We start from the raw sequence: 57428 nt of genomic DNA on the forward strand, positions 1-57428 counted from the left end.
CCCCTCTAGGACTCCCCCCGGCCGTATCCGGGCCTGGTCTTGAGTGGGCTGGGGCGGTGGAGTGGACGGGGCTCTCTCTCCTAGATAAGGAAGATCTACATGAGCGTGAATGTCCGAATCCCGACCATCCTGCGCACGTACACCGGCGGCCAGGCCGAGGTCTCGGCCGAGGGGGCGACCCTCGGTGACGTGCTCGCGGATCTGGAGAAGAACCACACCGGTATCGGCGCCCGCGTACTGGACGACACGGGCAAGCTGCGGCGGTTCGTGAATGTGTATGTGAACGATGACGATGTCCGGTTCGAGCAGGGGCTGGAGACGCCTACGCCGGACGGCGCCGGCATTTCGATCATCCCCGCCGTCGCGGGTGGCTGACTTTCCGGAGTGGCCTGAACGCGGTACGGAATCGCCCCTTCCAGCAGCATCCGGAAGGGGCGATTCCGCGTTCCGGAAGGCGGTAGAGTGACAGAAGTTCCCTCCTGCGCGTTTGCCGAACGCATATGAGATCCCGACGAGTTGGCGCCGAAATAGGCGCGTCAATTGTCGTGTTGCTCCTCCTATGCCGGGCCCGACTTGCCCCGCTCTCCCCGCAGTTGAGCTGATTTTTCCGATCGGGCGTGCCCAGAATTCTCGTCCGATTGACCTGTTGCAGAGGGCGTCCGTGCAGATACATTCAGCGGCGGTCGACGCGTTCCGGCGCACACCTCCGATTACTGGGGGTGAGGTCTGACCCGGGTTCGCGAAGTGCGGATCCGCGTAAGGGCCAGTAATAGGGGAGTTAGGAATGGCTCAGGGCACCGTCAAGTGGTTCAACGCGGAGAAGGGGTACGGCTTCATCGCGGTCGACGGTGGTGCGGACGTGTTCGTCCACTACAGCGCGATCCAGATGGACGGTTACCGCACCCTGGATGAAGGGCAGCGGGTCGAGTTCGAGATCTCGCAGGGTCAGAAGGGGCCGCAGGCGGACATGGTCCGCGTGACCGGCTGAGCGCCGGACTGCAGTAGAGAGCTTGGCAGGAGGGGCCGCATCCCACGGGATGCGGCCCCTCCCGCGTGCGCGTGCGCGCTGTCAGGGGCGTGGGGAACCGCGCGAGCGGGCCCTGCTCCCGCGGTCCGCGACGTACGGCAAGGGGCACGTCGTACCCGGTTCCGGGGTCTTGCGAGGCGGGGGTCGCGCCCGCCGCCGCTTGCACTCGACGGGGGTGAGTGCTAATTATGTGCGTTAGCACTCTCCGAGTGAGAGTGACAGAGATGGACCGGGTCGGTGAGGTCCGTGGACCGGGTGGGAAGGAACCGCCGGGCCCGCAGACCGTCCGTCGCGGGCGCCAGCGCGGTCCGGAGAAATCCAACCCTCCCCTTGCTGTGTGGCATGGGGGAATCCAGGGAGGACCCTTCACATGGCCAAGATCATCGCCTTTGACGAGGAGGCGCGGCGCGGCCTTGAGCGCGGCATGAATCAGCTCGCCGACGCCGTCAAGGTCACGCTCGGCCCCAAGGGCCGGAACGTCGTTCTGGAGAAGAAGTGGGGTGCCCCCACGATCACGAACGACGGTGTCTCGATCGCCAAGGAGATCGAGCTTGAGGACTCCTACGAGAAGATCGGCGCCGAGCTGGTCAAGGAGGTCGCCAAGAAGACGGACGACGTAGCCGGCGACGGCACGACGACCGCGACCGTCCTGGCCCAGGCGCTCGTCAAGGAAGGTCTGCGCAACGTCGCAGCGGGCGCCAACCCGATGGCACTCAAGCGCGGCATCGAGAAGGCCACTGAGGCCGTCTCCGGCGCCCTGCTGGAGCAGGCCAAGGACGTGGAGACCAAGGAGCAGATCGCCTCCACCGCCTCCATCTCCGCCGGCGACATCCAGATCGGCGAGCTGATCGCCGAGGCCATGGACAAGGTCGGCAAGGAAGGCGTCATCACCGTCGAGGAGTCGCAGACCTTCGGGCTTGAGCTGGAGCTCACCGAGGGCATGCGCTTCGACAAGGGCTACATCTCCGCCTACTTCGCCACCGACATGGAGCGGATGGAGGCGGAGCTTGAGGACCCGTACATCCTCATCGTCAACTCCAAGATCGGCAACGTGAAGGACCTCCTTCCGCTGCTGGAGAAGGTCATGCAGTCGGGCAAGCCGCTGCTGATCATCGCGGAGGACGTCGAGGGCGAGGCCCTGTCCACGCTGGTCGTCAACAAGATCCGCGGCACCTTCAAGTCCGTCGCCGTCAAGGCCCCGGGCTTCGGTGACCGCCGTAAGGCGATGCTGAACGACATCGCCATCCTCACCGGCGGTCAGGTCATCGCCGAAGAGGTCGGCCTCAAGCTGGAGAGCGCCGGTCTCGACCTGCTGGGCCGTGCCCGCAAGGTCCAGATCACCAAGGACGAGACCACCATCGTCGACGGTGCGGGCGACAGCGAGCAGGTCGCGGGCCGGGTCAACCAGATCCGTGCCGAGATCGAGAACAGCGACTCCGACTACGACCGCGAGAAGCTCCAGGAGCGTCTGGCGAAGCTCGCCGGTGGCGTGGCCGTCATCAAGGCGGGTGCCGCGACCGAGGTCGAGCTGAAGGAGCGCAAGCACCGCATCGAGGACGCGGTGCGCAACGCGAAGGCTGCCGTCGAGGAGGGCATCGTCGCCGGCGGTGGCGTCGCCCTGCTGCAGGCTTCCTCCGTCTTCGAGAAGCTGGAGCTGGAGGGCGACGAGGCCACCGGTGCCGCGGCCGTCAAGCTGGCTCTGGAGGCCCCGCTCAAGCAGATCGCGGTCAACGCCGGTCTTGAGGGTGGCGTCGTCGTGGAGAAGGTGCGCAACCTGACCCCGGGTCACGGTCTGAACGCCGCCACCGGCGAATACGTCGACATGATCGCCGAGGGCGTTCTCGACCCCGCCAAGGTGACGCGCTCCGCGCTGCAGAACGCCGCCTCCATCGCGGCGCTCTTCCTCACCACCGAGGCCGTCATCGCCGACAAGCCCGAGAAGGGTGGCGGCGGCGCCGACGCGGCTGCCGCCGGCGGCATGGGCGGCATGGACTTCTGAGCCGTCACCGAGCGCCGGAAACCATCCGGCGGCCGTGGCTCAGCCTCGTCCGAACCCGAGGGCGGGCACCCCATGTGGGTGCCCGCCCTCGGGCGTTGCTGGTTGCCGCCCTCGGGCAGCGCTCAGCCGATGCGGCCGATATGGATGATCACGACGGTGACGGTCGCGCCGTTGATCTCGTACAGCACGCGGTAGCGGCCTACGTGCATGCGGCGCAGGTCGCGGGAGCCGTACGGGGTCGTGCCCTCTGGGCGGGGGTCATCGGCCAGCAGGTCGACAGAGTCCATCAGTTGGCGAAGTCCGTCGGAGTCGTCCTTGAGGAACCGGGCCGCAGCGTCGATGGCGGGCTCGTCCCAGACGACCGTGTACGTCAAGCGCGGTCCAGCCCGAGCTGGGAGCGGACGTGCTCGTGCGGAACCGCCGTCGTGTCCTGCGCGTTCTGCCGGGCGCGGTACAGGGCGAGCGCGAGTGCGTCCTCAAGGTCGGCAAGCTCTTTGGGGCTGATGAGGACGGCGGCGGGCTCGCCGTGATCGGTGATGGTGATGCGCTCGTGCGCGTGCGAGGCGCGGCGCACCAAGGACCCGAACCGGGCGCGGGCTTCAGTGATCGGCAAGGTGTCACTCATGTAAGAAACTGTACACTTCTGTCGCCGCCCCGGCGCCGCGTTCGGTGTCCCGTGTGAGAGCTGATTCTGGGGGCCCGCCGGAACCTCGTCTTCTTCCGGTGGGGGCGGCGGTGTGCGGGTCCCCGGAGGCGGGGGTCGGCGCCACCGTCCGGGGTGTAGCTGGCACCACCTCGGGGAGGCAGGCCAGGCGGCTGGGGAACCGCAGGGCGCACGGACAGAGTTGGGGCATGACAACGGCGACGGCAGCGATGGACACAAAGGTGACGGGACCCGTGACGCAGAACCCGCATCCGGAGACGTACGACGCATACGGAGCGCACGGCTCGGGGGTGTCCGTGCGGAGGGGAACGCGGTTCGGCCGCCAGGTGGCGTATCTGCTCTCCGGGCTGCCGATCGGGATCGCCGCTTTCACCCTGGTGCTCACCGGGTTCTGCGCCGGCGCCCCCACCTTGATCCTGCTGCTGGGCCTGCCGGTACTGGCCGGCACGCTGGCCGTGGCACGGTACTTCGCGCGGATCGAGGCGGCGCAGATCGCGCTGGCGACCGGGCGCCCGCTGCCGCCGGAGGCGGAGCGCCCGCAGCGCGGTGGCTGGGGGCTGCTGGCGGACGCGCAGGGGTGGCGGGACCTGGTGCACGCGATCGTGGCGTTCCCCGTGCGGGTGGTGACGTTCGCGCTCACCCTGGTGTGGACGGTCGGCGCCTTGGGCGGACTCACGTACGGGCTGTGGGCCTGGACGCTCCCGCATGGCGAGAACGACGGCTGGATGGAGCTGGCGTTCGGCTGGACCGGCACCGGTGCCGACATCATGGGCAACGCTGTGGTGGGGCTCTTCTTCCTCCTCACGGTGGTGCCGCTGGTACGCGGACTCACTCTGACCCAGGCGGGACTCGGCCGGGTCATGCTGCGCGGGGGCACGCTGTAGGCGGGGGAGAACGCGTGTGCGTCGGGGGAGCGACGCGAGCGCGTCGGGGGAGCGAGGAAGTGCGCCGGGTGGCTGTCGCCGCCCGGCGCGTACGTATGCCCTTTCGTCGCCTGCCCCGCGCCGAGGGGGTTTTCGGCTCCGGGTGGGTGCATCTAGGTGCACCCTCAGCTGGTGGGTCAGGCGGCTGGGTGGGCGCGTGGTGAAGGGGGATCGTAGAGGCATGACAACGACACAGGCGCGCATGCAGCCGGGTGCCTACGGGGCGCCCGTTCGCACTACGGGACGGCTCGGACGCGAGATGGGGTATCTCCTGTCGGGACTGCCGCTGGGGATCGCCGGGTTCGTGTGCGCGGTGACGGGGTTCGCGCTCGGGGTCGGAACGCTGGTGATCGTGCTGGGGCTGCCCGTTCTGGCGGGCGCGCTGAGCGTGGCGCGGTACTTCGCGCGGGTCGAGGCCGAGCAGATCGCTTACACGACGGGGCGTCCGCTGCCGCCGCTCAAGGAGCATGCGGCTGCGGGGCGTTGGAGCGCGCTGCGGGACCCGCAGGCGTGGCGCGATCTGCTGCACGCCGTGGTGGGCTTCCCGGTACGGATCGCGGCCTTCGCGGTGGCGCTGGTCTGGATGGCCGGCGGGCTCGGCGGGCTGACGTACGGGCTGTGGTCGTGGTCGGTCCCGCGCGACGGGCACGACGGGCTGATCGACGTGGCCTTCGGTGTCTCAGGCACGGGGCCCGACATCGCGCTCAACACCGCCTTCGGCGTCGTTCTGCTGGCGACCACGGTGCCGGTGGTGCGCGGGCTCACCGCGATGCGCGTCGGCCTGGCGCGTGTGCTGCTGCGGGACGGTGCGCTGTAGGAGTCCTGTAGGAGTTCTGGCGGGGAGCCCGGTGGGGAGAGCGTCCGGCATGTGAGATACGGCATGCCGGGCGTTCGTGCGTGCGGGGTCCTGGCGCGAGTAATCTACGCAGGATTTTGCCGTGAACCTGTTCTTCCGGTTGTTGTCGACGACACCAGCCGCGCCGACTCCGAGAGCACCGCGTGGACTCCCTCAACTCCTTCATCCTCGACGTCAACGACGTCTTCTGGGCCTACTGCCTCATACCCCTGGTCGTAGGTGCCGCGCTGTACTTCACCTTCCGTTCCCGCGCCGTGCAGATACGGCTGCTGCCCGAGATGTTCCGGGTGCTGGGCGACAAGGCGCAGACGGGCCCCGACGGGCGGAAGCAGGTCTCCGCCTTCGGGGCCTTCACCATCTCCGCAGCCGCCCGGGTCGGCACGGGCAACATCGCCGGTGTCGCGGCGGCCATCACTGCCGGTGGTGCGGGCGCGGTCTTCTGGATGTGGGTGATGGCGCTGCTGGGTGCCTCGTCCGCGTTCGTGGAGTCGGCGCTCGCGCAGCTCTACAAGGTGCGTAACAAGGACAGGGAAGGCAACGACGCAGGCACCTACCGTGGCGGGCCCGCCTACTACATGCAGCGCGGGCTCGGTAAGCGCTGGGTGGGCGTGATCTTCGCCGTCGTCATCACCCTGACCTTCGGCTTCACCTTCAACGCCGTCCAGTCCAACACCATCACCTCGGTCGCGCAGGGCTCCTTCGGCGACTCGTTCCCCGCTCTGGGCGCCGGCGTGGGCCTGGTGGTGCTGCTCGGCGCGGTGATCTTCGGCGGCGTGCGCAGGATCGCGACCGTGACCTCCGTGATCGTGCCCGTGATGGCAGTGCTCTACCTGCTGCTCGGCGCGACCGTCGTCGTCCTCAACATCGGTGACGTGCCCCGCGTGTTCGCCGACATCGTGGGCGGCGCGTTCGGCTTCCGCGAGGTCGCGGGCGGCGCGATCGGTGCGGCGATCCAGCAGGGCATCAGGCGCGGCATGTTCTCCAACGAGGCGGGGCTCGGCTCGGCCCCCAACGCGGCGGCGACGGCCGAGGTCACCCACCCTGTCAAGCAGGGCCTCGTACAGACGCTCGGGGTCTTCTTCGACACGCTGCTGATCTGCTCGATGACCGCGTTCATCATCCTCACCTCCAACCCCTCGCTCTCCGGCAGGGCGGGTGCCGACCTCACGCAGCAGGCGATGACCGACACCCTGGGCGGCTGGGCGGGCCATGTGCTGACCCTCGTCGTCTTCCTGCTCGCCTTCTCCACCCTGATCGGGAACTACTACTACGGCGAGTCCAACATCCGCTTCATGACGGGCAACCGCTGGGTGCTCCCCGGCTACCGCGTGCTCGTGCTCGTGGCCGTCTTCGGGGGCGCGCTCGGCTCGGTCGACGTCGTCTGGAACCTCGCCGACGTCTTCATGGGCGGCATGGCCCTGGTCAACCTCCTCGCGATCCTGCCGCTCTCGGCCATCGCCTGGCGGCTCCTGGAGGACTACCTCGCCCAGCGCCGCCAGGGCCTCGACCCGGTCTTCACCCGCGACCGCGTCCCCGGCCTGCCGGGCGAGATCGAGTGCTGGGAAGCGGCGGCGGTCCCCGGCCCCGCCACGGCTTCCGGCAAGGCCGCGAAGCCGGGTACCGGCGCGAAGCCGGGCACGGCAGGGAAGTTGGGCACGGCAGGGAAGTCGGGCAAGGCCGCGAAGCCGGGTACGAACGCGCAGCAGGAGGACGCGTCTCGCGAGAGTTGACTCTCACACCGTGTGAGGCCGTGCAGTAGGAGACGTCATGTTCACCATCGGAGCGTTCGCCACACACGGCAGCGTGTCGGTACGGATGCTGCGGCACTACGACGCCGTGGGGCTGCTGCGCCCCGCCCGGGTAGATGCCGTCAGCGGCTACCGCTACTACGCCGCCGAGCAGCTGGCACGGCTGAATCGGATCATCGCGCTCAAGGAACTCGGCTTCACGCTGGAGCAGGTACGGGCGATCCTCGACGAGCAGGTCGACGTCGGGGAGTTGCGCGGCATGCTGCGGCTGCGGGAGGCGGAGCTGGAGGCGGCGATGGCGCAGGACGCCGCCCGGCTGGCGCAGGTGGGCGAGCGGCTCCGGATGATCGAGAGCGAGGGACGTATGAGTTCCGAAGATGTAGTGGTCAAGCGGCTTCCGGCGGTACGGGTGGCGGAGCTGTCGGGCACGGCCGACCGCGCCGAACCGGAGTCGATCGGCCCGGTCATCGGGCCGCTGTACGGCGAACTGTTCCCGCGCCTGGAGCGCGCCGAGGTCACGCCCGCCGGGCTGGGACTGGCGTACTACGAGGACGGCTCGCAGGGCGAGGACAGCGTGCTGGTCCACGCCGCCGTACAGGTGGGAGCCGAGGCGCCGCCTCATGCGGGGGCGTACGACTTCCAGCTCGTCGACCTGCCCGAGGTCCCGGTCGCCGCGACGCTCGTGCACCGGGGCCCGATGGAAGGGGTCATGGCCTCACTCCAGGTGCTCGCCCGCTGGATCGAGGCCAACGGCTACCGCTCGCTGGGCTACCCGCGCGAACTCCAGATCTCGTGCGAGGGCGGCCCCGAGCACTGGGTGACGGAGCTGCAGGAGCCGGTCGCACGAGTGTGAGGGGTCCTCGTGCCTGAGTGATACGGGCAGGAGCCGCGAGGCTGCCGGGGCCGGCGCCCGATGGGTGCGCCGGCCCCGGCGGTCTTCCCGACCGTATTGGAACGAGCAGTTCATAACGTGCTACGCTGCTCCGCATGGCCCGACCGCGACTGTTCGACGAGGAACGGGCCCTGGACGCGGCGATGCACGCCTTCTGGGTGAACGGCTACGAGGCCACCTCGACCCAGGACCTGTGCGAAGCCACCGGCCTGGGCCGCAGCAGCATCTACAACACCTTCCACAGCAAGCACGACCTCTTCCGGCGTGCGCTCGCCCGCTACACCGAGTCCATGACCGGGCAACAGCTCGCCATCCTGGAGGAGGCCGGGCGCGGGCCGCTGGAGCGTATCGAGGCGCTCTTCGCGCGGGTCGTCCAGCAGGAGTTCGAGAGCCGCGGTGACGGGCGCAGCATCGGGTGTCTGACCGTCAACACCGTGGTGGAGATGGCGGGCCGTGACCCCGAGGCCGACCGGCTGCTGGAGCGGGACCTGGAACGGCGGCTCGACGCGTTCAGGGCCGTGATGGAGGAGGGGCAGCGCGCCGGTGTGATCACCACCGGCCGGGACGCCCACGCGCTCGCGCACTTCCTGAACGCCGTCATCGGCGGGATGCGGGTCTCGGGGCAGAGCGGCGCCGACCGCGCCACGCTGGAGGCCGTCGCCGCGACGACCGTCGACGCGCTGCGGGGGCGCTGACGCGGCGCCGGCGCCGGGGAGGGCGCTGACCTCGTAAGTCCCCGTACCGCGCGCTTCGTTGGCGCCCCGAACGCTCCTCGTGTGAAAGCTGCCGCGCGGGTTCCGTGCCCGGGCGGCCCTCTTCTTGGGCGAGTTCTGTACTGATCTTTCCATAACTGACCTGTCCATCACCACGCCACCCATGACCACGCCACCCCATCCATGACCACGCCGCGCCACCCATAGCCGCGCCATCCATGTCCACCCATGAGCTTCCACGTCCCAGGAGCGACACCGTGCCAGCAGCCATCTACATCCTCGCGCTGGGGATTTTTTCCATGGTCACCAGCGAATTCCTCGTAGCCGGTCTCATGCCGCAGATCTCCGAGGGGCTGGATGTCACCATCCCCCAGGTCGGCTATCTGATCACCGCGTTCGCCGCCGCCATGGCCTTCGGCGGACCGTTCCTCACGACGGCGCTGCTGCGGATGCCGCCCAAGCGGGCGCTGATGCTGCTCTTCGCCGTCTTCCTCGTCGGCAACGTCATGGCGGCCACGGCGCCGGTCTACGCGGTGCTGCTCGCCGCGCGCCTGATCGGCGGCACTGCCGCCGCCGCCTTCCTCGGTACCGCCATCTCGCTCAGCATGCGCATGGTGGCCCCCGAACAGCGCGGGCGTGCCGTGTCCGTCGCACTCAACGGGCTGATGCTGGGCACGCTGCTCGGCCTGCCGCTCTCGACGTTCATCGGCGAACGGCTCGGCTGGCGCGCGGCGTTCTGGACGGTGAGCGCGGTCACCGTCGTGGCCGCGCTGGTGACCCTCGTACGGGTGCCGCGCATGGAGCCCGCTCCGCCCGCGAAGGCGGGCGGCGGGATACGGGCCGAGCTGGGTGTCTTCCGCAGCCCGCGGCTGTGGCTCGTGCTGTCGACCAGCACCCTGATCATCGGCGCCACGTTCTCGGCGTTCAGCTACTTCAACCCGATCCTGACCGAGATCACCGGCTTCGCCACAGGCAGCGTGCCGCTCCTGCTGGTCGCCTACGGTGCGGCCACGCTCGTCGGCAACGTCGTCGTCGGCCGCCTCGCCGACCGCTACACGCTCCCCGTACTGATGACCGGCCTCGCATTCAACGGGCTCTTCCTCGCCGGCTTCGCCCTGTGGGCCGAACTTCCGGTGCCCACGCTGCTGTTCATGCTCGGCATCGGCCTCGTCGGCGTCACCATGAACCCCGCCATGGCGGCACGCGTACAGAAAGCGGCCAACACGGGTCCGCTGGTCAACACCGTGCACTCCTCGTTCATCACCCTCGGCATCATCATCGGCTCAGCACTGGGCGGCGCCGCGATCCCCCACTTCGGCCTGCTGGCCCCGGTGTGGATCGGGGTGGCGATGGCCGTACTCGGTATCGGCACGCTCGTACCGGACGTGCTGCGCGGCCGGAAGGCGGCGGGGTCGGGGCCGGTGTCTCCGTCGCCTGTGGCGGACCTGCCGGACGCCGACCGGGAGTTGGCCACGGTGCCCGCACGTTCCTGACGGGCCTCGCTTCGCCACTCCCCCGACGCTCTGGCGCCAACCCTGCTGCTCACAGCAGAACGGGCCCGCCGCTGAGTCAGTGGCGGGCCCGTTCGTGCGGGTCAGTCGGCTCCGGGCCCCGCGGTGGCCAGGACGGGGGTGAGGGTGGGGCGCTTGGCGTCGCGGCCTGTGCCGGAGGAGATGCCGCGGAGGCGGCGTACGAGCCAGGGGGCCAGGAAGGTGGCCGCCCAGTTCAGCTCCGTACGGGCGGTCTGCCAGGGGCCGCGGGGCGGGAGTGCCGGCAGGGGCAGGGCCCAGGAGTCGTCGCTGCCGGGGAGGCGCAGCGCGCGGGCGAAAGCGGCGGCGGAGCGGCCGTGGCCGAGCGGTGAGAGGTGCAGCCGGTCCGGGCTCCACAGGCGCGGATCGACGGTGACCGCGTGCGCCGCGGTGTCCACGACGGTGACGCCGTGCCGCGCAGCGGCCTCGCGGACAAGGGCGTTGAGGTCGGAGGCGCGGGAGGCGATCAGCCGGCCGATGGGCGCGATCTTCCCGATGTCGGGAAAGGTGAGCGTGACCACGTGCGTACCGGCGGCGGTGAGCGCGGCGAACGTCGCCTCCAGGTGCCCGGCGACCTCGGTCACGTCGTAGCGGGGCCGGAGGAAGTCGTTGACCCCGGCGACGACGGTCGCCAGGTCGGGGTCGAGGTCGAGCGCTGCCGGCAGTTGCCGCTCGTGCACATGCGCGGCGCCGCAGCCGCGTACGGCCAGGTTGGCGTAGCGCAACCCGGGTGAAGCGGCGGCCAGTTGCTCCGCGAGCCGGTCGGCGAACCCCCGGTACCCGGACGGCTCGTCCCCGTCCCCGATCCCCTCGGTGGTGCTGTCGCCCAGCGCGACATAGCGCTGATACTCGACGTTGTGCGGCACGGTCGGTCTCCCTCGTACGCGGAACTCCGGCGATCCGCCGGCGCCGGGGCGGTGTGCGGACCAGAAGAACGGTCCCTTTGGTCCGCAGCCGCTCCCCTCAGTCTCCCGGACGCCTCCCGGGGGCGGCCACTTCCTGGCCGTTCACCCTGCGGGCCGGGTCGGGAGGGTCAGGTCGATGTCGATCGGGCAGGGCGTCGAGACCTTCAGCCGGTCGCGGTGGATGCCCGTGACGGCGTACTTCCGTGTAGCGGGCTCCAGTTCGAAGACGTAGACGACGGCGCGGTCCGCTTCGTCCTTCTCCACCCGCCAGAAGTGCGGGATGCCCGCCGCCGCGTACTTCGCCGGCTTCGTCTCGCGGTCGCGTGCCTCCGAGTCGGGAGAGACGACCTCGACGGCGAGCAGCACGTCCTCGGGGCGGTAGGTGGTCTGGCTCATGCTGCGGACGGCTTCCGCGCCGACGAGAATGAGGTCGGGTTCCGGTCGGTCCCGGCTGTTGAGTGTGACCGTCATCTGGCGGATGACTTCCCTCCGCGCTGGTGCCTGGGACATCAGGGCCCGCATGAGCGCATCGACCATGCACATGTGGAAGCGGTCCTGCGGACTCGCCACCACCAGGCTGCCGTCGATCAGTTGGGTGTGGGACGGAAGGCCCGGGAGCCGGTCCAGGTCTTCGGAGGTGTAGCCGCCCACGGGCGGACGGGGCCACTCGCAACCCGGGTGGCAGTACGGGCAGTGTGCCGGTTCGGCGGTCTCAGTCGTTGTCACGGCCCGACTCTCGTCGGCCGGGTCGCATGGCGGGGCCACCACAGGAGAGGTTTCCGTCGAACGGGTGGCCCCGGTGCGCTCACACCTCCGCCGGGCGCGGTTCCTTGGTGGGGGTCGGGGTGGTGGGGTCGGGCTGGTCCGGGGTGGGGGCGGGGGAAGTCGCCGGTTCGGGTTCTGAGTTGAGGTCCAGGAGCATCTGGCGGCTGAAGCCGAAGAAGTAGGTGGCGAGGAAGCCCATGAGGTAGCCGGCCGCCAGGCCGAGGGCGTAGATGGCGGCGATGGCGCCGAGGCCCTGGTTGCCCTTGAGCAGGGGGAAGAGTGCCCAGCCCGAGGGGCCGATGGCGGTGGAGCCCACGGACGTGCCGAGCTGGTAGAAGAGGCCGACGACCCCGCCGCCGAAGGCCCCGCCCACGCAGGCCGTGATGAACGGGCGGCCCAGCGGCAGCGAGACGCCGTAGATCAGGGGTTCGCCCACGCCCAGGAAGCCGGCCGGGAGGGCGGAGCGGATCGTCTTGCGGATCGAGGTGTTGCGCCGCAGCCGGAGGTAGATGGCGATCGCGGCGCCGACCTGGCCGGCGCCGGCCATGGCGAGGATGGGCAGCAGGACCGTGAAGCCGTTCTGCTCGATCAGGGTCGTGTGGATCGGGATCAGCGCCTGGTGCAGGCCGAGCATGACGAGCGGCAGGAACAGCCCGCCGAGTACGAAGCCCGCAGCCGCACCGCCGTGCTGGAGCAGCCAGTTGGAGAGGTGGCCGATGCCGGTGGCCAGCTCGCCGCACACGTACATCAGCCCGAACAGCGTCACCAGGCCCGCGACCAGCACCGTCACCGTCGGTGTGACCAGCACGTCGACGGCGGCGGGGACGAAGCGGCGGCAGCCCTTCTCGACGTAGACCGCCAGCAGCGCGGCGAACAGCGCGCCCAGCACGCCTCCCTGGCCCGGCGCCAGCTTCTCCCCGAAGGCGGAGACGTCGGCGACGCCCGGGAAGACGATCACGGCGGCAGCCGCGCCGCCCAGCACGGGTGTGCCCCCGAACTCCTTCGCGGTGTTGAGCCCGACGAACACCGCGATCAGCGACATGAAGCCGGTCGCGATGGCGGTCAGCGCGGGGGTGAGGGAGGGCAGCCAGCCCAGGTTGGTGAGCAGGCCGTTGATGCCGGCGACGATGCCGCAGCCGATCAGCGCGGGGATCAGCGGCACGAAGATGTTCGCGATGCGGCGCAGCATCAGCTTCACCGGTGTCGCGTTCCGCTCCTTGCGCGCCGCGCGGATCGCCTCGCCCTCGGCGGCCAGTTCCTCGGCCGTCTTGGGCGGCCCCGCCTGGACCAGGGCCTCGAACTCGGGGGTGACGCGCGCGACCTTCCCCGGGCCGAGCACGATCTGGTACGTGTCGTCTTCGACCACGCCCAGTACGTCGGGCAGCGCCTTGAGCGGCTCGTCCTGGACGAGGGAGCGGTCGGCGAGGCCGAGCCGCATACGGGTCATGCAGTGGGTGACGGAGGTGACGTTCGAGGCACCTCCCACGAGGGGCAGGATCGCCTCGGCGATCTCACGGTTCGGGTTGGCGCCCTGGGGGGCTTCCGTGCTGTCTTTGCTCATGGTGCTGTCGCTCTTCTTTGAGGGGTGCCATGGTGCGGACGGGTGTGCGGAGGAGTGTGCGGACGCATACGACGGACGGGTGCGGGAGTGCGCCCGGGCGGGAGTGCCCGGACGCGCGGCTCAGTGGCGGCCGGCGGCTGAGGTGAGGGCCGCGCGCAGGTGTCCGTGCGACGCGGTGAGCAGTGCGGCGGCCTGCGGCCCGTCGACGCCGCCGAGGATGACGAGGATCGCGTCCTTGACCTCGCCGTCGGTCGCGGACAGCGCGGCCTCGATCTCGTGGTCCGGTGCGCCCGTCGCCAGCGCGACGATGCGCCGTGAACGGGCCCGCAGCTTCTCGTTGGAGGCGCGGACGTCGACCATCAGATTCCCGTACGTCTTGCCGAGCCGGATCATCGTGATCGTGGACAGCATGTTCAGTACGAGCTTCTGGGCCGTACCGGCCTTCAACCGGGTGGAGCCGGTCAGCAGTTCGGGGCCGACGACGACCTCGATGCCGTGCTCGGCGGCGGCGGCGAGCGCCGAGTCCGCGTTGCAGGCGAGCCCGATGGTGAGGGCGCCGCGCACCGTACGGGCGTGTTCGACGGCCCCGACGGCGTACGGCGTACGGCCGGAGGCGGAGATCCCGACGACCGTGTCGTCGGCCGTCAGACCCACAGCGTCCAGGTCGGCCGCCGCCATCTCGGGGCTGTCCTCGGCGCCCTCGACGGAGGTCACCATCGCGCCGGGGCCACCCGCGATCAGCCCGGTGACCTGCCCCGGTTCGGTGTTGAACGTGGGCGGGCACTCGCTCGCGTCCAGGACGCCCATACGGCCGGCCGTTCCCGCGCCGACGTAGAGCAACCTGCCGCCCCTGGCCATCCGTTCGGCAACGGCGTCGATCGCGGCGGCGATACGGGGGAGCTGCGCGGCGACCGCGGTGGGAACGGTCGCGTCCTCACCGTTCATGATCCTGGCGATCTCCACCGTCGGCAGCTGGTCGATCTCCGCCAGCTCGCTGCGGTACTGCTCGGTCGTCAGCGTCTCCAGCTGCGTACGGAGCTGGTCATACGAAGCTGAGGGTGCTGCGGGTGTGGAGCGGTTTGAGGCGGCGGAGGGTGCCGGGGGAGTGGATGAGGGGGTGGAGGGGGTCATGGAGGTGCGGCTTTCTCTGCGCGAGGGTGCCCGTACGGGGGTGCTCCGTACGGCGAAGGGTGAAGGAGCGCGGGGCGGAGGGGTTCGGGACTCGGGCCGGAGGATTCCCGGCGCTGCGGCGCCGGTACCGGTGGTGGGTGGGGTGCGTTGGGGTGCGGTGGGTGCCGTTCCCGGCGCGGTTCAGCGGGTTCTGGGGCGGGGCGAGTGCCGGTGCGCCAGCGCTTCGTAGGAGGCGGACAGAGCGGGCGCAGCCGTCTCGTACGTACGCTGCGCCACCCCTATGAACAGGCAGTCGACGACCAGGAGTTGGCTGGTCCTGCTCGACATCGCCGCCGGGCGCAGCTCGCTCTCACGCGCTGTCGAGGTGGTCAGCACGTGGTCCGCGTACTGCGTCACCTCGGCGTCGGGGCGGCCGGTGATGGCGATGGTGGTCGCGCCCCGTTCGAAGGCGACGCGCAGCGGCTCGATGACATCCACCGTGCGCCCCGAATGCGTGATCGCGATGGCCACGTCACCCGCTCTGAGCTGGACCGCGTTGGTGACGGCCAGATGCGGGTCGGCGTGGGTGTGCGCGATGAGGCCGATACGGAGCAGCTTCTGTGCGAGGTCCTGGCTGACGAGGCCCGAGGCGCCGACCCCGTACACGTCGACGCGCCGGGCCGCGACCATCGCCGCGACGGCCGCCTCCACCTGCCCGGTGTCGATCGCGGCAGCCGTGTCGGCGAGGGTCTGCTGCTCGTCGAGCGCGAGCTTGGCGACGACGTCGGAGATCGGGTCGTCGACGGCGATGTCGGCGGTCACGGCCGGGGCCGCGCCCGACTCCTGCTGCGCCGCGAGCCCGGCGAGCGCGAGCCGCAGATCCCGGTAACCGGGATAGCCCAGCAGCCGCGAGGTCCGTACGACGGTGGCCTCGCTGGTGCCGGTGCGCTCGGCGAGCGCGGTGACCGTCAGCTGGGCGCAGCCCGCCGGGTCCCCCGCCACGGCCTCGGCGACCAGCTGCATCGAACGCGTCATCGTGGGAGCCATCGTGCGCACCTTCGCCGCCAGCGCGCTGGGTCCCGGCCCCGGGCGTGCGGCCTGCGGTGCGGCCTGCGGTGCCGGGCGCTGGTGCGGGGCACGCTGCCGGCCGGGCTGCGCCGGCCGCTCCGGCTGCCCTCCGGGCGCCGCGTGCCGCTCCGGCTGCCCTCCGGGCCGGCCGGGCTGACCAGATGGGCCGGGCTGACCGGGCTGTCCCGCCTGGTCGGATCGGCCGGGCTGCTCCGCCTGCCCCTGGGCCGCCTGCGCCGCTCTGCCCGTGGACTGCTGCCGGATGGCGAAAGTTTCCTTCAGATCGCTCTTCACAGATGGAAGATATTTTCGAATCGGGTCTTCGTCAATGGGTGCGCGATGGTGCAATGGGGGGATGGAGCCGAAGGAATCAGAACCGCAGGAGGGACTGGAGAGGGCGCTGCATGCCGCGCGCGCCCTGATCCTCGCCGACCTGGAGGCCAGCGATGTGGCCCAGGCCGACATCGTCTCGCTGGTCGAGGAGTCGGTGACCCACCGGCGCTGGTGGGTGGGCGAATGGCCCGCCGGGATCGCCTTCGTCGACGGGCTCGTCGCGCAGGACGTCCAGGACGCGCTGCTCGAACGGTACGGCCGGTGGCCGGTCTGCCCCGTCTGCGTGGGCGCCGACCCGCACGCGCTCGACGTCGAACCCGAGCTGGGCGAGGAACCGCACTGGGTGTGCGCCAAGACCTCCACCGTCGTCGCGCCCGTCGGCGCGCTGCGGACGCGGCTGTGAGCGGAAGGCCGGTGCACGCATGACCGTCTACATAGACCCGCCCAACTGGCCAGGTCACGGCCGCATGTGGTCGCACCTGGTCAGCGATGTCTCCTACGCGGAACTGCACGCCTTCGCGGCCCGCATCGGCTGCCCGCCCCGCGCCTTCGACCACGACCACTACGACGTTCCGTCCGGCCGTTACGCCGACGCGGTGCGCGAGGGCGCCCACGAAGTCGGCTCCAAGGAACTCCTGCGCCGCCTCACCGAAGCGGGCCTCCGCCGCCGCAAGCCCCGCCCTCCACGGGCCGCCGCGAGCTGAGTGCGGCCCGGAGCCGTTGCGGGGAAGGGGGCCGCTGCTCAGAGCCGGGGCAGGGACCGTACGGCTTGGGCCGTGGCGGTCGGTGCAGCGGCGGCGTAGCCGAGTACCAGGCCGGGGGCGCCGGGAGCGTGCCGGTGCCAGGTGAGGGGGTGCGTCTTGACGCCGTTCCGCAGCGCGGTGGCGGCGAGTTCCGTGTCGGTGACCGTTGCGGGAAGGGTGACCGTGAGATGGAGCCCGGCGGCTGCACCGTGCACCACGGCGTGCGGTGACCACTCGGCGAGTGCCCGCACCATCGCGTCACGCCGTGCCCTGTTCCGGCGCCGTACCCCGCGCAGGTGGCGTGCGAGCGCACCCGACCGCATCAGGTGCGCGAGGGTGAGCTGGGGCAGCGTCCCGGTCCCCAGATCGGCGAACCGTTTTGCCGCGACGAGCGCCTCGCGGTACCGCGCGGGCGCCAGCAGCCAGCCGATGCGTAGCCCGGGCGCGAGCAGCTTCGAGGCGCTGCCGAGGTGGACCACCTGCTCGGGCAGCGAGGCGTGCAGCGCGGGCACGGGCGGACGGTCGTAGCGCTGCTCGGCGTCGTAGTCGTCCTCCACCACGAGCCCGCCGTCGCGCGCCCACCGCATCAGTGCGCGGCGCCGGGCGCCGCCGAGTACGACCCCCATGGGGAACTGGTGCGCGGGGGTGAGCAGCGCGGCCCCCGCACCGCAGGACCGCAGCGCGTCGACCCGCAGGCCCTCGCCGTCCACTGGTACGGGCAGCGTCGTCATGCCCCAGTGCCGCAGGTGCTGCACGGCGCCGAGTGAACCGGGGTCCTCGACGGCGATCTCCCGTACGTCCGCACCGCCGAGCATCTGGGCGAGCAGGCCCAGCGCCTGCGCGGTGCCGTTGACGATCAGCACGTCGTCGGGGTGCGCCCGGATGCCACGGGTGCGGGCCAGCCAGGTGGCGACGGCCTCGCGGAGTGCGGGGGCGCCGCGCGGGTCGCCGTAGCCGAGCACGGAGGGCGGCGCCTCGGTGAGCACGGCGCGCTCGGCCCGCAGCCAGCCGGCGCGCGGGAACGACGCGAGGTCGGGCGTACCCGGGGTGAGGTCATGCGCGGCCGGAACCGCACGCAGCCTGTCGAACACGTCAGGGCCCGGCGAGTCCGGCGAGTCCGGCGGGCCCGATGAGCCCGTTGTGCCGGTGGTCGTGCCCGTGCCCGTGCCCGCTGCGTCGGCCGTGCCCGACGTACTGACCGCGCCCGCCGGCTCCGGCTCCGTACGGCGGTGCTGTCCGTGCTGACCGTTCTGTTGGTGCTGTCCGTGCTGTCGTTGCTGGCCGTGCGTTTGGTGCTGGCCAGTTGGGGGAGCCGCGACGACCACCGTGCCGCGCCGTCCGCGTCCCGCGAGGTGGCCGTCCTCGGCGAGGCGCTGGTAGGTCTCGGTGACCACGCCACGGGAGACGCCCAGTTCGGCGGCGAGTGCCCGGGTGGCCGGCAGGGTGCTGCCCACTGTCAGCGTGCCGTCGGCGAGCGCGGAGCGCAGGCGTGCCGTGAGCCAGTCGGTGACGGCGCGCGCGGGGGCCTCGGCGGGGTCGAGGTGCAGGAAGTCCGAACCCGCCTGGTTTCTGGACCTGTTGGGGGCGTCGTCATGAGGCCTGTGCATGGGTCCATTGTCCCGGCGAGTGCGGCCTGTGAACGGAAGCCCCGCGAGTTCGGGGAGTTGCGGGAGTCCCCGCCGCGGCAGTCGTGTGCCCGCCGCGGCAGTCGTGCGTCCGCCGCAGCAGCCGTGCGCCCGGCGCGGTGGGGCGCCGGGCGTACGGCATGCGGACCGTGGCGTGGGACGTGGGCGTTCAGGGTGAACGGGTCAGGTCCCAGCGCTGGTTGTCGTCGTTCTTGTTGTTCCAGATGATCACAGGCGCGTTGTCGGCCTTGCTCGCGCCCTGGACATCCACGACGAGGTTCTTCGTGGTGCCGGCCTTGGCGGTGAGGTTCGTACGGTTCATACGGGGCAGCGCGATCATGAACGACTGGTTGGCGCCCGCGACGCACTCGTACTGCGTGAGCACGGCGCCCTTGCGCACGCCCCGGTGAGCCGTGAGGCACTTGCCGCTGTGCACGTTCCGCAGGACGGTCCCGGTGACGGTGGGACTCGTGCCGCCGCCGGGCTCCAGCCGCCACTGCTGGTTCTTGGCTCCGACACAGCGGTACTGGTTGACGATCGCGGTGTTCGCCGTGCTGGCGCCCCTGACCGTCAGGCACTTGCCGCTGTGCCTGTTGATGACGTAGCGGACCGGGTTCGCCTTGACCGAGCCGGCCGTCGTGCCCGTGCCCGTGCCCGCTCCCGCGCCGGCGGCGCGGGAGGTGAGCTTGTCGCGTGACGAGGCGTCCTCGGACGCGTCCCCGGGTGCGTCCAGGGACGCGTGCCGGGACGCCTCGGCCGAGCCGGCGCGCGGGGCGCCCTTCCCCGTGCCGTGTCCAGGGGTGGCCTGGCCCTCGCCGGTGAGGGCCAGCGTCGTCGCGACGCCGGTCACCGCGAGCGCCGCCGCCGCACCGACGACCAGTCCGCGCTTGGCCGTACGGGCGCGTATGCGGGTACGCGCGGAGGCACCTGTTCGCGCGGAGGCGGCACCTGTACGCGCGGACGTGCGTGTACGTGCGGAGTTACGTGTCGGAGTACGCATGCCGCTCAGCCCTTCGCCGTCCATGCCTGGTTGCCACGGTCGTTGCAGTTCCACAGGATCACCGGCGCGTTGTCGGCCTTGCTGGCTCCCTGGGCGTCGAGGCAGAGCTTGCCCGCGGCGGGGTAGGCGCTGATCTCGGCGCTCCTGCCGCTCGCGTTGGGCACCAGGGACCACCACAACTGGTGGTCCAGGTCGTTGACGTACGAGCGCTGTACGAGCCCGGCGCCCTTGGCCGCGCGGCCGTTGTAGCTGAGGGCCTTGTGGCTGTTGTAGTTCTCGTAGCGCCGTGTGATGCCCGCGTGCCGGTGGACGACCCACATCTGGTTCTTGGCGCTCACGCACCGGTACTGGTTGACCGGGGCGTTCTCCGCCTTGCTGGCGCCCTTCACCGTCAGGCACTTGCCGCTGTGCTTGTTGACGATGTAGTAGATGTTGTCCTTGCCCGCGACGCGCTTGAGCGCCGTGTCCGAGCCGCCCTGAGCGGCGCGTGAGGACAGCCCGGACCGGTCGTCGGACGTGCCGCCCTTCGCCTGCGTGTCCCGAGCTGCCTCCGTGCCCTTCGGGCCCTGGGCACCTTTCGTGTCCTGGGCACTCTTCGTGTCCTGCGTGCCCTGGGCGCTGTTCGCGCGCTCCCCGTGGGCTTCCCCGCTCTGCGCGACCCCCGCCACGACTCCGCCCGTGAGCGCCAGCAGCGCCGCCGCGCCCCCAAGTACCGCTCGGGTGTGCTTCGTTCGTGCCACCACGGTTTCCCCCTTCAGCTCCGTGAACCGGTGGTTCGCGACTCAGCCTGGGGGAGAGGGCGCGGCTGCTCCACCGTTCCCGTCCCTCCTGGTCCCACAAGGGACGGGATGCCCCCTGACCTGCGCAGCAGCACACGCCATTGCGTACGCGGCGGGACGCCGGGACGCCGGGACGGCGGGACTGGAGGGGCGAGACGGGGGGACGGTGGAGACGCGGGGATACGGGGATACGGGGATACGGGAAGACGGGGGGGGAGACGAGGAGGGGCGCCGGGACTCTACGAGGCCGAGTCGGCGGCATCCGTCGCGGTCGCCTTCGCAGTCGCGGTTGCGGTCGCCGGCCCCGACGCCGGGGCCTTGGCCGAGCCGGTGACCACGCGGGAGCGCTCGTGGGTGCGGTGGACGCGGGAGGCGAGCGCTGTCGCGCCCACGCCCAGGGCCGCCATGGCGGCACCGACCCAGGCGACGGCCTGGTAGCCCCAGCCGGCGCTGATGACGACACCGCCGAACCACGGGCCCACGGTGTTGCCGATGTTGAACGAGGCGGTCGTGGTGGCGCCCGCCAGGGTGGGTGCCGCGTTGGCGACGTTGAACATACGGGCGTTGAGCGCCGGCGCCGTGGTGAAGGCGGTGACCCCGAGCATCAGCGAGAGCGCGACCGCCGCGACCGTGGACTCGGCGAGCAGCGCGAGGAGCGCCAGGACGGCGGTGGACGCGGCGATGCCGCCGTACATCGTGCCGAACAGGTGCGCGTCGGCGATCCGCCCGCCGATCACCGTCCCGATCAGCCCGCCGAGCCCGAAGAGGCCCAGCACCGTCGGTACGTAACTCTCCGGGAGGCCCGCGACATCGGTCAGCAGCGGGGCGAGATACGAGAAGAGCGCGAAGACGGCGCCCGCGTTCAGCGCGATCGTGAGCAGCGCGAGCCACACCTGCTTGTCGCCGTAAATCCGCAGCTCGCGGCGGAGGTTGGGCGCGTCGGCTCCCGTGGGCACCGCGGTGTGCGGCACCAGCGCCACCACGCCCACCAGACCGATCGCGGCCAGTGCGGCCACTGCCCAGAACGCCGAGCGCCAGCCGGCCTGCTGGCCCAGGAAAGCACCGGCGGGCACCCCCGCGATGTTGGCGACGCTCAGCCCGCCCACCATGATCGCCATGGCGCGTGCCCGCGCGTTCTCCGGCACCAGCGAGACGGCGACGGCCGCGCCAACCGCCCAGAACCCGGCGCACGCCAGCGCGCTGAGCACACGCGAGACGAACAGCACCTCGTACGTCGGCGACAGCGCCCCCGCGACCTGCCCCAGCATGAAGACGGCGAGCAGAGCCACCAGCGTCGTACGCCGGGGCAGCTTCAGCGTCGCGGCGGCGAGCACAGGAGCGCCCACCACCATCCCCACGGCGAACGCCGAAACCAGCAGCCCCGCCTTGGGGATCGAGACCCCCAGATCCCGCGCGAGCGGTTGGAGAATCCCCGAAAGCATGAACTCCGAGGTCCCCAGCGCGAAGACGGACAGTCCCAATATGTAGACAGAAAGCGGTATACGGACAGCGCGCGGCTTGTCGGTCACAGGATCGGCAGGCATATCACGCACCAACCGCCCCACCACGTGCTCGCATTCCTCCGTACGGGACGGGCTGGTGTGCGGCCGGTCACGTCGCGGGTCCGGCGGTGGTGAGGAGTTCGAGCTCAGTGCGGAGATTGCGCCGGGCGATGTGTTCCCAGTGGTCACGGGCGTAGCGGGTGCGGTAGAGGTGTGGGTGGGAGAGCAGCTGGCCCAGTACGGTGGCGCGGCCCTCGCGGAAGGCTTCATCGGGGACGAAGGCGTACTCGCGGCGGATCTCGGCGGCGTAGTGCGCGTACTCCTCGGGGGTGCCGGCGAGGACGGAGAGGTCGGCGTCGCACAGGATCGCGCCGTTGAGGTCGCCGGGTTCGGGGTCGTGGGTGACGGTGAGACGCACCAGCCGCGCGACCTCCGCCGTACGGGCCTCGCCCACCCCGGCCTCGGGCAGGGCGCGTTCGGCGAGGTGGGCGCTGCGCTCCTCGTTCTCGCTGCGGTCGGGGCGGTAGACGGCGTCGTGGAACCACGCGGCGAGCAGTACCGCGTCCAGGTCGAGCGTGAGTCCTTGCTCTTGCCCTTGCCCTTCCCGCTCCCTTTCCTGTTCCCCTTTCCGTCCCCGTCCCTGCCCGTGCCTGTGTCCCTGCCCGTGCCCGTGTCCCTGCCCATGTCCCCGCCCGTGTCCGTGGCCGGGTGCCTGTTCCGTTTCCGGTCTGTTCAGGCCGTCCTCCAGACCCTCCAGACCGTTCGGGTCTTCTGTGTGGGAGACCAGCTCGTCCACGCGGTTGAGGAGGGTGAGCAGGTGCCCTGTGGAGTGGTAGTGGCGGTGCGGTTCGGCCCAGCGGTCGAGGAGGTCCTCGCCGTAGGGCGCCGGGTCAGGGTCGGGGGCGCCGTCGCGCGCTCTGACGAGCAGCGTGTTCCAGCGGGAGAGCAGTGCCTCGTGTGTTCCGTCGTGCGGCGTGGTCATGGCCATGTGAACAATTGTGTTCCGGAGTGATCGGCATCTTCCAGGGTTCACCGGCGTATGGCAGTCTGTGGATATGTCTAGACCAATTCTTGAGGTGATCGCGCTCAGCGCGGAAGACGCGGCTGCCGCACAGGCCGGAGGAGCGGACCGCCTTGAAGTGGTCACCGACATCGCGGCCGACGGGCTCACCCCGCCGGTCGAGACCTTCGCCGCCATCCGGGCCGCTGCCGGCATTCCCATGCGGGTGATGCTGCGGCTGTCCGACGGGTTCCTCTCCGGCGGCGAAGCGGGTGTCGACCTGCTCATCGACAGGGCCGGCGCGCTGCGTGCCGAGGGCGCCGATCAGTTCGTGTTCGGCTTCCTGGACGAGGCGGGCCAGGCCGACCTGGCCGCCGTGGGGGCGCTCGCCGAGGTCGTCGCCGGATGCGGCTGGACCTTCCACCGTGCGCTGGACCGCGCCGCCGACCGCGACGCGCTCCGCAAGCAGCTCGCGGAGATGCCGGGGCTCGACACGTACCTCACCGCCGGTTCGCCCGACGGTGTCGTCGAGGGCCACGACGTACTGCTCGCCGAGGCGGCCCGTACGACAGCGGGCGAACCTGGGTACCAGGCTCAGCTGCTCGTGGGAGGCGGGCTCACCCTGGACCACGTACCGGGGCTGCGCCGTGCGGGGATCGACGCGTTCCACATCGGCGGTGCGGCGCGTCCGCACGGGTGGTCGGCGCCGGTCGACTCGGGTGCCGTGCGGAGGTGGCGGGAGGCGTTGGACGGGGCGTGACCCTCGCCATGGCCTGCGCGGTACGCCTTGTGGCGGGCCCGGCCGCCTTGCGGCTGGCCCGGCGTGCCCGCGTGCCCGCCTGCCCGGTGTGCCCGCCTGCCCGGCGTGCCTCGCGGCCGGGGCCGGGGTGCCCCTATCCGTGCCTTGCGGGCTGCGGGTATGTCGTGGCTTGGCGCGCAGTTCCCCGCGCCCCTGAACGGGGCGCTGCCTCGCCCGCCTCGTACGAGGCGTTGCCTCGCCCCAGCCCCCTTGCGGGCTGTTGCCTTCTCCGTGCTGGGGTGGGGTGTTCCCCCGGGAGGGGGGTGCGGTTGACGATGGGGGGCCGATGACCGTACCCCGGAGGTCGCTCATGGAGGCCGTGTCCTTCACCCGTATGTCCGACGGAACAGCCGAGGAGTTCGCCCACCTCGCCGCCATCGAGGAGGGAGAGGTGGCGCGTTTCCCCGACCGGGTGCTCGGCTGGCTCCGCGAGATGGACGAGCCCGGTGGCTATCAGGTCACCCGGCTCGAACACAGCCTTCAGTCGGCCACCCGCGCGCACCGTGCGGGCGAGGACGAGGAGACCGTCGTGTGCGCGCTGCTGCACGACATCGGCGACGTGCTCGCGCCCGCCAACCACTCCCAGGCAGCCGCCGCGCTGCTGCGCCCCTACGTGTCCGAGCGCAACCACTGGATCGTCAAGCACCACGGTCTCTTCCAGGGTTACTACTACTTCCACCACACGGGCGGGGACCGCGATGCCCGCGAGCGCTACCGCGATCACGCGTACTACCAGGCAACGGTCGACTTCTGCGCCCACTACGACCAGAACTGCTTCGACCCCGCGTACGACTGGGAACCCCTGGAGTTCTTCGAACCGATGGTCCGCCGGGTCCTCCGGCGTCCGCGGGACAGCGGCACGGGTGAGCACGCGTAGCGCCGGGCCACGGGTGCGCGCCGGCGCACCCTGTACCGACGAGCGGTGGGCCCCTCCCAGGGGCGCAGTTCGGGGTCGGCGTCCGACGGCTTCAGTACTGCTGCTGCTCCTTGCCGGGGGGCAGCAGGCAGGGGGTGATCACGGTGAGGACGATTTCGTTCCGCTTGCGAAAGCCGTCGATCGCCAGAGTGAATCCCTTCTTCGGGTCCCTCGCGTTGAGCGTGACGGTCGCATTGGAGCCCTTGGTGACTTGGTAGCCGTCCGTTTTGTATCCGCGTTCCTTCAGCGCCGCTTGGATCCGTTTGATGGCCTGCTCGTGCTGATCCCCGTCGAGGGGGGCTCGTGCGTCGTACTGAAGAACGAAACGGCCGTCCTCCGGTACCTCATCGTTTTTGCCCACACACTTGGTGTAGTTCGGCTTTACGGTCTTCCCGTCGATCTCGATCTGAGCGCTCCTCGCCATGGACTGCGTGAAGTGGCGTGCCCAGTCCTCTGCGCCCTTTTCGCTCATCCTCGGCAGAGGCTTGTTGATCTCCGACTTTTCCGACATGCATCCTCCGGTCCCAAGTGCTGTCACGCAGGCGGTAATCAACATGAGGCGGCCCGCCGCTGATGGCTTGATGATGTGCACCCGTGATACAGCCTTTCTGGTCAATCCTGAATGATGGGCGTATGCCCGTCAGGTCCGAGTTCAACTTGTTTGGGCGTGTAGTAAGGGCCGGTCGTTGCCGGAGCACCAGCGATGACCTTTCCTTGGTTGATGAGGCTCTTCTGGCCCTCTTCCCAATAGCTGCTGTGTCCACCGTCGTTGACCTCCAAGGGCTGAGCGCCGAAGTCTTCAACTGCGGGGTTCTTGCCGAGCGTTAGGTCAGCTGCCGCGCGTGGAATTGGGTCCTGCGGGGTAGCGCCTGCCCATACATGCGTCGGGTCCATTTGGAGATCTTTCGCGTTCTCAACGGTTGTTCCTGGGCTCCCGACGAACACGAGGTCGTCGGCGCCGAGGCCAGGACCTCCACTTGCGGCGGCGCCCACTGCCGTGGAGCCGTAACTGTGGCCGAGAACAGTGAGGTGGCTGCGTCCGTCCTCGTGTGCTGTTCGCGTGCCTTCTGTGAAACTCCGCAGGTCTGCCGCGGCATCGTGTGCACGGCCGGGGGTGGCGACGCTTCCATCAATCTCGGGGGCGTCATAGCCCAGCCAGAGAATTGTTGAGACGGATTCCCCGCCCGATGTGTTCCGCATTGCGGAGTCCTGCAACTTGCCGATTCTTTCCAGCTGTCCAGGCGTGCTTTCCAATGTTGTGCCGGTTCCGGGTACGTGGACCGCCGTGTGGTCGGCGGTGTCCGGGTTTCCCATCGCCACTGCGGCTTTGCCGTCGCCTTGTGTGTCGAGGCCCAGAATGTAGAGCTGCTTGTGCTCGGGAACGTCCTTCTTCCCGGCGTACGGGTCCTTGAGTTGGGACAGCACGCCGAGCTTGCTCTTCAGCGCCTCCCGTTCCTTGTTCCATGCGGTCCATGCCGGTGACGGACCGTTTTGAGAGGCCATGTCCATGCGGTACTTCACGGGCTCTTTCGCCGTGTGCGCTTGCAGGGCCAGTGAGGCGTCCGCATGTTGTCCGTTCAGCACGAGCCTGTTGGCGTCGTCCCGTACAGCTGCGGGGAGGCCGTCCAAGGCGCCGACAGCGGCAGGATGGACAGAGACATAGGCATCCTGCTCTGCCGCGGACAGGCCTTTCCACCATTTCGCGTTGGCTGCCGGCGACTTGTCCCGAGGGATGTCGTCGGCGTCAACGGTGCTGCCTGCCGCCTTGATGTCCTTCTCGGTGTCATGCCACATCTTGGCTGTGACGCGAAGGCCGGCAGTGGTTTTGAGCCGGGCCAGAACGCGGGAGCAGCGTTGGTCGATCGCGTCCGCTTCGCTCACCGCGCTGCCGATGTCACCGGCGATCTCTAATGCCTTCCGCACATGAGGAACCTTCGCCAAGGCAGGCCCGAGGAGGAACTGCGGGTCAAAGAGCTGCGTCGGCGGCATGGCGGGGAACCTGCCGCTCTCGTAGCTTTGACCGCTCTCATTCTTCCCTGACGGATAGGACACTGCTCCCTCGTCGTCCACTGTGAGGCCATGCGCGCTTGCCTCATCCAGCGCCCGCTTGAGCTTGCCTCGCGGGGCGGCCAGGTCGTCCGCGAGCTGCTCCAGATGCGCGGCAATGACACCACATTCGGCCTGCGTGTACAGGAAGTTCTCGCTCAGGGTCGTCAGGTCGCGCATGGCCGCACCGGCCGTTTCGCCCCGTTGCTGGCGGACCTTGGCCTTCATCTCGTTGTCCACTTGTTCCGTGGCGATACGGCCTCGGTTGCTGATCTCCCGCCAGCCACGGGCGGCTTCGGTGAATTCCGAACGCTTCAGTGTGTGCAGGTCCCGGTACGTCACCACGGCCGCTCACCGCCCCTTCGGTGAGCTGTCGGAACCGTTGTCATGCAGCTCGGCGATGCGGGACTTGAACGACTGGCGAACGTCGATCTCGTTGCTGCCGTGCAGGCCGGCGGCTCCCGAGAACGCGTCGCTCACGGTCTCGCACTTGTCCCGGATGTCGCCCAAGCGGCCTTCCCAGCTCTCTTTCACCGACTTGAGTGTTTCCGTGCTCTGGAACCCGCTCGCTCCTGAGGCGACCCCGGCATGCGACGTATCGAGCTTTGTCCGCGCGGCCCGAGCGCTGGCGTGAACGGCGTAGGCGGCACGGGCAACCGATCGGAGAGCGTTCGTGGAGATCTTCAACGCGGGGTCGCCCGGGTATGCGGCATCGCCGGCTGTGGCGTGATCTGGGGGGAGCGCGTGGGCCAAGTTCATACGGGCGCTGTCCGAAGGCTTGCAGCTCGCCCATTCCTCTTGAAAAGTCATCGTTCCTCGCTCGGTCCGGTGGCCTCCTGCTCCAAAGATGTGACAGTGGGAGGAGTTCCGACCGCAGACAGTGAACCAGTCATGTCCGTGGAGGGTGATGAGTACGCGTACTCAGGGCGCCAGGGTGCGCGCCGGCGCGGCAGCGAGGCCCGCCTCATCCGGCAGCGCCAGTACGGGCCCGCACGCCGCAGTCATGTACGCGGCGGCGACCTGGTATCCCGTTTCCCCGGGCTCTGGCGGCTCGTGGCCGACTGAACGCCGCCGGGGTGAAGGGGACCGCCCGTCGCGCTAGCGGTTTCCGGAAGCGGCTCCGGCGTGGGGGAGGTGTCCGGCTTGCGCAGGGCCCCCGGCTCCTGGACCGCCCCCGGCCTGCGCAGTGCCCCCGGCCTCGGGGAGGAACACGGCCCGGACGATGCGCTCGGCGACCGGGTTCATGGTCGGGGCCTTCGCGTCGGTCGCGTTCACCGAGTAGACGAGCGTGCGCGACAGGTCCTCCGTCGCGGCGATGGCCGTGTTGTAGCCGGGGCGTGCGCCGCTCTTGGCCCAGGCGGACTTGCCGTTCCCCAGATCGACGCGCTCCAGGCCCGCGCTCATGGTGGCGCCCTTGATGTCAGGCACCGTGAACATCTCGCTCTTCAGCAGGGGCTTGGGCACGATCCTGCCCTTGAAGAGCGCGAACAGGAACTTCTCCAGGTCCGCCGTTGTCGAGATCATGTCCCCCGCGGCCCACCGGTCCGACATGTTCCACTCGGTCGCGTCCACCAGCCTGCCGTCGGCCAGCTTCTGGTAGCCCCGGTTGTGCGGGCCGTGGAGGCGCGGGTCGGGGCCGCCGGGGAACGAGGTGTGGCGCATCCCCGCGGGCCGGAGCACGCGCTTGGCCACCTGGTTCTCGTACGAGTCGTGCGTCACCTTCTCGATGAGCATGCCGAGCACGGTGTAGCCGATGTTGCCGTACCGCTGCTTCTTGCCCGGCCCCTCACCCTCGCCCCTGTACGGGCCCTTGGCGACGGAAGCGGCCACGACGTCCTCGGGGGTGAGCGTCTTGAAGCGGTTCTCGTACCCCTCCGCGTTCTCCGGGCCGAGCGTCGCGCCCGGCTGGAGCCCGCTGGTGTACGTCAGCAACTGCCGTACCGTGATGGGCTCGAACGCGTCCGACAGCAGGCCGGGCAGATAACGCTGCACCGTACCGTCGAGGTCGATGCGCCCCTCGGCGGCGAGTTGGAGCACGGCGGCCGAGGTAACCACCTTCGTGGTCGAGCCCGCACGGAACCGCCCGTGCTCGATCGCCGGGCGGTGCGTACGCAGATCGCGGACCCCGGCGCTGCCCCGCCATGACCCGTTGCCCCCCACCCGCACCAGCGCCGCTGTCGTGTCCTTGTCCGGCAAGCCCTTGATCGCCGCCGCCAGCGCCTCCCGGTCGGGCCCCCGGTCCGCCTCGTCCACCCCGTGCCCGCCCGGCCGTTCGACGGCATGAACGCCCCGCGCGTCCGCCATCACGGGCGCCGCCGCCAATGGGCTCACGGCGACACCCAGTGCGAGAGCTGTGGCCAGGGCGGTGCGGGTGCGGGGTCTCATGGGTGCTCCGTCGGGGTGCGAGGGCTGACTGCGTACGCCCGTCATCCTGCGCCGCGCGCCCACCCCCGCGGATCCTCCGCCGGGGACCACCCCGCCCCTGACCGGCCCCGGACCCAACCGCTCTCCGGTACCGGGGTGTTGTACGGGAGTTCCCCTAGGCGATCTTCCCGGTCCCGGTCCCGGTCCCGGTCCCGGTCCCCGTCTCTGCCCCCGTCTCTGCCCCGGTCTCCGTCCCGGTCCTCGCGTCCGCCGTGCCGGGCGTGCCGGGCGGGCGGGGCGTGCCGGACGCGGCTGTCGCCGACGCCTCCGCGATCGCCTTCGCCAGCCCCGTGGGGTTGTCGGCCGGCATGACGTGGCCCGAGCGGGGGACGGTCAGCACCTGGGCGCCCGCGCCTACGGCGTCCTCCTCCTCGTCGTACGGGCGGCTCAGCTCGCCGATCAGGAAGGTCCTCGGGCCCTCGAAGGCGGCCAGGACGGCGGCCAGTTGGGGCGAGGTGCCGCGTACGAGGCCGACGGCGCTGCGGTAGAGCGCGTGCGGCGCTGAGAGGCGGAGGGTGGTGAGGTAGCCCGGGTCGGTCTCCGCTGCGACGTACTCCCCGTAACCGCGCTCCAGGAAGTCCTCCTCGCGCCACTCGGCGACCTTTCCGCTCCATTCGCCGCCGCCCGCACGGAGGTTGGCCTCGGCGAGTGTGAGCGAACCGGCCAGTTCGGGGCGGATCGCGGCGAGCGCCAGGGCGACAGCGCCGCCCAGGGAGTGACCGACGATCTCCGCTCCCGTGATGCCCTCGGCGTCCAGTACCGCGGCGACGGTCGCGGCGTGCGCCTCCAGGGAGTAACCGAAGTCGTCCGGCCGGTCGCTGTAGCCGAACCCGAGAAGGTCGACCAGTAGGGAACGGTGGCCCGTCGCCGCCGGCGCCGGATGCGTCGCGATCTCCGGGAAGTCGTGCGTCGAACTGGACCCCAGACCGTGCAGGAACACCCGCACACCTGAAGCCTCCTGCCGTCCGGGCAGATCGGTCCAGCGGATGTGTGCCTGCGGAAGCGTGGGGTTCTGCGTGGGGAGCAGTAGTTGTCTCACGCCGACCAGCGTAAACGGGAGCCCTGACACCGCTGCCTGCCTGCTTGCCTCCCGGCCCGGGATCGGGGTGCGGGGCGACGAGGGGGCAGGCAGCGGTACGGGGCACGCGGATCACCCTGACCATCCGCGTCGCTACTGGTGCGCCGTACATACGCGTCGCTACTGGTGCGGCGGAACCCGCGCTTCAGCGCACGGCGCCGACCGGGTCCAGGGCTCCTAGCAGGGCGCCGGACATGGCCTGGTGGCCGGCCGCGTTGGGGTGGAAGCCTGTTGCCTCGACGGCGACCAGTGGTTCTACCCACCGTGTGCCGGGCGGCTTGCACATGTCGTGCCCAATGGTGGGCGTGTAGGTGTCCACGTACTCGGCGCCACCGCGCGCGGCACGCTCGGCAAGCATCGTGTTGAGCCGCTTCTCCGTGTCGCGCAACCATGGGGCGTCGCCCTTGGCGAGGGAGACGGTGCGGGGACAGTTGGTGCCGTCCTCGGGCAACAGGTCGGGGTAACCGACCACGAGGACACGCGCTTTCGGGGCACGCGCGTGGATGCCCCGTAGCACCTCGTCGATCTTCGCGGCGTTGTCCCGGATACGGGCGGCGAGGGCGTCGGTCCCGCCGAGCGAGTAGCTGGCCTTGCACGGAGCGCCGTACGGCGCGAGCTTGCCGAGGACGAGGCAGCGGGCCACGATGCCGCCGAACCCGATGTCGTTCCCGCCGATGCCCACCGTGACCAGGTCCGTCTCCGGCTTGAGCGCGTCGAACTGCGGGGGAGCGGTGCCCTGCGGCGCCGTCATGTGCTCCGTGGTGGCGCCGCCGCAGCTGACGTCCGTGAAGGTGGCGGGGGCGATACGGGCCGCGCTGAGCGTCGGGTAATTGTTGCTGGAACGCGCGCAGTTGGCGTCCGTCTGGTCCGGGATGCCCGGGCCAGAGGTGTAGGAGTCCCCGAGCGCGACATAGTGCTGGACACCGCTGCTGTGCTGCGCTGCGCCCCGTTCGGCCAGAGGAGCGGCCGAGGCGGGCAGCGTCCCGGCGAGCGTGAGCGCCGTGGCGGCCGTACCCGTCACGAACGCGAGAGCGGCTCCGCGCCCGCGCCACCGCGCCGACCGGGACGGCCCGGAACCGAGCGGCCCGGAGGAGTGGGGCGGCTTGGCCCGGGCGGGCCCGGAGTGAGGCGTCCTGGAGCGGGGCTGCGTGGGAACGGTGCCGGTCGCGCCGGCTTCGGGGGGCGTGCCGGAGGAAACGTGCGACAAGTTGTGTGCGGGCATGGCGACCTCACGGTGTGATGGCGGACAAGGGGGAACGCCGCCCGGCGGGGTGCCGCGGACCGGGCCGGGAGCTGGACCGGAGACCAACGGACGGAGATCCGGGGCCGGCGGCGAAGCGGGGCCGGGAGCCGCAGGCCGCGAGCCGGGATCGGGCTTGGCGCGACGCGTGGACGCTCGAAGGCGGAAGGCGGAAGGCGGAAGGCGGAAGGCGGAAGGCGGGAGCGGACGGTTGCGGCGTGCGGGAGGGCGAGCGCGTGGCAGAGACCCGTACCGGACCGCGAACCGCGAACGGGACCGCGAACCGTGAACGGGACCGCGGACGGCGCCGCCGACGGGACCATGAACGGGACTGCGGACGGGACTGCGGACGGGACCGTGAACGGGTCACGACCACGGCGACGACCGGTGGGTCCTACCGAGCAGTAAGAGTGACGACGCTCAGGGAGGGCGTCAAGGGGCCCGTACGGGACGGGCGTTGGCACCGGGCCCCGGTGAACTTCGCCCGTACGGGCGGCGCCTCCGCGCTCTTGGGCGCCTCATATGTCACACGCGGGAGGCGGCAGCACAAGCGTTGACAGTAAAAACCGATCACCTTACGGTTTTTGCTGTCCGGGCGATGCCGCCCGGCGAGGACGGAGGTCATCGTGTCCGCTGCCACTTCCGAGACGGCTCCCGGACCGCCTTCCGTGCCCGGTGGCCAGGCGGAGGACCGTCTCCGCAGGCTGCGTTGGGCCTGGATGCCGGGCAACATCGGCTTCAACCTGGCGTGGGGCGCGGTCACCAGCGTGCTGCTCGCCCTGCAGGTCAAGGAGATCGATCCGGGTGCGAAGGTCGGCAACCTCGCGCTCATCACCGGGCTGGGCGCCGCGATGACGATGCTCGTCCAGCCGCTCGCCGGCCGGCTCTCCGACCGCACCCGTTCGCGGCACGGGCGCCGTGCCCCCTGGATAGTCGGCGGGGCCGCCGCGGGTGGCGCCGCGATGGTGCTGATGTCGTTCGCGGCCAGCGTGCCCGCGCTGCTCGGCGCGTACCTGCTGGTCGTCATCGGCTACAACGCGGCGCTGCTGCCGCTGAGCGCGGTGCTGCCCGACCGTGTGCCGCAGGAGCGTCGCGGAACGTTCGCCGCGCTCGGCGCCACCGGGCAGATGCTGGGCACCTTCGGCGGGCAGCTGCTCGCGGCGCGCTTCGACTCCGAGCCACGCACGGCCTACTGGACAGTGGCCCTGCTGTCACTCGCCTTCGCCGTCGCGTTCGTCCTCGTCAACCCGGACGAGCCCAGCACAGGGCAGCCCAGGGACCCGCTCCGGCTGAAGGACCTGGTGGCCAGCTACTGGGTGAACCCGCGTGTGCACAGCGACTTCGCGTGGGTCTTCGCCGGGAGGTTCCTGCTGATGGCGGGCTACTTCATCAGCCACAGCTACTCGCTCTACATCCTCCAGGACTACATCGGGCTCGGCGACGAGGCCGTGGACTGGGTGCCCGTCCTGGGGATCATCACCTTCACGACGCTGGTCGTCTTCACCCTTCTGGGCGGGCCCCTGTCCGACCGTGTGGGCCGCCGGAAGGTGTTCATCTACGCCGCAGCCGCAATCTTCGCCGTCGGCCTCGTGGTCCCGTTCTTCCTGCCCACCCTCACGGGAATGATCATCTCCGCCGTGATCGGCGGCATCGGCTACGGCGTCTTCGGCTCCGTCGACATGGCGCTGATGACCGAGGTGCTGCCGTCCAGGGAGGGATACGGGAAGGACCTGGGCGTCATCGGGCTGTCCTGGAGCCTGCCGCAGACCTGCGGCCCGTTCCTGGCCGGCGGGATCGTCAGTGCGACCGGCGGCTATGACGCGCTGTTCCCGGTCGGCGCCGGGTTGGCCCTCGCGGGCGGCCTGGCGGTCAAGTTCGTCAAGAAAGTGCGGTAGCCCCATGGAAGACAACGCGCCCACGCCGCCCCCGCTCACCCCGTCGGCCATGCCTCCGGCCGCGTCCTCGTCCGCGTCCTTGCCGTCGCCGTCGCCGTCGCCGTCGCCGTCGCCTGCGCCTGCGCCTCCGGACGATGGACCCCCGCCCGGGTCCTCGCCCGGGCCCCCGCCCGGGTCCTCGCTAGTGTCCGGGCTCACGCTGCGGGAGAAGGCCGGGCTCACCAGCGGACATGACACGTGGACCACGACCCCGGCCGAACGGGTCGGGCTGCGCGCGCTCCGCCTCTCGGACGGGCCGCACGGGCTCCGTACGCAGCGGGGCACCGGCGACTCGCTGGGGTTGCGCGACAGCGTGGCCGCGACCTGCTTCCCGCCCGCCGTCTCGCTCGGCTGCGCCTGGGACCCGGAGTTGGTCGAACGCGTGGGCGCAGCGCTCGCTTCGGAGGCGCGCGCATGCGGCGTTGACGTCGTGCTGGGCCCGGGCGTCAACATCAAACGGTCCCCGCTGTGCGGCCGTAACTTCGAGTACGTATCCGAAGACCCGCTGGTGGCGGGCGAGTTCGGTACGGCCATGGTGCGCGGGCTCCAGGGCGGCGGTGTGGGGGCCTCGCTCAAGCACTTCGCCGCCAACAACCAGGAGACGGACCGGTTGCGTGTCAGCGCCGACATCGACGAACGCCCGCTGCGCGAGATCTACTTGCGCGCCTTCGAACGCGTGGTACGTAGCGCCCGCCCCTGGACCCTCATGGCGGCTTACAACGGCATCAACGGGGTGACTGCCACCGAGCACCACACTCTGCTGACGCGCGTGCTGCGGGAGGAGTGGGGGTTCGACGGGTTGGTCATGTCCGACTGGGGCGCCGTCAAGGACCGGGTCGCGGCGCTCGCCGCCGGGCTCGACCTCCAGATGCCGGCGGCCGGGGGACGCACCGACCGGCAGGTCGAACAGGCCGTCGCCGCGGGCCGGTTGGAGGAGGCGGCCCTCGACCGCTCCGTCGAACGCCTGGCCGCCCTCGCGGCACGTACGGCGGGGCATGCGACGGGGGGCGCGGAGGCATCTGCGGCCGGGCGTGACCCGGGGGATGCCGCAGCCCCGGATGTCGAGGCGCACCACGCGCTCGCCCGCGAGGCCGCGGGGCGCGGCATCGTGCTGCTGAAGAACGACGCCTGCGCCGACGGCGTGCCCCTCCTGCCCCTGGACCGGGACGGGGGCACCCTCGCCGTCATCGGCGAGCTCGCCCGCACGCCCCGCTACCAGGGCGGCGGCAGCTCCCGCGTCAACCCCGTACGCCTTGAAACGGGCCTGGACGCCATCCGGGCCGCGGCCGGGGCGGGAGCGGGAGGTGCGGGGGAGGCCGCTGGGGTCGGGTTCGCGCCGGGGTACGCGCTCGGGACCGGCGCCGATGCCGGTGCCGGTGCCGGTGCTGGCGCTGAGGGGACCGGTGCCGGGTCCGGGACCGGTGGTGGAACCGATGCCGGAGCGGTGGCCGGAGCGGTCGCCGGATTGCGGGAGGAGGCGGTCGCGCTCGCGGCCCGTTCCCGTACGGCGGTCGTCTTCCTCGGGCTGCCCGAGGAGGAGGAGTCGGAGGGGTTCGACCGTACCCACATCGAAATCCCGGACGAGCAGACCGAGTTGCTGGAAGCGCTCGCCGAGGTGAACGAACGGATCGTGGTCGTCCTGACCAACGGGGGTGCCGTCCGCGTCACGCCATGGGAGCAGCGGGTGCCCGCCCTGGTGGAGGGCTGGCTGCTCGGGCAGGCGGGCGGCGCGGCCATCGCCGATGTGCTGTTCGGCGAGGTCAACCCGTCCGGAAAGCTGACCGAAACCCTCCCGCTGCGTCTGGAGGACACCCCCTCGTACCTCTCCTTTCCGGGCGAGGAGGGCCATGTCCGGTACGGCGAGGGCCTGTTCGTGGGCTACCGCGGCTACGACACCACCGACCGCGCCGTCGCCTACCCCTTCGGTCACGGCCTCTCCTACACCACATTCGCGTACGACGACCTCATGGTGGACGAGACGGACGACGGGCTGCGCGTCACCGTCGCCGTCACCAACACGGGGCGGCGCACGGGCCGTGAGGTGGTTCAGCTCTACGTGCGCGGGCCCGCGGCGTCCACCGTGGCCCGACCCGTGCGCGAACTGCGCGCCTTCGGCTCCGTGACCCTCGGCCCCGGCGAAAGCGGCGAGGTCGGCATGACGCTCGCCCGGCACGAACTCGCGTACTACAGCGTCCGGGAGGGCGGCTGGCGCGTCGAGGGCGGCGACTACGTTGTCGAGGCCGCGGCCTCCTCGCGCGACATACGCCTGTGCGCGCCCGTACACCTCACGGCGGACGACGCCTGTGCCCCACTCACGCGGGACTCCACGCTGGGGGAGTGGCGGGCCCACACGGTCGGCGCCGGTCTGCTCCAACGCGTGCTCGACGAGGCAGGCGACGCCGGCACACGACTCACCGAACTGCTCGCCGACCCCATGATCCTGCGCGCCGCCGAGCAGATGCCGATGTACGCCATCGCCGAGTTCCCCGGCAGCCCGCTCACGGAAGACGTACTGGAACGGCTGCTCGCGGAGATTGCCGCCGGAGGGGAGTGAACGGGCCTGTGGGGGCGGCCTGGTGGGCCGGGGGGTTGGTGGTCGGTCGCCGGTCGCCTGGTGGTCGGTCGCCGGTCGCCGGTGGCCGATGGCCGATGGACGGTCGGCGGTAGCCGGTAGCCGGTAGCCGATGGTCGGTCTGCGGTCGGCTGTATCCCGTAGCCCTGCCCCGTCGGGTGGTTGCTCAACGATCGGTAGCAGGCGATCGGCAGTCGAGCGTATCCGGTGCCCCGTATCCCGTATCCCGTATCCCGTATCCCGTGTCTGTATCTCGTATGCGATATCCCCGGATGGGCCCTGTGTGTCCCCCGATTGGGTCGGCGCATTCCCCGGTGGGCCCGGCGCAGGAGGCTGGTTCCGCCGCCCGCGGATCGTCGCGTGGCTAGGCTCCCCGGGTGAGGGCGGGCCAGGGTGGTACAGGAGGCGGGGCGGATGTTTGTTGCGGCTGTTGATGTCGTGACCATCGGTGCCACGGGCGGCGAACCCTACGTGCTGCGCGACCTCCTCACCTCGTACGGTGCCGACACCAGGCTGCTGTCCGTGGGCTCACCGAACCATCTCGTCGATGTGTTGAATGGAACGCTGAGCCGGGCCGAGCATCTGGTTCTGTGCTGCCATGGCGACGAGCGGGGCGTACTGCTGGAGGAACTTGCGCCCGACATCGCTGCTCGGCAGCCCTTCAAGGAGGTGCTCACTCCGGAGATCGTGGCCACGTTGGGCTCTCCGGCCAAGGGCGTGGTGTTCAGCACGGGTTGTGCGACCGGAACCGACGCCATGGCCCGTGCCTTCCTCGGCGGTGGGTGTTCCGCGTATCTCGCCCCAGGCGGTTATCCAGAAGGGACGGCCGTCCTCGCTTTCGCCGCCGCCTTCTATTACCGGCTGCTCGCGCTCGGTACCCCTCTGCCCGACGCCGTCGCCACCGCAAGGGCCGTCGGCGGCGACACCGAACTGTTCCACCTGTGGACCTGACCCGGATGCCGCCGACTGCGCCACGGGCCGGCCTCTCCCGGCCGGCCAGCGGTTGTGCACTCAGCCGAGCGGCGGTCGGCTGGGGCGTGTTGCGGAAGTCCGTCCGCGCTGCACAACGATGGCTGATTGCCGCCAGCAAGAGCCTTCTACGGTGATCACACTGCTGGCATGACGATGTCATCCACTACGGACTCAGTGACAGTTCTCACCGGCATGTATGCGGCTGAGGCGCAGTACTTGGCGGCTGGAGGCCCGGGCGAGGCTTCGTTCGACCTGCTCGCCCCTTTCTTCGCGCCGGATGTCGAGCTGCATCAAGCAGATGCCCTGCCCTACGGAGGCACTTGGCGTGGGCACGACGGCATGACGCGGTTCTTCCTCATGATGGGGCAGACCTGGGAGTCGTTCGACATGGTGGCGCAGGAGTTCCTGGCCACCGGTGAGACCGCTGTTGTGCTCACACAGGTCCGTGCTCGCGCCCGTGCGTCCGGCCGCGAACTCAGCTTCCCGATTCTGCAAGCGATCACGATCAAGGACGGGCGGATCACTGAGGTCCGTCCGTTCTACTGGGACACGCAAGCCATCGCCGACGCCTGCGCCGCGCCGTCGGGGGCAGCCTGAGGTCTACTAGGTCGACTGAGAATCCGCTGGTCACAGCCACTCGTCGAGGACTGTGACCAGCACGGTCGCCTCGTGGCGTACGGCGAGCTTGTCGTACCTCGTGGCCACTGCCCGGTGGCCCTTGAGCCGGTTGATCCCGTGTCCGACCGCGTCCGACCGCGTCCGACCGCATGCGGCTGCTCGTTGTCGGTCTTGCCGAACACCGGTCGCCGGTCGCCGGTCGCCGGTCGTCGGTCGTCGGTCGCCGGGTCGCTGGGTCACCGGGACCCGCGGGCGCTCAGCGCCAAGGTGTCTCCGTCGAGGGGAAGTAGCTCAGTCCGCGGGCTCGCCAGAGTGGGGACTGTGCGGCCAGCCGGGGTGCGTACTCCTCCCATTCCGGGGGCCGTCCTGTCCAGGCTGTCTCCGCGACGCCCGCCAGGCGCGGCAGCAGCAGTGTGGTCAGGTCGGCGAAGTCGTGGACGCGTTCGCAGAAGACGGTGGCCTCCACCCCGGCGACCTGTTCCTCGGGCACGCCGTAGGCGTCGGGGTCCCAGGCGGCGGCGTGGCGTACGGATCGGGGCCGGTAGGTGAAGCCGATGCGTGCGGAGGTGCGCGCTGCCTCGGCCGAGGGGGCGACCGCGGGGTCGTACGGACGGTCGAGGTAGAGATGGGACTGGGGTGAGAGCAGCACCTTGGCTCCGCCGCGCAGCAGTAGTCCGAGGTCGTCGTCCGAGGGGGCGAAGAACCGGCGCAGGGCGTCGGCGACCCGCATCGTGAAGCCCGCGGCCAGCAGTTCGGGGCGCTGCTTCAACTCCTCCTCGGAGGTGGGCAGGTCCGTCATCGGAAGGTTCACCCAGAACTGCCCGATGTCCTCGGGCCCGGCGTCCGCACGGGCCGTCTCCTGCCAGCCCAACGGCCGCTTGCCGCACGCGCGTACGGTCTCCCGCGCGAACCGTACGGCCGCAGCGAAGTCCTCGGCGCCTATTCCCAGGGCCTCGTCCCCGCCGATGTGGACGAACGGGCCGTCGGTCAGCCGTGCCACCTCGGTCAGCGCCTCACATATGAAGGCACGCGCGCCCGCGTCGCCCGGGTCCAGCGGAGGGGTGTAGGAGATGTGCGGGGGTATCCACGCGGGCCGCGGCACCGTTCCGGCCTCGGGGCAGACGCGCAGGACGGCGGCGCAGTGCCCCGGTAGGTCGATCTCCGGAACGATGGTGACGAAGCGTGTGGCCGCGTATCGCTGGAGCGCGCGGTACTCGGCTGCGGTGTAGTAGCGCCGCGCGGACCGCCCTCCGTCGGCATCCGCCTCTCCGTCGGCATCCGCCTCTCCGTCGGCGCCCGCCTCTTCGACAGCCTTCGTCTTTCCGTCCGCGTCCGCCTCTCCGGCGGGGTTACCCTCGGCGCCCACGACCCCTGGCGCCTCCTCCGTGCCCTCCGCACCCGGAGCCTCGGCGCCCTCCGTACCCTCCGTGCCCTCTCCTTCGCCCTCCCGCCCGTCCGGCCCGGGGGCCGTGTCGCCCGCGAGGCCGGGGCGGCCGGGGATTTCCAGGCGCCAGCCCTCGTTGTCGGTGAGGTGCAGATGCAGAACGTTGAGCTTGTAGAGCGCCGCGAGGTCGATGACCGCGCGGAGTTCGCGGGGCGTGAAGTAGCGCCGGGCCACGTCCACCATCAGCCCGCGCCACGCGAACCGGGGTCCGTCATCGATGTGTTGGAACGGTATGTGCGCGCCGCCCGCGAGCAGATGCAGCGCGGATACGGCGGCGCGGAAGACGCCGACCGCTGTACGGGCGCGGCAGGTGATGCCCGTGGCCCCGACGGTCAGCGCATAGCACTCGTCGAGCTGTGCGGACCCGTCAGGCGGCACCCCCACGGCCGCCGGACGGGCCGGTACGTCGCCCAGCGTGAGCAGCACCGTCCGCACGCCGGCCCCCGTTCCCGTGTCCGGCCCCGTTCCCGAGCCCCTTCCCGGGTCCACCCCCGAGCCCCTCCCCGGCCCCGATCCCGAGCCCACCCGCGAATCCGCCCCCGGCCCCTCTCCCATCAACTCCACATGCGTGCCCAGCAGTTGCCGCACCGCGCAGGCCACGCCCTCCAGTTCGGGGTCGTTCGTGCTGACCCTCACCCAGCCTCCGGCCGGGAGGTGGGCGCGACCCCAGGGGGCTGCCGGGCCCCTGCGGGCGTGGGCGTCGCCCAGGAGAGCCCGAGAGGCAGGGGCGGGAACGAGTGTGCTCATCGGCTCCTCCGGTGACGGCGCCGGCGACGGTGAGGGGGAACGGTGACGGGGACGAGCGGGATCGTTGGCCGGCTCGGTGGCGGGACCGAGTGGACTCATCGGTTCCTCCGGGCGGCGGAGCCCGTACGCTAACATAAAACCGAACGATGAACGGTTTTCGTGTGGCGCCCGCTGCGGCGCCTCGCGGCACTCCACGAGCGAGGTGAGCATGGGCGGCGAACCGGTACCGGGGTTCCGGCTCCCGGACGGGTTTCTGGTGGGTGCGGCGACGGCTGCGCACCAGGTCGAGGGCAACAATGTGGCGAGCGACTGGTGGGCGTTCGAACACCGGCAGGGGTCACCCGCCGGCACGCCGAGCGGTGACGCGGCCGACAGCTATCACCGCTGGCGGGAGGACATGGACCTGCTCAGCGAACTCGGGTTCAACGCCTACCGCTTCAGTATCGAGTGGGCCCGCGTCGAGCCGGTGCGTGGCCGGGTCTCGCGTGCGGCGCTCGCGCACTACCGGCGCATGGTGGAGGGCGCGCGGCAGCGGGGCCTCGAACCGGTCGTCACGCTGCATCACTTCACCGTGCCCGCCTGGTTCAGCGCGAACGGCGGCTGGACGGCGCCGGAGGCGGCTGAGCTGTTCGCGGGTTACGTGCGTACGGTCGCGCCGCTCGTCGCCCAGGGAGTGCGGTACGTCGTCACGCTCAACGAGCCCAACATGCTCGCCGTGATGCAGACGCTCGTACGCGAGGGCCTCGAAGCCGCGCCACGGCACGGACACATCGAGCCCGACCCGGCGATCAGCGAAGGGCTGATCAGGGCGCACCGCGCGGCCACCTCCGTACTGAAGGAGCTGTGCCCGCACGTGCTGACCGGCTGGACCGTGGCGAACCAGGTCTACCAGCCCGAGCCGCCCGGCGACCCGGCAGCGCGCGCCGCCGCCACCGCGTACGCGCACCCGCGCGAGGACCTCTTTCTCCAGGTCAGCCGCGAGGACGGCTGGGTGGGCGTGCAGTCCTACACCCGTACCCGCGTCGCCGCGCACGGGCCGCTGCCCGTACCCGGGGGCGCCGAACGCACCCTCACCGGCTGGGAGTACCACCCCGAAGCGCTCGGTGCTGCGCTCCGGCACACCGCCGAGGTCACCGGAGGGAACGTGCCGGTCCTGGTCACCGAGAACGGCATCGCCACCGCGGACGACCGGCGCCGCATCGACCATACGGCGCGCGCCCTGATGAGCATGGCCGAGGCGCTGCGTGACGGTGTCGACGTACGCGGCTATCTGCACTGGAGCGCGCTCGACAACTACGAATGGGGCTCCTACGAGCCGACGTTCGGCCTCATCGCCGTCGACCCCGACACCTTCGCGCGCACGCCCAAGGAATCGGCGCGCTGGCTGGGCACCGTGGCCAGGACGGGCCGCCTGCCGGGCTGACGGGCCCTCGGGGGAGAGAGGCTACGGTAAGGGGATGGCGAGGAGGGGCCCTTACGAGAAGGGCGAGGCGAAGCGTGCGGAGATCCTGCGGGTGGCACTGGAGGTCTTCGCCGTCGAGGGGTACCGGGGCACCTCGCTGCGCAAGGTCGCCTCGGCGTGCGACCTCAGCCTTCCGGGCCTCATGCACTACTTCGACTCCAAGGAGGACCTGCTCACGCAGGTCCTGCGGGTGCGCGACGAGACGGCGCGCGCGCAGTTCGGCGAGGGGCGGCTGGAGGACCACCTCCAGGTCATCCGCGACGCCACCAAGACCCCGGGGCTCGTCGCGCTGTTCCTCTCGCTGGCCGCCTCGGCGGGCGACCGGGAGCACCCGGCACACGAGTTGTTCACGGAGCGCTACGCCACCCTGCGCGCCGCGCTGACCGCGCGCCTCCAGGCCGGCATGGACGCGGGGAACCTCCGCGCTGACCTCCCGGCCGACCGCCTCGCCACGCTGCTCATCGCGCTCGTCGACGGTATCCAGCTCCAATGGCTCTCCGACGAGGGCGTGGACATGGAGCAGCCCGTGACCGACCTCCTCCAACTCCTCGCCCCCACCCGGCACTGAACCGCCCGGCACTGAACCGGGCGACGGCGCCTCGATGCTGCCGCCATGTTCGCCGGATCCGCCAGGTCGCCAGCCCTCGTCAGCCCCCGTCAGCCCTCGGCCGCCCGGCCGTGAGGCGTCAGTTGACAGGCCGTCAGGCCGTCAGGTCGGCCGGGTCGGTGTTCGCGCCGCACAGGACGACGGCCACGCGTTCGTCGCGGGACGGGGTGTAGGGCGGGTTCGGGGCCGTGATGCCGGCGTAGGCGGTGGCAGCCGCGTGTTCCACGGCGAGGCGGTGGTCGGTCCAGAGTTCCTGGCGTGCCTCGGTGATGGCGGGGTCGGGGACGAGGACCGAGCGCATGTTGCGGTGCCCGGCGGCTGCCAGGGCCATGGGGGTGGCGCGGCGGGCGCCGAGCGAGTCGGCTGCGACCGATTCGACGGGAACGTCGACGACGCGGCCCGCCTCGATGGCCGCGTTCAGCGCGCGGGACCGCTGCGGTTCGACGGCGACGGCCCGTATGCCGTGGTGCTGCGCCGCGGCGGCGACGCCCGCGAAGAGGCCGCCACCGCCGACGGAGACGACGATCGTGTCCAGGTCGGGGATCTGGGCGCGGATCTCCTCGACGAGCGTGCCGGCGCCGGCGGCGATGAGAGGGTTGTCGTACGCGTGTGACGACAGCGCGCCCGTGGAGGCGGCGAACTCCTCGCTGGCCGCTGCGGCTTCCGCGTACTCCGTGCCGACCATGCGCACGTCGGCGCCGTAGTCGCGCAGGTGCGTCACCTTCACCTCGGGTGCCGTCTCGGGCAGGAACACCGTCGCCGTCACACCGTGCTGCCTGGCCGCCCACGCGCAGGCGAGGCCCGCGTTGCCGCCCGAGGCGAGGGTGATGCCCGCGTCGGGCAGCGTGCCCTGTTCCCGGTGTGCGAGCAGGAAGTTGGCGGCGCCGCGCGCCTTGAAGCTGCCGGTGTGCTGCATGAACTCCAGCGCGAGCCACAGCCTGTACGAGTGCGAGCCGTCACCGCGCGCCAGGGTGACCGGGCGCACCTGACCCGTGATGCGCTCCGCTGCGGTCTTGACGTCTCCGTAGGAGAGAGGGGGCACGGCAGGCTCCAGGGCGCGAGAGGGCGTGTAGGGACAAACGGCTACGTTACGGGGTCACCCGACGGTTGCGGTACGCGCCTCCGGTGCCGTGGCCAGCGCCTGCGGCAGCGGGGCCGCGTGCAGGACGCGGAGGCCGGAGACCGCACGGGTCAACGCGACGTAGAGACGGCGCAGTCCGGTGCGCTCGTCCGGTTCGGCGGCGACGATCGCGGCGGGCTCGTCCAGTACGACGTGGTCGTACTCCAGGCCCTTCGCGAGGGTGGCGGGCACGAGCGTGAGCCGCGCGTCCTGGCTGGTCTCCTCGCCGGGCGCCAGGTAGGAGAGGCCCGCCTGCTCCAGCGCCTCACGCAACGCCGGAATGCGGTGTTCCGCCGCGATGAGGCCGACGGAACCCTCCTCGCGCAGCGCCTCCCCGCAGGCATCGGCCACGGCGGCGTCCAGCGTCTCCTGAGCCGTCTCGCGGACCGCGAAGTCGCCGGGCGACTCACGGACCGAGGTGGCAGGGGTCAGCGCGGGGGCGATGTCGGGCAGCAGCCGTGAGGCGTAGGCGATCACGTCGCGGGGCACCCGGAACCCCTCGGTCAGCTGCTCCACCTCGGCGTCCGGCTTGCCCAGATGGAACAGCGCCGACTCCCAGCTCTCCGTGGCCCACGGCGTCGTGCCCTGCGCGAGGTCACCCAGCACCGTCGCCGAACCCGTCGAACAGCGCCGCCCCACCGCGCGGTACTGCATCGCCGACAGGTCCTGCGCCTCGTCCAGCACCACATGGCCGAGGGAGTGCGTGCGCTGCACCTGGTCGGCGGCCTCGTCCACGAGGACCGCGTCAGCGGCCGACCACTTGGCGCTCTTCACGCTCCGCGCGGGCTTGGCCCACAGGATCTGCTTCTGCTCGTCCGGGGTGAGTACCCCCTCGGCGTGCTCGGCCAGGAAGCCGGCGTCCGACAGCAGCCGCAGCACGACCTTCGCCGGATCAACCGCCGGCCACACCTTCTTGACCATTGCCTTCACGGCCGCGCTGCGGGCCACCGCGTCCTGGACCCGGTCGTCGGGCGCCTCACCGGCACGCTCCATCCGTACGAGTACCGCGTGCGCGATCCGCTGCGGCAGCGCCTCACGCGCGGCGCCGTAGCGCATGTCCCTGGCGAGCAGTTCGCCGACCATCTCCTCGATCTCGTACACCGGAACGCGCCAGCGCCGTGAGCCGCGTACGACCATCAGCGGCTCGTCCGCCGGGAGTTGACCGGCACGCAGGACGCCGGAACGGATCGCGCGCCGCAGCACGGCTGCCATCCGCGCGTCCCCCTTGACGCACGCGGCCTCCGCCGTGTCCGTGCCCCGAACAGGCACGTCAGGGCGCGCGACCAGGCCCTCGACCGTCGTCTGCCTGGCCGCCAACTCGCCCAGTGCCGGCAGCACTTGTTCGATGTAGTGCAGGAAGGAGTCGTTGGGCCCGATGACGAGGGTGCCGGTGCGGGTGAGCCGCTCGCGGTGCGCGTACAGCAGGTACGCGACGCGGTGCAGGCCCACCGCCGTCTTTCCGGTTCCCGGCGCTCCCTGCACACAGACCGTGCCCTCGATGCCGGAACGCACGATCGCGTCCTGCTCGGGCTGGATGGTGGCGACGATGTCGCGCATGGGGCCCACACGGGGGCGTTCGATCTCGGCCTGGAGCAGCGCGCTGGTGCGCGGCCCCTCCGGGGCCACCTCCCCGCCGGAGGCCGGGGGAGCGTCGGTGAGGTGCTCGTCCTCGTACGCGGTCAGTTCGCCGCCCGTGTACCCGAATCTGCGGCGCAGCGCCACGTCCTGCGGGTCGTTCCTGGAGGCGCGGTAGAAGGGGCGCGAGATGGGCGCACGCCAGTCGATGACCATCGGGTCGCCGTCGGCGTCGTGCACATGGCGCCGCCCGACGTAGAAGGACAGCCCTTCGTCCCCTTTCTCCGTCTGCCCCGCCTGCCCGGCCTTCTCCGGGCCCGCCCCCGGCCTGGGCGCGCTGTCGCTCCGCCCGTCGCCGTCCCCGTACGGGGCGCGCAGATAGTCGAGGCGGCCGAAGAAGAGCGGTGCGTGCGCCAGGTCGGCGAGCGAGGCGACACGGGCCTCGACACCGGCGGCCAGCGCCTCGGCGTTGACCCAGTTCGCCGCCACGTCCGCCAGGTTCAGGGACTCGGCGTCGGCACGCATCGCGCGCAGCGCCTCGCGGGAGGCGGCGAGGTGGGCACGTTCGCGGGTCAGGGGATCGTCGGGTCGGCCGGCGGGTCGGCCGGCGTCATCGGGGCCGGCGGGTCCTGGCCCCGAGGGCTCGGACTGCGGGGGCTCGGACTGCGGGGGTACAGGTACGGGCTGTTCGGGTGCGGGCTGTGCGGTCACCAGGCTGCCTCCGGCGTAGCGTGCGGGCGCGAGCGTGCGGCCGTGTTCTGCCCGCCCCGGCAGGGGGCAGGAGGGGGCACGGCTGCGCAGTGCGTCTCTGCGGAATACAGATGCTTCACGTACGGCCCGGCCGGTTTCCGTGCGGCGGGCGCCTCGGGGCCGGTGCGCGCGGGGGGCTGCATCGGCGGCGAGGGGGCAAGTCGGCCATGTTAACTCCCCGGTTCGAGGGCCGTCGAACCCTTTGTCGGGGTGCTCTCAGGGTTCCCCCGGGCCCGGACTCGCCCCTGAGGCGTACGCACCTCCCGTATGTGAAGGACTTCCGGCCGATGCGCCCGGGACCTGCGGAAACGGAGGATGGACCCATGAACACCGCACCGATGCGGCCCGCTCTCCACTGCCCGCCCCACGGCGCCACGGCGCTGGGCACGGACAGCACCGGCCGCCACACGAACCCTGTCCGTACCGGCCACCCCGACACCACCGGCAACCCCGAAACCACCGGCAACCGCCACCAGCTCCGCCGCAGGACAGGCGAGCTGCTGCGCGCCGTACGGGTCTTCGGAGGCGCCGCCTTCGGCGTCGTCGTCCTCGGGACCGCCACGGACGGCACCGCTACGGACGGCACGGCCACGAACGGCACCGCCCCGGACGGCACCGGCACCAACCGCACCCGCACCGGCACCAACCGCACCGGTACCGACGCCGGCCGCCCCGGCAAACACGGCGGCGCCGCCGATCACCGCGCCGCCGAACACCGCACCGGCGGTCACGAGGCCCCGTACCGAGGGTGACCGTGCTCCATTAAGGTCGCCGGAGAGATCCACCAGGAGATCCCACGGCGATCCGGGCCGTCGGTCGCGCCGCCGTCCCGGGGACGAGGAGACGGCACGGTGACTGCCCCCACCAGCCACACGGCCACGCCCCGCCGGGCGCACAGCGCGCCCCTCAACGCGAGAGCGGCGGCGCTGCTGCTCCTCTCGTTCGCCACCCTGGTCGCCCTGTTCGCCGTCATGCGCTTTCCGCTGTCGGACGTGCTGGTCTACCGCGCGGAGGGCGCTGCCGTCCGTAACGGCACCGATCTGTACGGCTTCACCGTGACCGAGTGGAAGCTGCCCGCCACCTACCCGCCGTTCGCCGCGCTGCTGTTCGTGCCGGTCGCGCTCGCGCCGCTCTCCGTGGTGAAGGCCGCGTTCGTCGTCGGCAACGTCGCCCTGCTCGCGCTCCTGGTGGCGCTGTCACTGCGCTTCGCGCCCCGCGCCGTACGCCTCACCCACACGCTGCCCCTCGTACTGGCGGTCACGGCGGGCGCCGTGTGGCTCGAACCGGTCTTCCAGACCCTCGTGTTCGGACAGATCAACCTGGCCCTCGCCTGTCTCGTCCTGTGGGACCTCGGCCGACCCGACGGGGCCCGCGCCAAGGGCTTCGCGCTCGGCGTCGCCGCAGGTGTCAAGCTCACCCCCGCGATCTTCGCGGTCTACCTGCTGCTCACGGGCCGCGTGCGCGCCGGGCTGTACGCCGTCGCCGGGTTCGCCTGCACGGTCGGGGCCGGCGCCCTCGTACTCCCCGGCGCCAGCGTCGAGTTCTGGTCCCGGCGCATGTTCGAGACGACGCGGGTCGGCAAGGCGTGGATCGTCGACAACCAGTCCCTCCAGGGCCTGATCGCGCGCCTCACCCACCACCCCGAACCGGGCCCGCTCTGGCTGGTACCCGCCGTCGTGCTCGCCGCCACCGGGATGTGGCTCGCGCGGCGCCTGTACGTACGGCAGGGGCGCACGCGCACGGGGGACTACTGGGGCGTCATGGCCACGGCCATGGTCTCCGTACTCGTCTCGCCGATCAGCTGGTCCCACCACTGGGTGTGGTGCGTCCCGCTCCTCGTCGGCCTCGCCCTCACGGCCCCGCGCTGGGTGACCGTCACGGTCGTCGCCGTCTTCACGGCCCGCACGATGTGGCTGGTCCCCAAGGCGGGCGACCTCGACCTCCACCTCGCCTGGTGGTACCAGCCCCTGGCCTCTCCCTACGCCTTCCTGACCCTCACCCTCCTGGCCACGGCCTTCGCCCTCACCCGCAAACGCGCGCCCTGCGGCGGAGGAAGGGACAGCGGGCGGGGCGACGAGGGAGCGGGGCGCCGCGTATGAGGCGGCGGCGTCCCGCCGTACGGCGGAGGACGGTTACGCGTCGTCGTCCGACAGCAGGTCGACCGAGTCGACGATGCGGTACGCGTAGCCCTGTTCGGCCAGGAAGCGCTGGCGGTGCGCTGCGAAGTCCTGGTCGATGGTGTCGCGGGCCACGACGGAGTAGAAGCGGGCCTCGTGCCCGTCGGCCTTCGGGCGCAGCACCCGGCCGAGGCGCTGGGCCTCCTCCTGGCGGGAGCCGAAGGTGCCCGACACCTGTATGGCGACGGTCGCCTCGGGCAGGTCGATGGAGAAGTTGGCGACCTTCGAGACGACCAGGCAGCTCAACTCGCCCTGCCGGAACGCCTCGAAGAGCTTCTCGCGCTGCGCGTTGCTGGTGTCGCCCTTGATGACGGGGGCACCGATGTGCTCGCCCAACTCGTCGAGCTGGTCGATGTACTGGCCGATCACCAGCGTCTGGTCGCCCGCGTGGCGCCGCACCAGCGCCTCGGTGACCTTGCGCTTGCTGTCGGTCGTCGCGCAGAAGCGGTACTTCTCCTCCGGCTCGGCCGTCGCGTACGCCAGCCGCTCGGAGTCGGTGAGGCTGACACGGACCTCGACGCAGTCGGCGGGCGCGATGTAGCCCTGGTTCTCGATCTCCTTCCAGGGAGCGTCGAACCGCTTCGGGCCGATCAGCGAGAACACGTCCGCCTCGCGGCCGTCCTCCCGTACGAGCGTCGCCGTCAGGCCGAGGCGGCGGCGGGCCTGGAGGTCGGCGGTGAACTTGAAGACCGGAGCAGGCAGCAGATGCACCTCGTCGTAGACGACGAGGCCCCAGTCGCGGGAGTCGAACAGCTCCAGATGCGGATAGACGCCCTTCCGCTTCGTCGTGATCACCTGGTACGTGGCGATCGTGACGGGCCTGATCTCCTTCTTCGTACCGCTGTACTCGCCGATCTCCTCCTCGGTCAGCGAGGTGCGCTTGATCAGCTCGTGCTTCCACTGGCGGGCCGAGACGGTGTTGGTGACCAGGATCAGGGTCGTCGCCTTCGCCTCGGCCATCGCGCCGGCGCCCACGAGCGTCTTGCCCGCGCCGCACGGCAGCACGACGACGCCGGAGCCGCCGTGCCAGAAGCCCTCGACGGCCTGCTTCTGGTACGGGCGCAGCGACCAGCCCGCCTCGTCCAGCTCGATGGGGTGCGCCTCGCCGTCCACGTACCCGGCCAGGTCCTCCGCCGGCCAGCCCAGCTTCAGCAGCACCTGCTTGATCTGCCCGCGCTCCGAGGGGTGCACGGCGACGGTCAGCTCGTCGAGCCGGTCGCCCACCAGCGGCTGCACCTTCTTCGAGCGGAGGATCTCCTCCAGCACCGGCCGGTCGGTGGTCTCCAGCACCAGCCCGTGCGAGGGATGCTTGCTCAGCGTCAGCCGCCCGTAACGCGACATCGTCTCCGCGATGTCCACGAGCAGCGCGTGCGGAACCGGATACCGCGCGTACTGCACCAGCGCGTCCACCACCTGCTCCGCGTCATGCCCGGCCGCCCGCGCGTTCCACAGCCCCAGGGGCGTCAGCCGGTAGGTGTGGATGTGCTCGGGCGCCCGCTCCAGCTCGGCGAACGGCGCGATGGCACGCCGGCACGCCTCAGCCTGCTCATGATCGACTTCCAGCAGCAGAGTCTTGTCGCTCTGCACGATGAGGGGACCACCGTTCACGCGCACACACCTTCCGAGGACGGGCGAGGGGCCACTGACCCACGAGGGGCCAAACGTCCAGTGTGCAGCACCGCCTCAAAAGCGTGTCAGCTCAGCCAGGTCGATCTTGACGGGGAACGGGAGGTCGGTGGCCAGCTCGCGGCGGTGCACCGGGTGGGACGGGGCGGGGAAGTAGCTGAGAGTGTCGCTGTTCAGCCAGTACTCGTGGACCGCGATCTGTTCGTCACGCTCCAGCTCGACCCGCCAGTAGTAGGGGACCTTGGCCTGCGCGTACTGGACGGGCTTGGTGATCCGGTCGGTGGCGCGGGAACCGAGTGAGACGACCTCGACGGCGAGGGCGACGTTGGCGATGGGCACGTACTCGGCCTGGACGAGGGTGAGCCCCTCGGGGTCGTAGACAATGAGGTCGGGCACGCGGACGTTCTGCTCGTCCAGCATCACGCACTGCTCGCCTGACACGACGTACGGGTTCGTCCTCGCTTGCTTCAGAACGTCCCTGAGCTCGTCCCGCACCCAGCTATGCCATACCTTCGCCCGCCCACGAACCACGATGTTCCCGTCCACGAGTTCCCACTTGAAGGGCAGGTCCAGTTCCTGCGCCTGGTCGAAAGTCCACCCGGCCTCGGGCGGGAACGCCCAGTGCTCCTCGGTGGCGCTTGCCGGTTCTTCAACGGCCATTACTGCTCCCATGCGCATGAGTCTGGATGGCTGTGCGGGTCGTGGTCCCGCATACGACGGTACGTTCACCCGATCCGGCGGGCCATCGAACGCACCGGCGAACATGCCGTCCGTGTTCAGTCCTCCGCGACCTCAGCGGCGCCCGTGATCCGGTGCAGCGGGTAGGTGCGGACCTCGTCGGCCGTGTGGTCGTAGGCGGTCACGAAGCCGCCCTCGACCTTGACGGGGGCGATGACGCGCTGGGAGGCGGCGCCGTCCGCGTTGACGTAGCCGATCCACAGGGGGGTGCCGCTGAGGGTCGCTGACTGGACGGTGGCCAGGGTCTCGGCCATGACGGTGCGGGGGAGGCCCTTGTGGTGCGGGGAGGCGGGGGGTGTGAACGCGGGGGCCTTGGGCTTGTGGGAGAGCGTGGCGGCGTGGTCGCCCGCGCGGATGGCGCGTACGGCGGCGCCGAGCATCGTCGCGTCGGGCTGCGGCGGGTTCCCTCCGGGACCCGGCATCCCCGCGGGCGCCCCCAGCAGGGGGTCCGGCGCCGTACGGGGCGGGGTGCGGTGTGCGTCGGGCCTGGTCAGGACCACATCGCCCTCGGCGGACTCGGCTGCGGGCGCGTACCCCATCTCGCGCAGCCGGGCGAGCAGTTGGTCGGGCGGAGCGGGCGAGGCCAGCAGGGTCGGCGCGAGGAGCCGCAGCCGCAGCGGGGCGGCGCGGCGGTCGGCGAGGATCTCGTTGAGCAGCGCGTCGTCGTCGCAGCGTACGTAGGACGAGGCGGCGCCGACCCGCAGCCTGCCGTGCTTACGGGCCACGTCGTCGATCAGGTACGTGAGGGGCTGCGGAACCGGCGTACTGGAGTGCGTGGCGAGGAAGGCGTGCAGGTCGGAGGCTGTGCGGCCGGCGTCGAGCGCGCGGCGTACGGAGTCGGGCGAGAAGCGGTAGACGGTGGCGCCGCCCTTGGACTCGATGTCGGCCAGCACGCCGAGGAAAGCGGAGAGTTCGCGTTCGAGAGGGCCGGGCGCCACGGCGGTGAGGTCCGCCTGGAGCAGCACCTCGGAAAGGGGCTCGGGCAGGTGGGGTGCGAGGGCCTTCGCGGCCTGGCCCCGGGCCGCGTCCTCCAGCAGGGGCCGCGCGTGGGAGGCGAGGGCGCCTCTGCCGGTGAGGCCGAGCGCGTCCGCCTCGTCGAGCGCCCAGTGCGCGAGCTGGCCGCGCAGGGCGGTGGGCCCGTCGTCGCCGTGTGCGTCCCTGTTGCCTTGCAACGGGCGCTCCCAGCGCAGCCGTTCGAGCACGGAGTCGCGGTCGGGCGCCGCTCCCGGGTCGAGCCCCGCGAGCAGGACGAGCGCACGCCGCCGCACCCCGGGCGCGAGCCCCCTGTCGAGCCCGGGGCCGAGCGGCGAGTACCCGCGGCCCTTCGTGTCGCGCGCGCCCACCAGCCCGGGGACGCGGGTGGCTGGCAGCCACGCGGAGGCCAGGCGTGCCCACCGGTCGGCCGGCGGCAGCCGCAGCCAGTCGTCGTAGGCGGGCGTCGGCGCGAACCTCTCGTCGGCCTCGCCGTCGGACGCCAACAGGCCCGCCACATAGGCGAGTTCGATCCAGAAGGCCGCCATCGGCTCCGATACGTCCAGCGCGGTCGCCGCGCGTTTCAGATCCCGTACGCCCAAGCCGCCGGCGCGCAGCACGGGGGGCGGCTCGGTCTCCCACAGCGTGAGCAGTTCCTCGACGGCGGCGAGCGCGGCGAGCGCCTGGCCCGCCGCTGCCGCGTCGACATCGGCCGCGCCGTACGTACGCGCCGGTACGACGCGCGGAGCGACCGGCTCCAGTACGCGGTGTGCCCGGCCGCCGCGCAGGTACAGGGCGACCTCACGGGGCAGTACGACGTTCCCGGGTGCGCCCGAGGCGTCCGACGTGGCGGGCCCGGTCGGTACGAGCAGCGCGCGGTCGAGCAGCCAGGCCACCGGCGGTGAGGGCGCCTCGGCGTCGACGGTGCCGAACGGCGGCCCCCACTCCAGCCTGCGCAGCACCGCCTCGGTCCCCTCGGGCGCCCCGGCGAGGAGCGTGCCCATCCGGTCCGGGTCCGTGAACAGCGCGCTCAGCGCGGCCAGGGCGCTCACCGGGTCGTGCGTGGCCGGCAGCCCGGCAGCCGCCAGCATCTCCTGGAGCCGCGCGGGCGACAGCCTCACGGCGCCCGCCGCCTCGGCGAGCGTGGGCCCGAGCCCGGTGGGGGAGTGCGAGGTCAGCAGCTCGCGGGCCGTACGGACCAGGCGCGGGTACTCCTCCTCACCCCATACGAGCGCACGCGCGCGCAGCTCGGCGAGCGCGTGCGGAAGCCGCTCGGCGGCCTCCTCACCCGGAAGGAGCCCGGCGAGCGCGTCCCGCACGGTGATCCCGTCCGGGGGACCCTGCGCGGCGGACGGAGACGGGGGCGGGAACGAGGCGGATGCGGGAGAGGCGGAAGCGGAAGCGGACGGGGAAGCGCCGGAACCCGGCGGCCCCGGCGTCACGGCCAGCGCCTGCGCGACCTGGAGCGTGAACTGGTCCAGCCCCTCCAGCGCCCGCGCCACCGAGGTGCGGGTCCCGGCGCGGGTGGCGAGCTGGGTGAGGTCGTTCGGAACGGGCGAGAGCAGGTCGGGGCGCGTACGCAGCAGCGCGGCGAGCGCGCCGTCGTCGCGCTCCCGCAGGTCCTCGGCGAGGGTACGGGGCCCCGGCGGCCGTGTGTCCTGCCGCTGTGGGCGGTCACCGTTCTGCTCGCTGCTCATCCCCCCAACGGTAGCTGCCGCCCCGCTCCCCGGCCGCCGCGCGGGCCATGGGCCGTACGACATCTCTACGCGGCCCCGGAGAAGATCACATCCGGACCCCCGAAGATCCTCCCCGGACCACGGCCGGGAACGTCCCCAGCCACGGCCGGGAGGCTCCCCGGACCACGGCCGGGAGGTTGCCCGGCCTCCGGCCGGCAGGTCCCCAGGTGGCGCGCGCACGCGGTACCGTCGTGCGGAGGCGTTGGCGACGGGCGAGCAGGCGTTGACGAGCGAGCAGCCGTTGGGGACTTGGTGGGGATCGAGAGCGATCAGCTCGTATTCGACTATCTGAGCCGGATCGGTGATCTGGCACACAGCACGCGCATGACGGCCGCCGAGCGGGCCAAGCTCGTCGGCGGGCTGCGCGGTGAGATCGACAAGGCGCGCGCCGCTGAGGGCGGAGTGGAGAGCAAGGCCGCCGTGAAGAAGATCCTCGGGCGCCTCGGCCGGCCCGAGGACGTCGTGGCGGCGGCCAACGGCGGCGTGGGGCCCGCCCTTTCGTCCGCCGTGCCCTCGCAGCGGGACGCGACCGGGGAGCCACGGCGGGAGACCCGGCGGGAGTCACGGCGGGAGCGTGAGGCCCAACGGGAGGCGCCCGCACCGGAAGAGCCCGTGCTGCCACCTCAGCGGACGGGCCCGAGCGCCGCGTTCGGGGCCTCGTCGCCGCACCTGGCGAGCATGGACGAGCTGGGCCCCGAGGAATCCGATCCGGACTGGTGGCGCGTGGACCCGAGCCCGTACGGGGCAGGTCAGGGCGGCAGCGGTGGCGTGGCGGCGGGTGAGCCCGTACCCGGGTTCGTCGGCGGGATCGAGCTGCCGGAGATCCTGAAGCCGCCGACGGGCGACGACGACGAGCAGGCCAGGCCACCAGGGCCCGCGCTCGCGAAGACGCCCGAGCCCGCGACGGAGGCCGAGGCGCCCGCTTCGCCCGCACGGCGCGGAGCCTCGTTGCTGCGGCGCGGCCTCACCAAGCGGGTACCCCAGGCCGCATCGGGCCCCCGCAGCGGCGGCTTCGTCGAACTCACCGCCGCCGCGCTCCTCGTCGCGGGCGCCGTCACCGGCTCCTTCGTACCGCTGGCCCTGGGCTGGCTGGCCGCCTGGTGGTCGCCCAAACTCAGCCGCATCGAGGCCAAATGGGCCGCCTTCGGCATGCCCGGTGTCGTACTCGCCGCCACCGCCGTATGGCTCTGGGGCCGCACGGAGGGGCGTTGGGGCGCGCCGATAGCGGCGGGCGGCGACGCGATGCGCACCGCCATGGGCGACACGTTCCCCTTCCTCCTGCGCTGCGCCGCCGGCGCCAGCGCCCTCTACCTCCTCTGGCGGGCCCGCCGCCCGGCCTCGTAGCGCCGGTTCTCGGCCAGACGCCTGGGGAGCGGAGTGACGTAGTCGTCTGTGCGGAACCTCGCGAGGAGCGTTACGGGCGCCGTACGCTTGGTGGCGGGAGCCGCTCTGAGCTGGGGAGTCGCGGCGCGTACAGCGTGGCGCTCGGCTCGTATGGGTATGCAGTCGAAGGCGCGTTTACCCAGACTGCGGTGGCTCATTCCTGTGTTGTTGTTCATCGCTGAACAACAAGCGGAAATCCGGGCATACAAGACAGATCGGCGCCTAGCCTCCGTCTAAGGTGCCAACCCATGAGCACCGCCCGCCCCACCAGCAGTCAGCCGAAGACAGCACAGAGCGCCCGGACCCATGCGGTCCGGGTACTGCGGCACGTATGGATCCCCCTCAAGGACGGAACGCGCCTCGCGGCCCGCGTCTGGCTGCCCGCCGACGCGCGTGGTCCCGTGCCCGCCGTGCTGGAGTACATCCCGTACCGCAAGAACGACGGGACGGCGCCCCGCGACGTGACCCTGCACGGCCAGTTCGCGCAGGCCGGCTATGCCTCCGTACGCGTCGACTGCCGGGGCAGCGGCGACTCCGACGGCGTGATGCTGGACGAGTACCACCAGACCGAGCTGGACGACGCGCTCGAAGTGCTCGCATGGATCGAGCAGCAGGACTGGGCGGACGGACAGGTCGCGATCATCGGCAAGTCCTGGGGCGGGTTCAACGGGCTCCAGATCGCGGCGCTCCAGCCCCCGCAGCTGAGCTGCATCGTCACCGTCTGCTCCACCGACGACCGCTACGCCGACGACGTGCACTACGCGGGCGGCTCCCTGCTGGCCTCCGAGATGCTGCCGTGGGCCGCGACGATGCTCGCCTACAACGCGCGCCCCGGCGACCCGGCCGTGCTCGGCGACTCCTGGCGCCAGGAGTGGCTGGACCGGCTCGACAAGACCGTCCCCTACGCGGAGGAGTGGATCTCCCACCAGCGGCGTGACGCCTACTGGGAGCACGGTTCCGTGTGCGAGGACTACTCGGCCATCCAGGTCCCCGTCTACGCGGTCGGCGGCTGGCTGGACCCCTACCGGGGTGCGATCTTCCGGCTGATGGAGAACCTCGACCAGGCGAAGGCCCCCACCAAGGCCCTCATCGGGCCCTGGGCGCACACCTACCCCCACCAGGCCGAACCCGGCCCCGCGATGGACTTCCAGGGCGAGTGCGTGCGCTGGTTCGACCACTGGATGCACGGCGCCGACAACGGGATCATGGACGAGCCCCGGCTGCGTGCCTGGATGCCCCAGTCGGCACCCTTCGGCTCCGACCGCGAGACCCGCGAAGGGCGCTGGATCGCCGAGCCCTCCTGGCCGGCGCCCGGCGTCGAGGCCCGCCGTATCCCGCTCACCGGAATGGGCGGCCACGAGGGCAGCGCGCTGCTGCGCTCGCCGCTGGCGATCGGGGCGCCCTCGGGCGACTTCCTCAAGTTCGGTGACATCCCCGGCCAGTACGGCGATCAGGCGGCCGACGACGGCCGCTCCCACACCTTCACCGGGCCCGTACTCGCGGAGACCGTGGAGATTCTGGGCGCCCCCGAGGTCACCCTGCGCGTCACCAGCGACCGCCCGCAGGCGCAGCTCGCCGTGCGGCTGTGCGAGGTCTTCCCCGACGGCTCCTCCAAGCTGGCCACCACGGGACTGCTCAACCTCACCCACAGGGACGGGCACGCCGAGCCGCAGCCGCTGGAGCCCGGCCGTGCCTACGACGTGACCGTGCCGCTCTTCGCGATCGGCCACGCCTTCGGCGCCGGCAACCGTATCCGCGTCTCCGTCTCCGCCTCGCTGTGGCCGTGGGCCTGGCCGTCGCCGGAGCGGGTGACCGTCGAACTCGACGCCGCGCACGGCGAGTTGACCCTCCCGGTGCGTCCGCCCCGGCCGGCTGAGGACGAGGCGCTGCGCCCGTTCGCGCCGCCGCGCGGCGGACCGCCGCACAGCATCGAAATGAGCGGCATCCCCGGTGACCGCACGGTCACCTACGACCTGGAGACCGGCGAGCAGACGATCGCCACCACTCCGGCCGACGGCACGATGGTCGACCACGCCGACGGCCTGACCCGTACGGGCTCCGACCTCAACCGCTTCCGCCTCACCGAGGGCGACCCCCTCTCGGCGGTCGTGGAGTGCGAGCGCGACGAGGCGATCAGCCGTGCGGACTGGGTCACCCGCGTGCACACCCGGTCGCGGATGACGGCCGACGAGAGCGACTTCCTCGTCGTCAACACGCTCACCGCGTACGAGGGGCAGGGCGCGGCAGAACGCCAAGTCTTCGCGCGTACATGGACGTTCTCCGTACCCAGGGACCAGGTGTGAGGCCGCTGCCCGGCTCCCGGAGCCTCGCCGCGCGGGTTGCGGATTCCGGTTCCCGGAACCTCGCGCGGGTGGCCGGTTCCCGGAGCCTCGCGCGCGCTCACAGCAAGGGTTACGCGGCGGCGGCTGCGCTGTTGGCGCTGGGCCTGCTGCTGGCGCTCACCGGTTGTGGGCGCGCCGCCGCTTCGGCGACGGGCGGCAGGCCGACCGTCGTCATCGGCGCCAAGCAGTTCACCGAGCAGTGGATCATCGGCGAGATGTACAAGCAGGCCCTCACCAAGGCCGGCTACGACGTCGAGCTGAAGTCCAACATCGGCTCGACCGAGATCATCGACGGCGCCCTCACCTCGGGCCAGATCGACCTGTACCCCGAGTACACCGGGGTGATCCTCCAGTCGCTCGCCCGCGACAAGTCGATCCCGCACTCGGCGCACGAGACGTTCGAGAAGGCGAAGAAGTACCAGGAGACGCGCGGGCTGACGATGCTGCCGCCCACGCCGTTCCAGAACAAGAACGCCGTCGCGGTGAAGCCCGCGTTCGCCGAGAAGTACGGGCTGAAGACCATCGGAGACCTCAACAAGGCCGGTCACGTCCGCTTCGCCGAGTACCCCGACAACATCGCGGGTGCGTTCGGCTACGGCGAGATGGTCAAGAAGTACGGCCTGAAGGACACCAAGGTCAGGTCGCTCAACATCGGCCTCCAGTACAAGGCGCTCGACCACGGCGACGTGGAGGCGGCCGACGTCTTCACCACCGACCCCCAGCTCGCGCGCGGCAACTACACGATCCTCAAGGACGACCGGAGCTTCTACGGGTTCCAGAACGTCGCCCCTGTAGTGCACAAGAAGGTGCTCAAGGAGCAGGGGCCCGAGTTCGCGAAGACGCTCAACTCGATCAACGCGCTGCTGACCGAGAAGGCCGTGCAGGACCTCAACAGGGCCGTCGACACGGTGCGGCTCACGCCGAGTGAGGTCGCCGAGAAGTTCTTGAAGGCCAACCATCTGCTGTGAGTCCGCCGGTCCGACGGTCTTGCGATGTGAGGCGGCCGGTGTGACGGCGGCACGTGTGCGTGCCCGGCCGCTTCCGCTGCCTCCCGCCGCCTTCCGCCCCTGACGGCCGGTTCGGCACCGCCGGTCCGGTACGTCGGCTCTCTCGCCGTCGCTGCGGAGAAGAGCCGCCGCCGCGGGCCGACGTTCATTCAAGGAGAACCCACCCCCCATGAGTACGGAAAAAACGCCTGCTTCCGCGCAGGACATAGTCTTCGACCATGTGGTCAAGACCTATCCCAACGCCGCTTCCCCCGCGGTCGACGACCTGTCGCTGACCGTTTCCGCGGGCGAGATATGCGTGCTGCTGGGGCCCTCGGGCAGCGGTAAGACGACCGCGTTGATGATGGTCAACAGGCTGGCCGAGATCACGGGTGGCGACATCAGGATCGGGGGCCGGTCCA

50 protein-coding genes (1 of these 50 running past the window's edge) are annotated in these 57428 nt (G+C 71.2%); 26 read left to right on the plus strand and 24 right to left on the minus strand.

Going from position 1 to position 57428, the window contains the following annotated elements; all coding sequences use genetic code 11:
• Window positions 1-99: 99 nt before the first annotated feature.
• From NMN56_RS37150 to groL, 3 genes are all read left to right on the plus strand, one after another.
• Complete coding sequence (locus NMN56_RS37150; RefSeq protein WP_274044958.1) at window positions 100-375, plus strand: MoaD/ThiS family protein; 276 nt, start codon at window positions 100-102, stop codon at window positions 373-375.
• A 409-nt stretch (window positions 376-784) separates the two neighbouring features.
• Window positions 785-988, plus strand: coding sequence for a cold-shock protein (locus tag NMN56_RS37155; RefSeq protein WP_016472377.1), 204 nt, complete (start codon window positions 785-787; stop codon window positions 986-988).
• Between the two features lie 409 nt (window positions 989-1397).
• Window positions 1398-3026, plus strand: a complete 1629-nt coding sequence (gene groL, locus NMN56_RS37160; RefSeq protein WP_274044959.1) for a chaperonin GroEL — start codon at window positions 1398-1400, stop codon at window positions 3024-3026.
• Window positions 3027-3148: 122 nt separating this feature from the next.
• On the opposite strand, the gene NMN56_RS37165 is transcribed toward groL, so the two are convergent.
• Together NMN56_RS37165 and NMN56_RS37170 are read right to left on the minus strand one after the other, a co-directional pair.
• Window positions 3149-3400: a type II toxin-antitoxin system RelE family toxin gene (locus NMN56_RS37165; protein WP_274044960.1), complete on the minus strand. Its 252-nt coding sequence runs from the start codon at window positions 3398-3400 to the stop codon at window positions 3149-3151.
• A complete protein-coding gene (locus NMN56_RS37170; RefSeq protein ID WP_274044961.1) occupies window positions 3397-3651 on the minus strand; it encodes a type II toxin-antitoxin system Phd/YefM family antitoxin in 255 nt (84 codons plus the stop codon). Before NMN56_RS37170 ends, NMN56_RS37165 begins: the two co-directional genes overlap by 4 nt.
• A 227-nt stretch (window positions 3652-3878) precedes the next feature.
• On the opposite strand from NMN56_RS37170, the gene NMN56_RS37175 reads away from it, so the two are divergent.
• From NMN56_RS37175 to NMN56_RS37200, 6 genes are all read left to right on the plus strand, one after another.
• On the plus strand, window positions 3879-4574 hold the full coding sequence (locus tag NMN56_RS37175) for a sensor domain-containing protein (protein WP_274044962.1): 696 nt from the start codon (window positions 3879-3881) through the stop codon (window positions 4572-4574).
• A gap of 220 nt (window positions 4575-4794) precedes the next feature.
• Window positions 4795-5430 carry a sensor domain-containing protein gene (locus NMN56_RS37180; RefSeq protein ID WP_274044963.1) on the plus strand — a complete coding sequence of 212 codons (636 nt, stop codon included), beginning with the start codon at window positions 4795-4797 and terminating at the stop codon, window positions 5428-5430.
• Between the two features lie 182 nt (window positions 5431-5612).
• Entirely contained in the window at window positions 5613-7199 is a 1587-nt protein-coding gene (locus NMN56_RS37185; RefSeq protein WP_274044964.1) for an alanine/glycine:cation symporter family protein, read from the plus strand.
• A gap of 37 nt (window positions 7200-7236) precedes the next feature.
• A complete protein-coding gene (locus NMN56_RS37190; RefSeq protein WP_274044965.1) occupies window positions 7237-8070 on the plus strand; it encodes a MerR family transcriptional regulator in 834 nt (277 codons plus the stop codon).
• A gap of 134 nt (window positions 8071-8204) precedes the next feature.
• On the plus strand, window positions 8205-8804 hold the full coding sequence (locus NMN56_RS37195; RefSeq protein ID WP_274044966.1) for a TetR/AcrR family transcriptional regulator: 600 nt from the start codon (window positions 8205-8207) through the stop codon (window positions 8802-8804).
• Window positions 8805-9079: 275 nt separating this feature from the next.
• Entirely contained in the window at window positions 9080-10315 is a 1236-nt protein-coding gene (locus tag NMN56_RS37200) for an MFS transporter (protein ID WP_274044967.1), read from the plus strand.
• A 101-nt stretch (window positions 10316-10416) separates the two neighbouring features.
• On the opposite strand, the gene NMN56_RS37205 is transcribed toward NMN56_RS37200, so the two are convergent.
• The 5 genes from NMN56_RS37205 to NMN56_RS37225 form a co-directional block, all read right to left on the minus strand.
• Window positions 10417-11217, minus strand: coding sequence for an SGNH/GDSL hydrolase family protein (locus tag NMN56_RS37205; protein ID WP_274044968.1), 801 nt, complete (start codon window positions 11215-11217; stop codon window positions 10417-10419).
• A gap of 141 nt (window positions 11218-11358) precedes the next feature.
• Window positions 11359-11982, minus strand: a complete 624-nt coding sequence (locus tag NMN56_RS37210) for a Uma2 family endonuclease (protein ID WP_274044969.1) — start codon at window positions 11980-11982, stop codon at window positions 11359-11361.
• 79 nt (window positions 11983-12061) lie between these two features.
• Window positions 12062-13582, minus strand: a complete 1521-nt coding sequence (locus NMN56_RS37215) for a PTS transporter subunit EIIC (protein ID WP_274044970.1) — start codon at window positions 13580-13582, stop codon at window positions 12062-12064.
• A gap of 120 nt (window positions 13583-13702) precedes the next feature.
• Entirely contained in the window at window positions 13703-14713 is a 1011-nt protein-coding gene (gene murQ, locus NMN56_RS37220) for an N-acetylmuramic acid 6-phosphate etherase (protein ID WP_274044971.1), read from the minus strand.
• A gap of 180 nt (window positions 14714-14893) precedes the next feature.
• Complete coding sequence (locus NMN56_RS37225; protein WP_274045075.1) at window positions 14894-15760, minus strand: MurR/RpiR family transcriptional regulator; 867 nt, start codon at window positions 15758-15760, stop codon at window positions 14894-14896.
• Between the two features lie 355 nt (window positions 15761-16115).
• On the opposite strand from NMN56_RS37225, the gene NMN56_RS37230 reads away from it, so the two are divergent.
• Both NMN56_RS37230 and NMN56_RS37235 read left to right on the plus strand, forming a co-directional pair.
• Window positions 16116-16496 (plus strand): hypothetical protein, encoded by a 381-nt coding sequence (locus NMN56_RS37230; RefSeq protein ID WP_274044972.1) that lies wholly within the window; start codon window positions 16116-16118, stop codon window positions 16494-16496.
• Between the two features lie 19 nt (window positions 16497-16515).
• On the plus strand, window positions 16516-16797 hold the full coding sequence (locus NMN56_RS37235) for a DUF4031 domain-containing protein (RefSeq protein WP_274044973.1): 282 nt from the start codon (window positions 16516-16518) through the stop codon (window positions 16795-16797).
• A 38-nt stretch (window positions 16798-16835) separates the two neighbouring features.
• Here NMN56_RS37235 and NMN56_RS37240 read toward each other — a convergent pair whose 3' ends face one another.
• The 5 genes from NMN56_RS37240 to NMN56_RS37260 form a co-directional block, all read right to left on the minus strand.
• Window positions 16836-18443 (minus strand): aminotransferase-like domain-containing protein, encoded by a 1608-nt coding sequence (locus NMN56_RS37240; protein WP_274044974.1) that lies wholly within the window; start codon window positions 18441-18443, stop codon window positions 16836-16838.
• A gap of 187 nt (window positions 18444-18630) precedes the next feature.
• Window positions 18631-19461 (minus strand): RICIN domain-containing protein, encoded by an 831-nt coding sequence (locus NMN56_RS37245; RefSeq protein ID WP_274044975.1) that lies wholly within the window; start codon window positions 19459-19461, stop codon window positions 18631-18633.
• Window positions 19462-19466: 5 nt separating this feature from the next.
• Window positions 19467-20204, minus strand: coding sequence for an RICIN domain-containing protein (locus tag NMN56_RS37250; protein ID WP_274044976.1), 738 nt, complete (start codon window positions 20202-20204; stop codon window positions 19467-19469).
• 275 nt (window positions 20205-20479) lie between these two features.
• Window positions 20480-21784: a Cmx/CmrA family chloramphenicol efflux MFS transporter gene (locus NMN56_RS37255; RefSeq protein ID WP_430542813.1), complete on the minus strand. Its 1305-nt coding sequence runs from the start codon at window positions 21782-21784 to the stop codon at window positions 20480-20482.
• A gap of 67 nt (window positions 21785-21851) precedes the next feature.
• Window positions 21852-22724 carry an HD domain-containing protein gene (locus tag NMN56_RS37260; protein ID WP_430542816.1) on the minus strand — a complete coding sequence of 291 codons (873 nt, stop codon included), beginning with the start codon at window positions 22722-22724 and terminating at the stop codon, window positions 21852-21854.
• 73 nt (window positions 22725-22797) lie between these two features.
• Between NMN56_RS37260 and NMN56_RS37265 the strand changes: the two genes are divergently transcribed.
• Together NMN56_RS37265 and NMN56_RS37270 are read left to right on the plus strand one after the other, a co-directional pair.
• The gene (locus tag NMN56_RS37265; RefSeq protein WP_274044978.1) at window positions 22798-23502 is read left to right on the plus strand and encodes a copper homeostasis protein CutC; all 705 of its coding nucleotides are present in this window, start codon (window positions 22798-22800) and stop codon (window positions 23500-23502) included.
• Window positions 23503-23827: 325 nt separating this feature from the next.
• Entirely contained in the window at window positions 23828-24418 is a 591-nt protein-coding gene (locus tag NMN56_RS37270; RefSeq protein WP_274044979.1) for an HD domain-containing protein, read from the plus strand.
• Between the two features lie 91 nt (window positions 24419-24509).
• On the opposite strand, the gene NMN56_RS37275 is transcribed toward NMN56_RS37270, so the two are convergent.
• Genes NMN56_RS37275 through NMN56_RS37285 form a run of 3 tightly spaced genes read right to left on the minus strand, consistent with a single transcriptional unit; the run spans window position 24510 to window position 27037 of the window.
• Window positions 24510-25049 (minus strand): hypothetical protein, encoded by a 540-nt coding sequence (locus NMN56_RS37275; protein ID WP_280842831.1) that lies wholly within the window; start codon window positions 25047-25049, stop codon window positions 24510-24512.
• Between the two features lie 20 nt (window positions 25050-25069).
• A complete protein-coding gene (locus tag NMN56_RS37280; protein ID WP_274044981.1) occupies window positions 25070-26848 on the minus strand; it encodes an alpha/beta hydrolase in 1779 nt (592 codons plus the stop codon).
• 6 nt (window positions 26849-26854) lie between these two features.
• Complete coding sequence (locus NMN56_RS37285) at window positions 26855-27037, minus strand: hypothetical protein (protein ID WP_280842832.1); 183 nt, start codon at window positions 27035-27037, stop codon at window positions 26855-26857.
• Window positions 27038-27394: 357 nt separating this feature from the next.
• Between NMN56_RS37285 and NMN56_RS43470 the strand changes: the two genes are divergently transcribed.
• Window positions 27395-27568, plus strand: a complete 174-nt coding sequence (locus tag NMN56_RS43470) for a hypothetical protein (RefSeq protein WP_430542814.1) — start codon at window positions 27395-27397, stop codon at window positions 27566-27568.
• A 33-nt stretch (window positions 27569-27601) separates the two neighbouring features.
• On the opposite strand, the gene NMN56_RS37295 is transcribed toward NMN56_RS43470, so the two are convergent.
• The 3 genes from NMN56_RS37295 to NMN56_RS37305 form a co-directional block, all read right to left on the minus strand.
• A complete protein-coding gene (locus tag NMN56_RS37295; RefSeq protein WP_274044983.1) occupies window positions 27602-28888 on the minus strand; it encodes a serine hydrolase domain-containing protein in 1287 nt (428 codons plus the stop codon).
• 154 nt (window positions 28889-29042) lie between these two features.
• Window positions 29043-29966 (minus strand): alpha/beta fold hydrolase, encoded by a 924-nt coding sequence (locus tag NMN56_RS37300; RefSeq protein WP_274044984.1) that lies wholly within the window; start codon window positions 29964-29966, stop codon window positions 29043-29045.
• Between the two features lie 184 nt (window positions 29967-30150).
• The gene (locus tag NMN56_RS37305; RefSeq protein ID WP_274044985.1) at window positions 30151-31026 is read right to left on the minus strand and encodes an SGNH/GDSL hydrolase family protein; all 876 of its coding nucleotides are present in this window, start codon (window positions 31024-31026) and stop codon (window positions 30151-30153) included.
• An 845-nt stretch (window positions 31027-31871) separates the two neighbouring features.
• On the opposite strand from NMN56_RS37305, the gene NMN56_RS37310 reads away from it, so the two are divergent.
• The 4 genes from NMN56_RS37310 to NMN56_RS37325 all read left to right on the plus strand — a co-directional run bounded on the left by NMN56_RS37310 (window position 31872) and on the right by NMN56_RS37325 (window position 37320).
• Entirely contained in the window at window positions 31872-33140 is a 1269-nt protein-coding gene (locus NMN56_RS37310) for an MFS transporter (RefSeq protein WP_274044986.1), read from the plus strand.
• A 49-nt stretch (window positions 33141-33189) separates the two neighbouring features.
• A complete protein-coding gene (locus NMN56_RS37315; protein WP_274045077.1) occupies window positions 33190-35733 on the plus strand; it encodes a glycoside hydrolase family 3 C-terminal domain-containing protein in 2544 nt (847 codons plus the stop codon).
• 432 nt (window positions 35734-36165) lie between these two features.
• Window positions 36166-36702: a hypothetical protein gene (locus NMN56_RS37320; RefSeq protein ID WP_274044987.1), complete on the plus strand. Its 537-nt coding sequence runs from the start codon at window positions 36166-36168 to the stop codon at window positions 36700-36702.
• A 168-nt stretch (window positions 36703-36870) separates the two neighbouring features.
• Window positions 36871-37320 carry a nuclear transport factor 2 family protein gene (locus tag NMN56_RS37325; RefSeq protein ID WP_274044988.1) on the plus strand — a complete coding sequence of 150 codons (450 nt, stop codon included), beginning with the start codon at window positions 36871-36873 and terminating at the stop codon, window positions 37318-37320.
• Between the two features lie 277 nt (window positions 37321-37597).
• Here NMN56_RS37325 and NMN56_RS37330 read toward each other — a convergent pair whose 3' ends face one another.
• Window positions 37598-39421: a family 20 glycosylhydrolase gene (locus NMN56_RS37330; protein ID WP_274044989.1), complete on the minus strand. Its 1824-nt coding sequence runs from the start codon at window positions 39419-39421 to the stop codon at window positions 37598-37600.
• Between the two features lie 319 nt (window positions 39422-39740).
• Between NMN56_RS37330 and NMN56_RS37335 the strand changes: the two genes are divergently transcribed.
• Window positions 39741-40955 (plus strand): glycoside hydrolase family 1 protein, encoded by a 1215-nt coding sequence (locus tag NMN56_RS37335; protein WP_274044990.1) that lies wholly within the window; start codon window positions 39741-39743, stop codon window positions 40953-40955.
• Window positions 40956-40989: 34 nt separating this feature from the next.
• Window positions 40990-41562 carry a TetR/AcrR family transcriptional regulator gene (locus NMN56_RS37340; RefSeq protein WP_274044991.1) on the plus strand — a complete coding sequence of 191 codons (573 nt, stop codon included), beginning with the start codon at window positions 40990-40992 and terminating at the stop codon, window positions 41560-41562.
• Window positions 41563-41695: 133 nt separating this feature from the next.
• Here NMN56_RS37340 and NMN56_RS37345 read toward each other — a convergent pair whose 3' ends face one another.
• Together NMN56_RS37345 and NMN56_RS37350 are read right to left on the minus strand one after the other, a co-directional pair.
• Window positions 41696-42643, minus strand: a complete 948-nt coding sequence (locus tag NMN56_RS37345) for a threonine/serine dehydratase (protein ID WP_274044992.1) — start codon at window positions 42641-42643, stop codon at window positions 41696-41698.
• A 54-nt stretch (window positions 42644-42697) separates the two neighbouring features.
• On the minus strand, window positions 42698-45007 hold the full coding sequence (locus NMN56_RS37350; RefSeq protein ID WP_430542815.1) for a HelD family protein: 2310 nt from the start codon (window positions 45005-45007) through the stop codon (window positions 42698-42700).
• Between the two features lie 362 nt (window positions 45008-45369).
• Between NMN56_RS37350 and NMN56_RS37355 the strand changes: the two genes are divergently transcribed.
• The gene (locus NMN56_RS37355) at window positions 45370-45798 is read left to right on the plus strand and encodes a hypothetical protein (protein WP_274044993.1); all 429 of its coding nucleotides are present in this window, start codon (window positions 45370-45372) and stop codon (window positions 45796-45798) included.
• A gap of 174 nt (window positions 45799-45972) precedes the next feature.
• The gene (locus NMN56_RS37360) at window positions 45973-47145 is read left to right on the plus strand and encodes a glycosyltransferase 87 family protein (protein WP_430542817.1); all 1173 of its coding nucleotides are present in this window, start codon (window positions 45973-45975) and stop codon (window positions 47143-47145) included.
• A gap of 33 nt (window positions 47146-47178) precedes the next feature.
• Here the strand turns inward: NMN56_RS37360 and NMN56_RS37365 are convergent, their stop codons facing one another.
• From NMN56_RS37365 to NMN56_RS37375, 3 genes are all read right to left on the minus strand, one after another.
• Window positions 47179-48831 carry a DNA repair helicase XPB gene (locus tag NMN56_RS37365; protein WP_274044994.1) on the minus strand — a complete coding sequence of 551 codons (1653 nt, stop codon included), beginning with the start codon at window positions 48829-48831 and terminating at the stop codon, window positions 47179-47181.
• Between the two features lie 75 nt (window positions 48832-48906).
• On the minus strand, window positions 48907-49521 hold the full coding sequence (locus NMN56_RS37370) for a Uma2 family endonuclease (RefSeq protein WP_274044995.1): 615 nt from the start codon (window positions 49519-49521) through the stop codon (window positions 48907-48909).
• A 104-nt stretch (window positions 49522-49625) separates the two neighbouring features.
• Window positions 49626-52256 carry a helicase-associated domain-containing protein gene (locus tag NMN56_RS37375; protein WP_274044996.1) on the minus strand — a complete coding sequence of 877 codons (2631 nt, stop codon included), beginning with the start codon at window positions 52254-52256 and terminating at the stop codon, window positions 49626-49628.
• A gap of 291 nt (window positions 52257-52547) precedes the next feature.
• Here NMN56_RS37375 and NMN56_RS37380 point away from each other — a divergent pair, with 291 nt between their 5' ends.
• From NMN56_RS37380 to NMN56_RS37395, 4 genes are all read left to right on the plus strand, one after another.
• The gene (locus tag NMN56_RS37380) at window positions 52548-53639 is read left to right on the plus strand and encodes a hypothetical protein (RefSeq protein ID WP_274044997.1); all 1092 of its coding nucleotides are present in this window, start codon (window positions 52548-52550) and stop codon (window positions 53637-53639) included.
• Window positions 53640-53926: 287 nt separating this feature from the next.
• A complete protein-coding gene (locus NMN56_RS37385) occupies window positions 53927-55981 on the plus strand; it encodes a CocE/NonD family hydrolase (protein WP_274044998.1) in 2055 nt (684 codons plus the stop codon).
• Between the two features lie 68 nt (window positions 55982-56049).
• Window positions 56050-56988, plus strand: a complete 939-nt coding sequence (locus NMN56_RS37390; protein WP_274044999.1) for an ABC transporter substrate-binding protein — start codon at window positions 56050-56052, stop codon at window positions 56986-56988.
• Between the two features lie 208 nt (window positions 56989-57196).
• Window positions 57197-57428 carry the start of an ABC transporter ATP-binding protein gene (locus NMN56_RS37395; protein ID WP_274045000.1) on the plus strand. 812 nt of this gene lie beyond the right edge of the window, so only the first 232 of its 1044 coding nucleotides appear in the window; the start codon lies at window positions 57197-57199; its stop codon lies beyond the right edge, outside the window.

Source organism: Streptomyces iconiensis (assembly GCF_028657195.3).
GTDB classification, from domain to species: Bacteria; Actinomycetota; Actinomycetes; order Streptomycetales; family Streptomycetaceae; genus Streptomyces; species Streptomyces iconiensis.

Excerpts from the sequence above, each read along its gene's own strand:
- NMN56_RS37340 (WP_274044991.1), top strand. The coding sequence starts at position 40,990 with ATGGCGAGGAGGGGCCCTTACGAGAAGGGCGAGGCGAAGCGTGCGGAG.
- NMN56_RS37190 (WP_274044965.1), top strand. The coding sequence starts at position 7,237 with ATGTTCACCATCGGAGCGTTCGCCACACACGGCAGCGTGTCGGTACGG.
- NMN56_RS37295 (WP_274044983.1), bottom strand. The coding sequence starts at position 28,888 with ATGAGACCCCGCACCCGCACCGCCCTGGCCACAGCTCTCGCACTGGGT.
- NMN56_RS37255 (WP_430542813.1), bottom strand. The coding sequence starts at position 21,784 with ATGCCTGCCGATCCTGTGACCGACAAGCCGCGCGCTGTCCGTATACCG.
- NMN56_RS37375 (WP_274044996.1), bottom strand. The coding sequence starts at position 52,256 with ATGAGCAGCGAGCAGAACGGTGACCGCCCACAGCGGCAGGACACACGG.
- NMN56_RS37265 (WP_274044978.1), top strand. The coding sequence starts at position 22,798 with ATGTCTAGACCAATTCTTGAGGTGATCGCGCTCAGCGCGGAAGACGCG.
- groL (WP_274044959.1), top strand. The coding sequence starts at position 1,398 with ATGGCCAAGATCATCGCCTTTGACGAGGAGGCGCGGCGCGGCCTTGAG.
- NMN56_RS37175 (WP_274044962.1), top strand. The coding sequence starts at position 3,879 with ATGACAACGGCGACGGCAGCGATGGACACAAAGGTGACGGGACCCGTG.
- NMN56_RS37270 (WP_274044979.1), top strand. The coding sequence starts at position 23,828 with ATGACCGTACCCCGGAGGTCGCTCATGGAGGCCGTGTCCTTCACCCGT.
- NMN56_RS37385 (WP_274044998.1), top strand. The coding sequence starts at position 53,927 with ATGAGCACCGCCCGCCCCACCAGCAGTCAGCCGAAGACAGCACAGAGC.
- NMN56_RS37170 (WP_274044961.1), bottom strand. The coding sequence starts at position 3,651 with ATGAGTGACACCTTGCCGATCACTGAAGCCCGCGCCCGGTTCGGGTCC.
- NMN56_RS37155 (WP_016472377.1), top strand. The coding sequence starts at position 785 with ATGGCTCAGGGCACCGTCAAGTGGTTCAACGCGGAGAAGGGGTACGGC.
- NMN56_RS43470 (WP_430542814.1), top strand. The coding sequence starts at position 27,395 with ATGTCCGTGGAGGGTGATGAGTACGCGTACTCAGGGCGCCAGGGTGCG.
- NMN56_RS37335 (WP_274044990.1), top strand. The coding sequence starts at position 39,741 with ATGGGCGGCGAACCGGTACCGGGGTTCCGGCTCCCGGACGGGTTTCTG.
- NMN56_RS37245 (WP_274044975.1), bottom strand. The coding sequence starts at position 19,461 with ATGCGTACTCCGACACGTAACTCCGCACGTACACGCACGTCCGCGCGT.
- NMN56_RS37240 (WP_274044974.1), bottom strand. The coding sequence starts at position 18,443 with ATGCACAGGCCTCATGACGACGCCCCCAACAGGTCCAGAAACCAGGCG.
- NMN56_RS37180 (WP_274044963.1), top strand. The coding sequence starts at position 4,795 with ATGACAACGACACAGGCGCGCATGCAGCCGGGTGCCTACGGGGCGCCC.
- NMN56_RS37215 (WP_274044970.1), bottom strand. The coding sequence starts at position 13,582 with ATGAGCAAAGACAGCACGGAAGCCCCCCAGGGCGCCAACCCGAACCGT.
- NMN56_RS37150 (WP_274044958.1), top strand. The coding sequence starts at position 100 with ATGAGCGTGAATGTCCGAATCCCGACCATCCTGCGCACGTACACCGGC.
- NMN56_RS37320 (WP_274044987.1), top strand. The coding sequence starts at position 36,166 with ATGTTTGTTGCGGCTGTTGATGTCGTGACCATCGGTGCCACGGGCGGC.
- NMN56_RS37370 (WP_274044995.1), bottom strand. The coding sequence starts at position 49,521 with ATGGGAGCAGTAATGGCCGTTGAAGAACCGGCAAGCGCCACCGAGGAG.
- NMN56_RS37195 (WP_274044966.1), top strand. The coding sequence starts at position 8,205 with ATGGCCCGACCGCGACTGTTCGACGAGGAACGGGCCCTGGACGCGGCG.
- NMN56_RS37315 (WP_274045077.1), top strand. The coding sequence starts at position 33,190 with ATGCCTCCGGCCGCGTCCTCGTCCGCGTCCTTGCCGTCGCCGTCGCCG.
- NMN56_RS37230 (WP_274044972.1), top strand. The coding sequence starts at position 16,116 with ATGGAGCCGAAGGAATCAGAACCGCAGGAGGGACTGGAGAGGGCGCTG.
- murQ (WP_274044971.1), bottom strand. The coding sequence starts at position 14,713 with ATGACCCCCTCCACCCCCTCATCCACTCCCCCGGCACCCTCCGCCGCC.
- NMN56_RS37260 (WP_430542816.1), bottom strand. The coding sequence starts at position 22,724 with ATGACCACGCCGCACGACGGAACACACGAGGCACTGCTCTCCCGCTGG.
- NMN56_RS37325 (WP_274044988.1), top strand. The coding sequence starts at position 36,871 with ATGACGATGTCATCCACTACGGACTCAGTGACAGTTCTCACCGGCATG.
- NMN56_RS37355 (WP_274044993.1), top strand. The coding sequence starts at position 45,370 with ATGAACACCGCACCGATGCGGCCCGCTCTCCACTGCCCGCCCCACGGC.
- NMN56_RS37235 (WP_274044973.1), top strand. The coding sequence starts at position 16,516 with ATGACCGTCTACATAGACCCGCCCAACTGGCCAGGTCACGGCCGCATG.